We start from the raw sequence: 57,671 nt of genomic DNA on the forward strand, positions 1-57,671 counted from the left end.
CTTTGTACAATGATGGTGCTATAGCTGATAAACGTTTTATCTCAGAGAAAACTTCAGAGTTCATCGACTCTCGTCTAGTCCTGATTACTGATGAACTAGGTGATGTAGAAAAGAACGTAGAGGGATATAAAGCTAGAAATAGCATTACTGATATTCCTACAGAATTAAAAATTCACTTAGAGAATGCTAATGTTTATGAAAAACAAATCATTAGTAATGAAACCGAATTAAAAGTTATCTCTTCTCTAATAGAGTTCTTAAAAAGCAGCAAACCAAACGAATTACTTCCTGGTAATATAGTATCGACAGATGTTAGCTCTAACAGCTTAATTGATCAATATAATAAATTAGTATTAGAAAGAAATAAGTTAAGTACTAGTACAACTAAGCTTAACCCGGCTATCGTTAAATTAGACGATCAAATCAACTCTATGAAAGCTTCTGTATTAGAAAGCCTTCTAAGAGCCGAGAGCAATCTAAAAATTACACGTAGAGAGTTAGCGTCTAAAGAATCTGAATTAAAATCTAAACTATCTCTTGTACCAAAACAAGAAAGAGAGTTCAGAATCATCGATAGACAGCAAAAGGTAAAAGAGGCTATCTATTTATACTTATTCCAAAAAAGAGAGGAAACTGCAATCGCTTTAGCAGCAACAGAACAAAATGCTAAAATAATCGATGTAGCTAAGAGTAGTGATAAACCAGTAGCTCCTAAAAAAGCAATTATCTTATTAGCCGCTCTTATCATGGGAGGATTAATACCATTTGCTTTAATCTACTTACGTAGCTTATTAGATACTAAGGTTAAGACTAGATTAGACATTGAAGAAAATACTCAAGTTCCATTCTTAGGTGATATACCACACTCTAACGATAATTCCAAAATCGTTAATATTGCGAGTAGAACGAGTACTGCTGAAGCTCTTCGTATCGTTAGAACGAACCTTGAGTTTATGCTAAGTGATGTACAGGAAGGTAATGCTAAGATGATATTCTTAACTTCTACATTCCCTAAAGAAGGTAAAACATTTACATCTGTAAATATTGCAGCTACAATTGCATTATCAGGTAAACGAACTCTTCTTATCGGATTAGATATTCGTAACCCTAGATTAGATGATTATATCATGCTTCCTACTAAAGGCGTATCTGACTACTTATTAAGAAAAGAGGACGATATCAACCAGTATGTTGTAAAAATAGATGGTTATGAAAATATGTATGCTTTACCAGCAGGTACTATTCCACCTAACCCAGCAGAACTATTAATGGGAGATAGAATAGGAGATATGTTTGAGACTCTTAAAAAACAATATGACTATATCATCGTAGATACAGCCCCAGTTAGTTTAGTTACAGATACCTTGTTAATCGCGAAATATGCTGATACGTTCATCTACGTAGCGAGAGCAAACTACCTAGACAAACGTATGCTTAAATTACCTAATGACTTACACAAAGAAGGTAAACTTCCGAATATGTCAATTATCTTAAATGATACTGAGACAAACAAAGGATATGGTTATGGATACGGATATGGTTATGGATATGGCCAAGATCTAGAAGTAGACAAACGCCCTTGGTGGAAAAAACTAATAAATCTAAAATAAGAACAAAGGTCACTCTTTTATAGGGTGACCTTTTTCATTAATATGATAAAATATTATATCAAAATGTACTAAAACAGAAATATAAAAAGTCTGAATTATCAAATTCGTAATTCAACTCTAAAAAGGGTATTAAGCCTAAACAATAACATACATATTTAGTATATTTGCTATATAAATTTCAAGTTTTAAACAAAATATATTTAACGATAATATTGTTTTCATTTAAAGTAAATAAAAAATGACACAAAAATCTAAAATCCTTTACACGTTTACAGACGAGGCTCCAATGTTAGCTACGTATTCGTTCTTACCTATTGTACAAGCATTTGCTAAAACAGCAAGTATAGATGTTGAAACAAGAGATATATCTTTAGCAGGACGTATTCTTGCAACTTTCTCTGAGTTCTTAAAAGAAGAGCAAAGAATCGGTGATGCATTAGCAGAATTAGGAGAATTAGCGAAGACTCCAGAAGCTAATATCATTAAACTTCCAAACATCTCTGCTTCTATTCCTCAGTTAAATGCTGCTATTAAAGAATTGCAAGTTCATGGTTATGCTGTGCCTAACTATACTGCAGATGCTAAGACTGAAGAAGAAAAAGAGATTAAAGCTAGATATGCTAAAATCTTAGGTTCTGCTGTAAACCCTGTGTTACGTGAAGGAAATTCAGATCGTAGAGCTCCTAAAGCAGTTAAAAACTATGCTAAAAAACACCCACACTCAATGGGAGCATGGTCAGCTGATTCTAAAACAAGAGTAGCTTCTATGTCTGAAGGTGATTTTTATGGTAGTGAAAAATCAGTAACTATAGCTGATAACTGTAAATATAAAATCGAATTTGTAGGTACTGATGGTGCTATTAAATTATTAAAAGATTACGCTCCTTTATTAAAAGGTGAAATCATTGACTCATCTGTACTAAACGTAAATAAATTAAAAGCGTTCGTTTCTGAATGTAAAGAAGAAGCTAAGGCAAAAGGTATCTTATTCTCTACTCACTTAAAAGCGACAATGATGAAGGTTTCTGACCCTATCATCTTCGGTGCTGTAGTAGAAGTTTACTTCAAAGAAGTATATGCTAAATATGCTACTTTATTTGCAGAATTAGGTATTATCCCAAATAATGGATTAGGTGATTTATACGCTAAATTAGCTGGACATGCTCAAGAAGCTGAAGTAAAAGCTGCTATTGATGCTGCTATTGCTAATGGTCCTGCTATCGCAATGGTGAACTCTGATAAAGGTATCACTAACTTACACGTTCCTTCTGACGTTATCGTAGATGCTTCTATGCCAGCTATGATCCGTACTTCAGGACAAATGTGGAATGCTGAAGGAAAATCACAAGATACTTTAGCTATCATTCCAGACCGTTGTTACGCTGGTGTATACCAAACTGTAATCGAAGACTGTAAAGCTAATGGTGCTTATAACCCTACTACTATGGGATCTGTTCCTAACGTAGGTCTTATGGCTCAAAAAGCGGAAGAATATGGTTCTCATGACAAAACATTCCAAGCTGATACAAATGGAGTAATCCGCGTATCTGATGATAAAGGAAATATCTTCTTCGAACAAAATGTAGAAGCTGGAGATATATTCAGAATGTGTCAAACTAAAGACGCTCCTATCCAAGACTGGGTTAAACTAGCTGTTAACCGTTCTCGTTTATCTGATACTCCTGCTATCTTCTGGTTAGATGAGAATAGAGCTCATGATAGAGAAATCATCGCTAAAGTAAATACATACTTAAAAGATCACGATACTACTGGATTAGATATCAGAATCTTAAACCCAGTAGAAGCTACTAAAGTATCTGTAGAAAGAATCCGTCAAGGTCTAGATACAATCTCTGTAACAGGAAATGTATTACGTGATTACTTAACAGATTTATTCCCAATCTTAGAAGTAGGTACTTCAGCTAAGATGTTATCTATCGTTCCATTAATGAATGGTGGTGGATTATTCGAAACTGGAGCAGGAGGTTCTGCACCTAAACATATCGAACAATTCATTGAAGAAGGATATTTACGTTGGGATTCTTTAGGAGAGTTCTTAGCTCTAGGTGCTTCATTCGAACACTTAAGCCAAACTCAAAACAACCCTAAAGCGATGGTATTAGCTGAGACATTAGACGAAGCTACTGCTAAGTTCTTAGACAATGATAAATCACCTGCTCGTAGAGTTGGATCTATCGATAATCGTGGTTCTCACTTCTACTTAGCAATGTATTGGGCAGAAGCATTAGCTAACCAATCTAAAGATGCTGAGTTACAAGCTAAATTTGCTCCTATCGCAAAAGCAATGACTGAAGCTGAAGCTAAAATCAACGAAGAGTTAATCGCTTCTCAAGGTAAAGCTCAAAACATCGGTGGTTATTACCAATCAAATGTAGCTGACACAGCTAAAGCTATGCGTCCAAGTGCTACTTTAAACCAAATTATTGACACTATCTAATATAGCATCGATATACTAAAAAAGGTCATCAGTTAACTGATGACCTTTTTTTATACTCTCTTTTATTGATCTAATAAAATTTGATACTTACGCCCAATAGGCACTTCATCGCCATTCATTAAAATGACTTTACTCATAAATCGCTCTTTTATACACTCTTTATTAATAATAAAAGAACGATGTACCTGAACAAAGTTATCTCCTATTAATTCTGTTTTAAACCCTACTAGCGACCCATATACAAAGTAACTCTTACGCCTACTTTTAGTAAATATCTTGATATAATTACCTGCACTTTCAACATACATGATATCTGACATTTCTATAAAATAATCAAAGCCATCTTCTTTTATTAATACTTTTTGAAGTTCGCTCTTGCGATTATTTTCTTTTCTATCCTTACAGAATACCTTTGCTTTTACAACTGCTTTAAGGAACTTACTAAAAGCTATTGGTTTTAATAAATAGTCGACTGCATCATTCTGATAAGATTCTAATGCAAATTCTGAATACGCTGTAGTCACAATCGTAGTAGGCTTAATAGGTAACATTTCTAGCAACTCTAATCCTGATACTAAAGGCATATTAATATCTAAGAATAATATATCTACTTCATTACTTTGTAAAAAAGTTAAAGCTTCTTTTCCACTATAAGCATGCCCTATACATTCTAAATCATCGCATTGCTTAATATGACTTAAAAGCACCTGATGTGCAGGTTTCTCATCATCTACTATTAAACACTGGTAGGTAATTCCCATAATTCTAAAGTGGTTTTATAATAATACTTTGATTTGTTCTTTGTAAATTTATATCTCAACTGGGAGACTTCTAGTCTTCTTTCTAGATTTAAAAGCCCAACACCTGTTCCTTTTTGCAACATTTCGTCAGGCAAACAACTGTTTTCTAATTCGAACAGCAAATGATTATCTCTAGCATATCCTCTTAATTTTATAAAAGGAAATTCAGTTTGTAAAGCAAATTTTATCGCATTTTCAACCAAACTAAAATACAAAAGTGGAGGCACTTGAAACTTCTCAATATCCCCTTCATATTTTATATCTACGACTAAATCGTTTGTCCTAAACTTATAGTAATTAAAATATTCTTTTAAAAATTCTATTTCTTGATCTAAAGAAACAAATTCTCTTTTGGTTGCTTCTAATTGATATCTCAATAAATGTGATAATTGCAAAATCCGCTCAGGCGTTTCCCTTGGATTCGTTAAAGCCTCCCCATATAAATTATTCATTGCGTTTAAAAGGAAATGTGGGTTTAACTGCATCTTGAGGAAGTCTAACTCAGCTACAGTATTTACCAAACGCTTTTCACGAACTGTAATATCATTAAACACCCATAAATGAATAAAATAAGTTCCAGAGCCTAAAAACATTAAAAATATAGTATTGAGAATTTCACTTAACCAAGAATCAAATCCATCTATAAGCATATTTAACAACCCAGTACCAATTAGAACAACAATCCAATAGATAGTAAATAATGGTAAAAAAATATTGTATCGTTTGGTAATCATATATCTCTTAATCAGCAAAATATTACTAATTAAAATACAACCATATACTATAAAGAAAGAAGGCACTAACTCTTCCCAAATCTCAGATAATGAGCGATCACTCTTATCTACAGAAGCGACGAATGTAAATACACTAAGAAGTAGAATGATAACCGACACATTCCTCAACCAAAAATTAGAATAAAATTTCCATAGTGACTTCATACAAACAAATGTAAAGAATCATTAATAATATCATTATCCTTTCATTACTATTTATTTGAAAGCCATTAAAATAATAGCTACTTCATCAGCGTTTAATTAAACAAATAGCAATAATTACTTATCTATTTTTGCATTGAAACATAATAAGATAAACGAATGATTAATCACAAAAAGTTTACCAATTATTTATTGGGACTGAGTTTCTACGTATCTACAATTCCTTTTCATGTACAGCATACGATGGCTAATGTCATAAATGAACAAGTACAAACAATATTAAAAGGAAAGGTACTAGATAAAAACTCTCCCCTTATAGGAGCTACTGTCTATATAAAAGAATTAGATCTAGCTACTACCACTAATGAGTTAGGAGAGTTTAGTATCTCTATTCCATCAGGACAGTATAATATTCTAGTATCATACTTAGGTTACACTAATCATCATGCTAATATAGACACAACTAAAGATAATACAGTAAAAATCATCCTAAAACCTGACACTGCACAATTAGACGAAGTAGTCATAGTAAAGAACTCTACAAAAGCAGACATTAGAACACCAGAGATGAGTGTCAATAAATTATCTATAGAGGAAGTTAAAAAAATGCCTGTTGTACTAGGCGAAACAGATGTTTTAAAGTCTATCTTACAACTCCCTGGTGTAACAAATGCGGGTGAAGGAGCGTCAGGATTTAATGTGCGAGGCGGAAGTGCAGGACAGAACTTAGTACTTTTAGATGATGCAAATGTTTTTAGCTCTTCTCACCTATTTGGTTTCTTCTCAGTGTTTAATTCAGACGCACTTCAAGACATCAAGCTATACAAAGGAGGAATACCAGCTAGATTTGGAGGACGAGCTTCTTCTGTATTAGAAGTATTCCAAAAAAATGGTAATACTGAGGAGTTTCATGGCACAGGAGGTATAGGAGTTATCTCTAGTAGATTAATGGCAGAAGGCCCTATGCAGAAAGGAAAATCTTCCTTCTTAGTAGCAGGAAGAGCCTCGTATGCACATTTATTCCTAAAGTTAACAGACAATAAGAACTCTGCTTATTTTTATGATTTAAACACTAAATTAAACTTTGATTTAAACGAAAACAATAAACTAACCTTATCTGGTTATTTCGGACGAGATGTATTTAGTTTTAGTCAGTTATTAAAGAACACCTTTGGAAACTCAATTTTAAATCTTCAATGGCATCATTTATTCTCAGATAATCTAAGTAGTAAACTTACCACTTCATACAGTGACTATGTATATGGTCTAGATATGGAAATAACTGGCTTTAAATGGGATTCTGATATTAAAAGTTACTCATTAAAATATGATCTAACTCATGACATCCATAGTAATCTTCAATTAAAATATGGAGTAAGTGGTCTTTACTATGATTTTTCTCCAGGAGTAATTAAGCCAACAAAACCAGACTCATCTATTATCTATAAGAAGATAGATTCTAAATACGCTTTTGAAGGAGGTGTTTATTTAGAAGCAGAACAGAGTATTGGTCAACATTTCAATTTAAACTATGGGGCTAGGTTTTCTACATTTACTAATCTAGGAAAAGAAAATATCAATCTATATCAAAACAATCAACCTGTAAGATATGACTCTGAACTAGGTTTATACAAGATGGCAGATATCATAGGGACTGAATCTTATAATAGAGGTAAGAGTATTCAAAACTACAATAATTTTGAACCACGCTTCGGCATTGCTTATATTATTAATGATGATCAATCTATTAAAGCTAGTTATAATAGAATGGCTCAGTATCTTCATTTAATGTCTAATACGGCAGCACCAACTCCATTAGATATCTGGACACCAAGTAGTAAATATATCAAGCCAGAACTCGTTGATCAAGTTGCATTAGGATACTTCAGAAACTTTAAAGAAGGAAAATATAGTTTAGAAACAGAGGTTTACTATAAAAAAGGAGATAACAGAGTAGATTATATAGATGGTGCACAACTGATAGGTAATGATGCTTTAGAACGCGTAATACTTAGTGGTGAATCTAGAGCATACGGACTAGAGCTATTGGTGCGTAAGAATCTAGGTAGACTTACAGGATGGGTATCCTACACCTTAGCAAAATCAGAGCAGAGAACACCTGGTAGAACACCAGATGAGCCAGGAATAAATAATGGTCAATGGTATAGAACTGCTTATGATAAAACACATGACTTTTCTGTTACGGCTATGTACCAATTAAACAAGAAGTGGGATCTTAGCGCTAGCTTTACCTTACAATCAGGACGACCAACATCTTACCCAGAAGGAAGATATGACTATTTAGGTCAGAGTGTTCCTAATTTTGGGAAAAGAGGTGCTTACAGCCTACCTGCTTATCATCACTTAGACGTATCAGCAACTTATACCCCTACAAAAAACACAAGTAGAAAGTGGCAAAGTGAATGGGTATTCGGCATATATAATCTTTATGGAAGAGCCAATGCCGCTTCTATATCATTCCGTGAACACAAAGATCACAGAGGACAGAATGAAGCTGTTAAAATGTCTATTTTCGGAATGGTTCCAAGTGTAACCTATAACTTTAAATTCTAATCAAATGAATATTCTCAAATATATAAGTATACTCTCTATTCTATTATACCTTACTTCTTGTGAGCATGTAATAGATATAGACTTACCAACAGCACCTCCAAGATTAGTTGTTGAAGGTAATCTCGATTTTGATGCAGAGAACAAACAAGATACCCTAAGTATCAATCTATCTTTGACTACAGATTTTTATAATCCACAAGCACCTAAAGTCCATAATGCAACAGTATGGGTAGAAGACGAAAAAGGAACTAAACATCAGTTCAAAGAACTCAATAAGACTGGAAGATATATCTCTACTTCTATTAAAAAAGACTTTGTGAAAAATAAATATAAATTACACATAGAGTATGATAATGATATTTATGAAGCAACCGAAAGGTTAGTTGAAACTCCTAAAATAGAAAGGTTAGAACAAAGAAGAGAAAAGTTCTTTAATGATTACTATTATACGATTAGAATTTACTTTCAAGATACAGATAAAGGTGATAATAAATTAAATTATTATTACACTAATTTACTTTGGGAAAATAAAAGACCTGCCTTAAGTGTTCGTTCTAACGAGTTCTCTAAAGGTAAACTAATAGAAGACATATCAACAGACAAAGATTATGAACCTGGTGACAAGATACAAATAGATCTACATCAAATCTCTAGAAACTATTATGATTATATGTGGCTTATAACTGATGCTTTAAACAATGGAGGAGGTCCTTTTCAGACACCTATTTCTAAAATAAAGGGGAATGTCAAAAACCTTACTACACCTGATAAAGAAGCACTAGGATACTTTAGAGTAACTGAGAAGCAAACTATATATCACACTATTTTTGAACAACCTAAACCGTAAATAAAAAAGCCATCATGTGATGGCTTTTTCTATTTTGATAATAACTCTTTAGCATGAACTAAAGCAGAATCACTAATATCTTTCCCTGATAACATCTGTGCTATCTCTTTCACTCTACTCTCATAATCTAATAATGTCAATTGTGAAGTAGTCGTTTCGTCATCAGATGTTTTGTACACTTTATAATGTTGCTTCCCTTTTGCTGCTATCTGAGGTAAATGCGTAATAGCAAACACCTGCATATGAGTACTCATATCTTTCATAATCACTCCCATCTTATCAGCTACTTCTCCAGAAACCCCAGTATCTATCTCATCAAAGATAATAGTAGGCAAATTAGAATACCTAGCTAATATTGCTTTTATCGCTAACATAATTCTAGACAATTCTCCTCCTGAAGCAACTTTCTTTAGCACACCGAAATCCATTCCTTTATTAGCAGAAAACAACAGTTGTAACTCATCTTTCCCATTAGCTAAAAAATTCTTGGATACAGTGAAGTCAAACTTGAAGTTGGCATTAGGTATTCCTACTAATGACAATATCTCTAATAGTTGTTTGACTAAAACAGGAACAGCCTTTATTCTCGATTCTGAGAGCTTATCTCCTACTTCGTGTAAAACAACACTTAACTTATCAATTTCTCTTTCTAATGAGCTTATTTTATCGTCTATTCCACTAGCTAGATCTACTTTCTCTTCCAGTTCACTTCTAATAGCTAATAATTCTTCTACAGTAGCTACTTGATGTTTTCTCTGTAGATTATATAGTAATTGTAAGCGATCATTAATTAAATCTAATTGTTCAGAATCTGCAGACACATTATCTAATTGGCGTTCTATCTCATCAGACAGATCTTTCAGCTCTATTTCTACACTACTAATACGAGTATATAACTCTTCATAATCTTTAGAAATGGTACTCGTTTTCTGTAATAATTGCTTTACCTCCTTCAATCTATAAACCGCCCCTACTTCATCGTCTGCCAAAAGATTAATTGATTGTCCAAAGCTTTCTCTTACAAACTCAACATTATTCAGTTTTTCGTACTCTTGCTCTAATTCTTGTTGATCTAATCCATCAAGGTTACCTTGAATCAACTCTTCTAAAAGAAAAGCATTATAATCTTGTTCTTTGATTAAATCAGCCTGTTGTTGTTGTAAACTTCTTAATTGTGTTTGGGCTTTCTTGTATAATACTAAATGTCCTTTATACTCCTCTAAAATATTGCTATTACTTGCAACTGCATCAACAATTTGCATTTGGTAATTTTCATCAGACAATTCCATTGTTTGATGTTGGGAATGTATATCTATTAAGTGTTCTGTTAATTGTTGCAAATCAGATAAATTAACAGGGCTATCATTTACAAAGGCTCTAGATTTACCAGAAGGAGAAATCTCCCTTCTTATAATCGTCACATCTTCATATTCTAATTCTAACTCATTGAATAAATCCTTCAATCCATATTTACCAATACTAAAATGACCTTCTATAACACACTTCACTTCTTTATCCTTTAGAGAAGATAAATCAGCACGTTTTCCTTGTAACAAACCTAATGCACCTAACACAATAGACTTACCAGCTCCTGTTTCACCTGTAATAATAGAAAAGCCATCAGAAAAATCTATTTCTAATGTATCAATAAGTGCAAAGTTTTTGATTGTTAATGATATAAGCATATAACTTAATTTTAGAACTAAAGACTATTCCATTTTAATCCATTTAATGGAGCTAATTTATTCAATAATTCCACTACACGTTTCTTATTTTTATCTGTCACTCCACCATAAACACCTATCAACTCATCTGTTTTAGAATCAAAGAAAACACGTGTCAGAAAAGAATTTGGTCGAGTAGAATTAAAACCTTCTAAAGCTGTTAAAGCTTGCAGAATACCATCTCTTCCATCCGCTACATTATCACTCATACGATCTAATCCTAAACGGTGATATTTATATAAAGCATCTTTATAAGCCTCTCCAACTCCCGAAGCTAAATCACTAATAAAAGAATATCTTGTATTACTACCATCCCCTTGCTTCCATCCTCTATAATTTCCTTGCTGAGCAATAGAAGCTATACCATTTGCTGTTTGCAAATAAGTACTCCCTCCACCTTTACTAAACGTTTCTGCGTCCAATCCTATAATTAGATTCGCATAAAATCCTATCAAAGAAGTCAAATTAGAGTCGTATGAATTGGGATTGTAATAAAGAGATTCAAACTCAATATAATTAAAAACAATATCCTTATCGTTGAACAATAATACTTGTGTAGAATATCCAGATCCATAAACAGGTCTAGATGATTTGACCTGAAGGGTTCCAGATACTGTATTATTACCGTAAGTAGTTACATTCAGAAAGAACATACAATCTATCCTCTCCACTGGAGAAAACTTCTTAGATGTCCAACTGGTATTGTTTATAAAATCTTTAAGTGATTTCTCTAGTGATTTGAAATAAGCTTGATTACTATTTCCTACTTGGCTATGGTTAACCGTTACTATTGCATTAAGCTCCTGAGCATAACTGTTTAGAACTATAAAAAGCGAACCAAAAAGCCAAATAAGTTTATTCATAATGTTTAATTATCTTATATATAATATCCTGAGCTACTTCTTCTTTAGATTTTAATTCCTTAGGTTCTATATTAAAATCTTTATCTATAAAGGTAACCTTATTCGTTGGTTTTCCAAAACCTGCTCCTTCATCTTTTAAAGAATTTAAAACAATTAAATCTAAATTCTTCTTCTTGATTTTAGCTTTTGCGTGTTCTATCTCATTTTGAGTTTCTAGTGCAAAACCTATCAGAAACTGTTCTTTCTTTATAGCACCTAGTGAAGCTAATATATCAGGATTCTTATCCATTTCTATTATAAACTCTTCACTGTTCTTTTTAATCTTTTCAGTAGCTACTTCTTTAGGTCGATAATCTGCTACTGCAGCAGCGGCAACCACAGCATCCACATCAGCATAATACTGATGACACGCCTCATACATCTCCATAGCAGACATAACCGAGATAACCTTTACTCGTTCATGCGCTATTTTCTGATTGCTAGGACCTGATACTAATACTACATCAGCACCTTGCTTAGCAGCCTCTAGAGCGATATCATACCCCATTTTTCCAGAAGAATGATTACCTATAAAACGCACAGGATCTATAGGTTCGTATGTAGGCCCCGCAGTTATTAATAATTTTCTTCCTTTTAGGGGCAAATTATTTAACAACACATCTTTTACAGCCTGCAAGATTGTCTCAGGTTCAGCCATACGACCTTTCCCAACTAAACCACTTGCTAATTCACCTTCCTCAGCAGGAATGATAAGATTACCATAACCTTCTAACAAGGCTAAATTACGGTCTGTAGTAGGGTGCACATACATATCTAAGTCCATCGCAGGTGCTACCATAACAGGGCACTTAGCAGATAGATAGATTGCCATTAAGAGATTATCGCAATATCCATTAGCCATCTTCGCTAATGTATTGGCAGTCGCAGGAGCTATAACCATTAGGTCAGCCCAGAGTGCTAAATCAACATGATTATTCCATGTCCCTCCTTCACCAGCATCATTGAAGAAATTTGTATATGCTGGATTCTTTGATAAAGTAGATAAAGTATAAGGAGTTACAAATTGATGAGAAGCAGGTGTCATGATCACTTGGACCTCGGCACCTGCTTTTATAAGTAAACGTACTAAGTGTGCCGTCTTATACGCGGCAATTCCACCAGTTACACCTAGTATTATTTTTTTACCGCCTAAACTTGACATCACTAAGTATTATTTATGTTCTATTGTTCTTTGTATGAAACTTTACCTTCTAACCACTCTTCTACAGCTAATGCTTGAGCTTTAGGCAATTTTTCATAAAATTTAGATACTTCTATTTGTTCTTTATTTTCAAATACTTCATCTAAACTATCATTGTAAGTAGCGAACTCTTCCAACTTGTCAACCAACTCATTCTTGATTTCTGTGTTGATTTGGTTTGCTCTCTTAGCAATTATAGTAATAGCCTCATAAATATTTCCTGTAGGCTCTTCAATCTTACTTTTGTTATAAGTAATTGTGTTTACTGGAGCATTTGTTTTCTTTAAATCCATCTCTTTCGCTTAAGTTATTTTGAAAATTTTGCTAATTCTTCTTGTATATTTTCAAGCATACCATCTGCTTGCTTTTTGTATTTTGTTTCTGCATTAAAACGAACTAATACGTCGTACATTGACTTTGCTGTATTCAGACGTTCTTCCATTTTATAATGCACACTGTTCATTGCTAATTTATAAGCTGAATCAAACTTATAGAACAAGGCATCTTCCTTATATTTCGTACCTGGATAATCATAGATAAAGTTATCTAATGCTACGATAGCAGCATTGTAATTTCTAGTCCAATCTCCAATCGTATTTAACTGCTTTGCATTCTCATAAGTCTTTCTCTCGATCTTCTCATTCATCTCTTGCATAATTGAATTAGCTTCAAATACAAAATTAGAACCAGGATATTGATCAATAAACTTTTGTAATTTATCTATTACATCATAAGTCACTCTTTGATCTAAAGAGTACACAGGTGATAATGCGACACCAGACTTAATCTCTTTTAAAAGAGCTTCTTCACGCTTATCACTTCTTGGATATGTAGCCGCAAAGTTTTTAAAACGAAACCCTGATAATTCATAGTCTTTTGTCAAATAAGTCGCCTCAGCGAAGTTAAAAAACATATCTTCTGCTTTAGGATTCGCTCTATAAACAGTCTCTAATTGTTCATAAAGACGAATAGCATTTCTATATTTCCCTTTCTCAAAAAACTGATTTGCTACTTCTTTTTTATATTCATAATCCTCTGATTTCAAAGCCTTTTGCATTGGTCCACAGCTCGCTATTGAAAGCATAAGAATAGATAAACCGATATATTTTTTCATAAATGTTTTTCGTTGTTTTTGACAAAAGCATTTCCAAGATAGTCCTGTAAAAGCAAATGCAAATTTAAATTAATAATTGCATTATACAAAAAGCTTTTTATATTAAAAAGAAAAGATGTCTAAAATGACATCTTTTCATATAAATCATTATTCCTTAAACGATTAAACTGCTGGGTTATTATTCGCTTGTTGGTTAAAGTTTTTAATATCATTATCGAATAAATATAAACCTCCTTTATCATCTCCAATAAGGTTTATCTTATCAAGAATTGTACGTGCTGTAGCTTCTTCTTCTATTTGTTCTGACACATACCACTGTAAGAAATTATGAGTTGCATAATCTCTCTCTTCTAAAGCTATATGTACTAATTCATTAATGCTTTTTGAAACAAACACCTCATGATCAAACAATTGCTTAAACAACGCTTTAAATGATGTGTGATCCAACTCTGGCTTTGTCACAGCAGGGATAACAGCTTGTCCTCCTCTTTGGTTTACATATTTAACTAATTTAAGCATATGTTGACGTTCTTCATCTGATTGTGCGAACATAAAAGTAGCAATCCCTTCGAATCCTTGAATCTCTGCCCAAGAAGCCATCTCTAAATAAATCTGAGAAGAATCCCCCTCTATTTTAATCTGCTCATTAAGTGCTTTTTCTAATTTTTCTGATAACATAACTTTCTTTTTTTAATTCAGTATTTTAATTTCTTTTTCGATTCTTGAAGCTAAGTCTGTATCTACATTAACCAATGGCAAACGAAGCGTATTTTGCATCACTCCTTCTAACTTTAATATCTCTTTGATTCCAGCAGGGTTTCCTTGTTCAAAGATCATATCGATAATAGGCATTAATTCATATTGTAATTTAAATGCCTCTTTGATATCTCCTTTTAATCCTAGGCGAATCATATCTGTAAACTTTTGAGGAACACCTTGTCCTATTACTGAAATAACTCCAGCTCCTCCTGCTAACACCAAAGGCAATGCGATCGCATCATCTCCTGATATTACTAAAAAGTCTTTGCGAGTACTTTGACGGATTAACTCCATCCCTTGTACCATACTTCCCGCTGCCTCTTTTATACCAATGATATTCTTAAACTCATTCGCTAAACGAACTACAGTCCCTACTGCCATATTACTTCCTGTTCTACCAGGTACATTGTATAAAATAATAGGTAATGGACTATTCTCAGCAATCATTTTGAAGTGCTGATAAATTCCTTCTTGTGTAGGTTTATTATAATAAGGTGATACTGATAATATAGCATCAAACCCTTCTAAGTTCTCCTGTGTTAATTCATCTAATACAGCATGTGTATTATTTCCTCCTACTCCTAATACTAATGGCAATCTTTTCTTATTAGCCTTTATTACGGTACGTTTGACTAACTGTTTTTCTTCCTTACTAAGAGTTGCTGACTCCCCAGTAGTTCCTAATACTACTAGATACTCTACCCCTCCTGCTATTGTAAATTCTACCAAATTCTGTAATGCTTCTACATCTACAGAAAAATCGCTGTTAAATGGCGTTACTAATGCCACTCCCGTACCAATAAGTGATTGCATAGTTCTTCTAATTATTAATTTTTAAAAACGTTAATATATTTAAATAAATTGTCTACAAAATTCTCTACATCTAATCGCTCTAAAGCTAAACTAAAATGATTCAATTGTGTATTTTCTGAGGAAACTCCCACTTTAAAAATAGGTATCCACCCGAGCAAGTACATCTTGTAGTGTATGAAAATTATCCTATAAGGTCTTTGTAATTATGAGGATATAGGTCTGTAATGTTCTTGTGGTTGATGGATTGAATATTTTCAAGAACATATTTTAACCATTGGTATGGATTAACGTCGTGCTTTTTACAGTTAGCAAAAAACGTATAGGCCATAGCAGCTCTTTGTGCAGCATCATGAGAACCAGCAAAGAGATAGTTTTTACGCCCAAGTGCTACAGGTCTGATTGCGTTTTCTACAAGGTTGTTATCTATCTGTAAGTTCCCATTGTATAAATATGCACTTAGGTTATCCCATCTAGTTTGTGAGTAAGCAAAAGCTTTACCTATTTGACTTTTAGGTAAAGTTAATTTCATCTGAGTAAACATATATTTACCAAGTTCATTGATGATTGGTAAACTCTCTTTCAGACGAAGCTCTTTGATTTGATCAGGAGTTAAGTTTTGTTCTTTAACCTGTCGTTCCACAGCATATAGCTTCTGTATTTCTACAAGTACATGTTGAGCTCTTGTTTTATCATTGTCTAAAGCTCTTTCAAATTCACGACGAGCGTGTGCCCAACAGCCAAGATGTGTGACACCTGACTTATTCCCATAGGCTTTATATCCCGCGTAACCATCGGTTTGCAGATATCCTTTGAAGTTTTCTAATATAGGTAATGCAGCACTACTGGCACGAGTAGGACTGTAATTAAACATCACGAGTTTGGATATAGGTGCGTGATATACCCAGTAATAGCCTAAATGAGATTTGTCTTTCTTTTTCTCATCTAAGACTTTGATGGTGGTTTCATCAACTTGAAGATAACCTTCATTTTTGATGTCCATCACAAGCTTTTCATATAGTGGTTTTAAAGCATCCATACATTGAGCTGCCCAGCCATCTATAGTAGAAGAAGCTATATCGATATTTTCTCTTGAAAAGCGTTGCTTCTGACGGTGTAGTGGAAGATGATCTACATACTTGTCAACAAGTATTGTAGATAATAATCCTTCAGAAGGTATTCCTTTATCTATAATTCGCTCTGGAAGCAGTGCAATACTGATTTGCGTATTGTCTTTGTCTTTCGTGGCGTATTTATATCGGATGTAACGTTTTATTTTAAAGTAACCTGGAACATAATCTAAGACATCTGTAGTTTCTTTGCCAATACAAATCTTATCAGAAAAATCTCCCTCTGGGTAGATTTCTATTTCTTCTACAGGTAAATGATCGGGTAGTTTAGCTCTTCCTGGATGTTTTTTCTTCTGGCGAGAATAAGTGATCTCTTGTTTGATTACCTCTTCTTGTTCTTGCATAACTTCTGGCTCAACATCTAAAGGTAATTGAGTCTGATTAGGATCTTCAAAGCGCTCTCTGCTTTGACCAAACTTCATGCGTTGAAGTTGTTTGAACAAATATTCATACTTAGTAGCTTTTTCCTCTAACTTAATGTTCTCTTGTTCTTGTTTAGAAATAGTTTTTGACTGCTGTTTTATAAGCGTCAAAAGTTCTTGTTTTGATAAGTTTTCAAGGTCTATTTCCATGAAGTAAATATACGACAAAAGCCACATTTACACAAGGATTCAAGAGTATTTACTTCATAGAAAACCGTCTTTTTTGACTACTTTTTATTACTTGGATTCCTTCAATCATAAGCACCAAATCACTCCAACTTATTTGTGACTTGTTATGAGAAGGAAAGGCAAAAGTTCCTTGTTCTAATCGCTTGTGATATAACACAAATCTGCCTGTTTCCCAATGCAAAAGCTTCATTTGGTTACAGCGACGATTGATAAAGACATAGACACTTCCATTGTGAGCTACTTGATTCAATTCGTTTTGAACAAGACCACAAAGACTATCGAAACTCTTGCGCATATCGCATGCTGATTTATATAAATAGAATTGGTGGCTACTACTCAGACTAAACATTACACAAGGTTTACTAATGAATAAAGATCACTTAAGTCTTTCGTTTTTACACGAAGCTTCACTCCATTAGGATACACGATTTCGTATTCTGTACCTTCTGTTTTCGATGTTTTACCTATTGCTATAAAGTTACTTGCTCCATCTTCAACTGTCTTATTCTTATATTTTACTACCCAATAGCTAAATGTCGCCAGGTTAATTCCTGCACTTTCACAATACTTTGATTGTGTTAATCCACTTGCTTTCCAATCCTCTACATGAGAGTACATAATTTCTTGTTTGCTCATCTCTTTATTATTTCAAGCAAACTTACTATCTTACATCATGTTATGAAACATGTAGTTGCTCGGGCGGATACAAAAATAGCATTAGACTTTGATGTCACCCATAATAAAGGCAAAGCCTGATTTGTATAATAACTAATCAACAAATCACATTTCTTTTCAATAAACTCAAGGACTTCTTTATTCTCTATACCTCCTGTTAATGTGAACTCACTCATCCCAAACAGGTGCTCCTCATTATTCTTCTTGCTATCTTTTGCATAAACCAAGAAATGTATTTTTGTACTAGGTATTCCTTTTCTTTCTAAACTTTTAATTAAATCTGGAATAACCTTAGCTTCTGCTTTATCTACTACAATACCGATTTCTTTAAAATCATATTTAAAATCGACCGGTACTGCTTTTAATGTTGACTTTTCTACTACTTTTTGAAGTGATCTTTTCTTTAAAGTATTAAACCACATATAAGTTACTGTTTTTGTAAAGATAAACAAATAGCTAATTAGGTAATACTACATTTAACATCGAATTATTGAATTAACGCAATAAACTCCGCTTCTGTTAATATTTTAATACCTAGTTTATTTGCTTTTTCTAGCTTAGATGGTCCCATTTTATCTCCTGCCACGACATAATTAGTCTTAGAGGTAATAGAACTTCCTACTTTTCCTCCATGATCTTCGATAGCTTGTTTAATCTCATCGCGAGACATTTGTTCAAACACCCCAGATACCACTAATGTCTGTCCTAGAAGAACATCTGACACTACCGTAGATTCCTTTTCTTCTAACACAAATTGCACACCATATCCCTTTAGTCTAGCAATTATTTCTTTATTAATATCACTACTAAAGAAGTCTATTACACTTTGTGCTATTCTTTCTCCAATTTCATCTACTGTTATCAACTCCATTAACGGAGCTTCTGCCAGAGCATCTATTGTCTTATAATGATTTGCTAACTTTTTAGCCACAGTCTCTCCTACATAACGGATCCCTAATGCGTATAATACACGTTCAAAAGGAACCTGTTTAGAAGCTTCTATACCTTTTATCAGATTATCTGCAGACTTCTCTCCCATGCGTTCTAAACCTAGAACATCTTCTTTCTTTAACTCGTATAAGTCAGCGTAATTCTCTACTAATTCATTTTTGTACAACAGTACTACAGTTTCTTCTCCCAGCCCCTCTATATCCATCGCCTTACGAGAGATAAAGTGCTGTATCCTACCCGCTATTTGAGGTGGACATCCATACACATTTGAACAATAGTGTTGTGCCTCCCCGACACTTCTCTTTAACTTAGTACCACATTCAGGGCATTCCTTAATGTATACTGTACGTTCAGAGTCAGCTGGTCTAGCCTCTAAATTCACACCTACTATTTTCGGGATAATCTCTCCTCCTTTTTCCACATATACAGAGTCATTTACACGAATATCTAACTTCGCTATCTGATCTGCATTGTGTAAAGAAGCACGTTTTACTATCGTTCCTGCCAACTGTACAGGTTCCAAGTTTGCTACAGGAGTTATAGCACCTGTTCTACCTACTTGATATGATATAGAGTTTAATACAGTCTCTGCTTGTTCAGCTTTAAATTTATATGCTATAGCCCATCTCGGTGCTTTAGAAGTATACCCTAATTCATCTTGATAATGCAATGAATTGACCTTAACCACCACTCCATCTGTCTCATAAGGTAGCTCATGTCTATGAATATCCCAATAATTTATAAACTCTAATACTTCATCAATATTCTTAGCTAACTTAGAGATAGTAGGAACTTTAAATCCCCATGCTCTAGCTTTGTCTAAACTTTCATATTGTGTTGTTACCCCTAGATCACTTCCTACTATATTATAAAGTAGACAATCTAAAGGACGTTTTGCAACCTCGGCACTATCTTGTAATTTCAAACTACCAGAAGCTGTATTTCTTGGATTAGAATAAGGCGTCTCTCCGATTTCTATCAAATCTTGATTCATCTTTTCAAACCCTGCCAATGGCAATACAATCTCTCCACGAATATCAAAACTCTGAGGATAATCTCCGTTTAATCGAATAGGAACTGATCTAATTGTTCTAATATTATTAGTCACATCATCCCCTTGCACTCCATCACCTCGTGTCACTGCTCTTACCAGCACTCCATCTTCATACGTAATCGTAATAGATGCACCATCATACTTTAATTCACATGTAAACTCTACTGGCACATCACCTAATACTTTCTGTACACGTTGTTCCCAGTCTAATAAATCTTCCTTAGAATAAGAGTTATCTAAAGAATACATTCTATAACGGTGTACTATAGTATCAAAGTTCTTAGTCACCGTACCTCCTACTCTTTGTGTTGGAGAATTTATATCAAAATATTCTGGGTGAGCTAATTCTAACTTCTCTAATTCTTTTAATTTCTGATCAAAATCGAAATCTGAAATCGTTGGATTATCCAACACATAATAATTATAATTATGTTCATTTAATTCTTTGCGAAGTAAATCTAATTGTGCTTTAATATCCATTTTTTAAAACGATTACAGTTTCAACATTTCTTTAAATTGACCATATAAATGACCATCACTCAGAATAGCTCCTTGTTGGATTAAACTAAAGATTTCTTCATTGCGATTCTCTCCAAAGATTTTTCCTCCATGTCTCACTTCCACATCTTCTGTAAACACTGCATCTGATAACCATTGCAGTCCTTCTTTACTTAAAAGATCTATATCTGATTGTTTACTCTTAATTACGATAGTCTTGATTTCTTTATCGTCGAAACCAAACAAAAATATATGGCTCTTAGAATAATGTTCTAAATATTTAGCATTCGTCAGTACTCCTTCCCAAATTAAATCTGAGAAAATATCTAACTCTTGTTCTGCTACTTCTGGCTTTTCTTCTTTTATCTTATCCCATTCATTCTTATCTATCTGCTGTGCAGCTAAGAAGTTAATAAACTCTGGGTGTAATTCTTCAAACTGCTCTTTCGTAAGCCTACTGTATTTCATAATATAAATTGCATTTGAAACAAAGATAATACCTTCATTTCAATTCGTATAATGTGATAAATTAATTCTGTACTATCTCTGCTAAAGACTTCTTCATAGACACTGCATACTTTAATGGCACATAATCTGCCTCCACAATATCCATTTCATAAAATGACAACGTTCTTACATCAAAAATGAATGTACCCACCGTCACTATTCTATCTTCATAATTTTCATAAATAGTGAATTGATAGTAATTTCCTCTTTTATTAGAACCATCATTCTTTGCATTCGGAGACACATCTACTCTCACCACTACTCCCGTACCACCATTAGCTATTACAGCCTTATTGAAGTCTTCACCTAAATAGTCTTTAGCCGCAGTAGTCTTTAACGCAGCTAATACTGTCTCAAGCCCATCTTTACTCACAGATATCTTATTCGACTCATCCATTAGCGTAACAGCTTTCTTATTGTCGATCTTAAATATCTTTTCAGTACTCTTTAGAATAGCAGGTTCTTGCTCGTATAAGTTCTGCCATGGTGTAGTTGTATCTTCTTCTTCTACCTTATTTTTATTAGTACTTTCATCTGTCACCACTGTTTCTATCACCTCTCCTTCTGCACCAGAAGTATCTTTGTCATCCTTACAAGCAAATAAAGACACCCCAATAACAACTATACCTAAAACTCTCACTAATCTATTCATAACTACTTTTTGTTTTTAAACACTACTAAATCGACTACTTACTTCCTATAAATGAAGTATTAAGCTATTTTTCACAGCTTAGTTTTATACACTTCCAAGATACAAAAAAACACTAGTAATCAACCAACCTCCCTTACATAATTTAGCTAAATTATATAGCAAAAAAAAAGGCCTTCCAAATGGAAGGCCTTTTCTATATATAATCTTTTAAGACTATTCTTGCTCAGCGATTACTTCGTAATCAACTTCAACGATTACATCACGGTGTAAACGAACGTTAGCAGTATATTTACCTAAACGTTTGATAACTCCTGAAGTGATGTATTTTCTGTCAACTTCTTGACCATTTTTAGCGAAAACCTCAGCGATATCTGCATTAGTTACAGATCCGAATAATTTTTCACCACCAGCTTTAACAGCAATCTTGATTTCTAAAGCTTTTAACGCCTCAGCGATAACTTTAGCATCAGCTACTAATTTAGCTTCTTTGTGCGCTCTTTGTTTTAAGTTCTCAGCTAATACTTTTTTAGCAGATGGAGTAGCTAATACAGCCATCCCTTGAGGGATTAAATAGTTACGTCCGTATCCTGGTTTAACAGTTACTACGTCATCTTTAAATCCTAACTTTTGAACGTCTTGTTTTAAGATAATTTCCATTGTTGATGTCCTTTTTATAAGAAGTTAGGTTTCACGAATGAAAACCAACAACTTTATGATTTGTTATTATTTTAATAAATCAGCTACGTATGGCATTAAAGCTAAGTGACGTGCTCTTTTGATCGCTACAGATACTTTTCTTTGGTATTTTAAAGAAGTTCCTGTTAAACGACGTGGTAAAATTTTACCTTGCTCGTTAACGAATTTTAATAAGAAATCAGCATCTTTATAGTCGATGTATTTGATTCCTGATTTTTTGAAACGACAATACTTTTTAGTTTTGTTTGTTTCAATGTTTAAAGGCGTTAAATATCTGATATCTCCGTCTTTTTTTCCTTTTGCAGATTGCTCTATACTTGACATAACAATTAAGCTTTTTTAGATTTTAATTTCTCTCTTCTTCTCTCAGCCCAAGATACAGCGTGTTTGTCTAAAGCTACAGTTAAGAAACGCATAACTCTTTCGTCACGTCTGAATTCAGTCTCTAAGTTGATGATGATATCAGCAGGTGCTGTGAATTGGAATAAGTGATAAAAACCACTTTTCTTGTGTTGGATTTCATAAGCTAATTTTTTTAAGCCCCAGTCCTCTTTAGCTACCATCTCAGCTCCTCTAGAAGTAAGAAATTCTTCGAATTTCACTACTGTTTCCTTTATCTGAGTTTCAGATAAAACGGGATTCAAGATGAAAACAGTTTCATAATGATTCATAAATACTAAATTTTATTTGTTACAAAATTGGGTGCAAAAATACAACTTTATACATACTATCCAAAACTAATTTCTTATTTTTTAAAAAACGGATAATAAAACATTCTCTTTGTTTCTTTATTCATTTTATATAAAGCATAAACACTAACCCCATAATTAGCAAATGACAAACAAAGAAAAAACATTAAAACATAGTTGATTCCTGCTACATGATTAATTTTCCCTATTGTCCAGATAATAATGATAAAAGCCGACAACAACGCATAAACTATTTGATTATAAATAATATGCTTCCCTTCTTTCTTAAACTCCTCTCTATTATTGCTAATACAAACTATAAAAGGACCTAAAACATTTCCCAAAGGAATAATAAGCCCTACTAATATTGACAAATAATACTTTCTACTTACAATTAGTTCTATCTTCTCAACAGAAATAATATCTTTAATATCTTGCCCTAAAGCACCACATAACAATTGTAAAGTCGTTCCTCGTGGTTCACTATCTCCTTTTTCGATTCGTTGAATTGTCCTAATACTAATACCTGACCTTTCACTTAACTCTTCTTGAGAAAACCCCTTTATCACTCTTAGTTCTTTCAATTTTTGACTTAATACATTCATAGCTTTCTTTATTATATTTTAAACAATTCAAAACTACATCAGATGTATAATATTCCTTATGACATAACTATGACATATCTAAGACACTTCAGTAAATCTAAGCTTTTTCACTCCCTCTTATTTATCTTTCTATTTTCTTGTCTAATAATGCCTCTGCTCTCTGATACATTCCTTCTATAGATAATACATCTAGATCAGGGTGATTTCTCAACCACTTCGCATTTAACTCTACGATATCCTCTTCTAGATTATAGAAATCATCATTCTTCAACAGATCTCTTGTAGGATTCGTACCAAAGTAATCCGACTCACAGAATGCCTCTAATACAGTTTCGTCAATATTATTTAAAACTTCAAGTTGCTTCTTTAAAAGAGCTAAGTTTTGTGTAGCTCCTATTTTCTCTAGCCCATCAGCTATAATAGCAAAAAACTCATAATCAGCCTGAGTATTCCAAACAATCTGAGAGAAGTTTCCATTCTTATATTGAGCTAAATAATAATCAAGATAATAACTTAGGATTGCATCTGGGTGAACTGTCTCTTCCATTAATCCTCCTTCTTCTCTTACCAAGTTAATAAACGTGATATTTGAATAAACGATATCATAAGCCTCTTGACTATTAAATGAATCTTGTGATACTACAATTTTTAATTCCATACTATTATTTCTTTTTTATAACACTTCTTTTACCTTCTAAAAAAATCGCTAATAGAAATCTACATTAGCGACTACTTTCACAGAGCGATACTGTCCTATCGCTTCAAAACTTTTCAATATTTTTCGAACATTCTCTTTTGTCTTTATCAGAGGTACATTCTGAGGAATTTTAATTAAAATCACTCGTATATATTGATTGCGTATCCTATTAATCGCAGGCTCTTCTGGTCCTAAAACAGGTACACCTAGTTGCTCCTTCAGGTTGTTATACAACCAAAATGAAGCCTCTTTTAACTTCTCGAACTCTTTATGTCTTAGTGTCAGCTTAACTAATCTATAGAAAGGAGGATACTTAAAGTTATATCGCTCATACATCTGCTCTTTATACATTCCCATATAATCATAATGAGTCACTTGCTGTATGATATTGTGATACGGATTAAATGTCTGAATAATCACTTTACCCTTTTTATCCTTTCTCCCTGCCCTACCTGCTACCTGTGTCATCATCTGATATGCCCGCTCATGCGCTCTAAAGTCAGGATGATACAAACTGTTGTCCGCATTCATTATTCCGACCAAATTCACATTGTCAAAATCAAATCCCTTCGCCAACATCTGCGTTCCTACTAGAATATCGATTTGTCTCGCTTGAAAGGACTCTACTAATTTCTCAAAGCCATACTTTCCTCTAGTTGTATCTTGATCCATACGCGCAATACGCTTATTCGGAAACAACTCTTTTAATTCTTCCTCTACTTGCTCTGTACCAAATCCTTTTGTATTCAGATCCACACTGTGACATCTAAAACACTGTTTGGGCATCGGTAGCGTAAAACCACAATAGTGACACCTCAACTCATTTTTATACTTGTGATATGTCAAACTCACATCACAATGAGGACATTCTGGTACAGCTCCACAAGTCATACACTCTACGACAGGAGAGAAACCTCTTCGGTTCTGAAACAGAATAACCTGTTCTTCTAACGACAACGCCATATTTATCTCATCGATCAACTGATCTGAGAAATGCCCTGTCATCTGTTTTCGTTTATATTTATCTTTTACATCTACTAAAACAATCTCTGGCAAGACTACATTGGTATAGCGCTTCTTTAATTCCACTAAACCATACTTGCCTTGTGTAGCATTGTAATACGTTTCTAAGCTCGGTGTTGCAGATCCTAAGACTACTTTAGCATTGTGCTGTTTTGCCAATACGATAGCTGCATCCCTTCCGTGATATCGAGGAGCTGGATCGTGTTGCTTATAGTTTCCTTCTTGTTCTTCATCTACTACTATCAACTGTAAATCCTGAAAAGGCAAGAAGACAGATAACCTTGTACCGATAACCACTTTTGCTTTTTCAGACTTATTCAATACCTGATCCCAGACTTCTAATCGTTCATTGTGAGAATACTTTGAGTTATACACTGCTACTTCGTTTCCAAAATAGCTAGTCAACCTCATCACTAATTGTGTTGTAAGCCCTATCTCTGGCAATAGAAATAATACCTGTCCTTCATTTGCCAAGTATTTCTCTATAAGTTTGATATATACTTCTGTTTTACCAGACGCAGTTACACCGTGTAGTAAGACGACATCCTTCGTTTCTAATGACTGCCCGATCTCCCAAAGAGCTTTACTCTGCTCATCACTTAACTCGATAATATCTTGTACTGCATCCCCGAAGATCACACGATCTTGGTTTAAATAGTAATCTTCAAATATGCCTTTATTAATAAGTGCCTTAACTACTGCAGATGTAGATTCTGATTCTTCTACTAACTGTTTGACTGTAATCGGCTTTTTGTGCACAGCCTGCAATTGAAAATATTTTAAGATCATCTCTCTTTGCTTTTCAGCACGAGAGACTACTTCCATCAAATCTGCCAAACCATTCTCAGCCAAGTATTGCTCCGCTAGTTTGACATATCTAATCTGTTTCGGCTTATACTTCTCCACCATCTCTTCTTGTAAGAATATCATCTTCTTTTCTAGAAGAGAGTTAATCACAGGGAAGACCTTCTTTCGGTTCAGTACTGCTATAATCTCTTCTACTTTAAGAATAGACTGTACTTGAAGTGCCTCATATATTAAATATTCTGCATCATCTAATTCTTCTGCTTTAATAGTACTATCCGGATTATACTGTATAAGTGTCTCACTTTCTAAAAGTAACTGTGATGGCATAGCACTCTTATACACATCCCCTATCGTACACATATAGTAGTCTGCTATCCACTTCCATAAGCTGATCTGTTTCTCAGTGACAACAGGAGTCAGATCTATAATCTCATTGATTTCTTTTGCCTCATAGTACTGAGGTACTCTATTGTGTTTTTCGATTACCACAGCCGTATATACTTTAGAACGACCAAAAGGAACAGCTACGCGCATCCCTACTTGGATAAACTCGTATTCTGCCTCACTTACAGCATAAGTAAACGTAGGGTCTAAAGCTAATGGAACAATAACCTCAACAAAGTAATTCATACTAATAGTACTATTTTTTAGAAATCAATAATTACAAAGATAATCGCTTTATTTTTATCTCATCCCATCAGTACTATATTCGCTCTTATTTATCGCAAGGTTATATATATTCTGTAATATATAACATCTCATTACTTCTAGTAGATGCACGCGATACACCTCTACTCGCGTTGTTGAAGGTTTCTAATCTGTGATGTATAACACCTAAATACCACATAAAAAAAGCATCACTTTTTTCACTCCCTAAAAACGACACAAAACACTACTAATCAATAACATAAATCAAAAACAAACATTTCTATCCTAATTGCCCAACAGCTCCTAACAGCAGTGTATATAAGCAGTTATAGCATTTCCTTCAACACTTCTTCAACAATACCCCAAGATTGCTCTACTAGAAGGCTTGTTTCTTGAAGCAATGTTGAAGAAGTGTTGTAGGGGTGTTGAAGAAATAGAACCTATGAATAATGATTTGCTTGATAACTATTAGGTAGCCATAATTACAGGCTTCACTCCCTCTTCTCTCTCCGATTATATACCACACAAGACTTCTACCCAAAAGAAAAGGTCATTAGCGCGTGCTAATGACCTTTATATCTTTTAAAATTATTTTAGATAATCTATCTCTGTATTATAAAATAACTATTATAAATACTTCACTTATCTTTAATCTGCTTTTTTCCACGTCTGTGTTCTTCCTATCAGAGATAATCCGATATATCCACGCACATCTAGCTTATCCTTCCCATTTAGTTTCACAGTACATTTATACTGTTTACCACTTTCAGGATCAGTGATTTTACCACCTGTATATTCATTTCCTTTTTTCTGTAAGTCTTTAATGATAACAAGCCCTTCGATAGGTTTTCCCTTCTCATCTCCTTCACAGTTATCACATTTTGGGTTAGGTTTAGATGGGTTTAAAAGTTTCTTTACCTGTCCGTAATATTTACCGTCTTTCTCGTAAATTTCAACAATAGACTTCTCTTTTCCTGTACTATCGTCTATCGTTTTCCACTTACCTACTATACTCTGTGCATGTGCTGATAAAGACACAGCTAACACCAACACAATTGTCGTTAAAAAATTTCTCATAGTTCAGCGTTTAATTTTAAGGTTATAACCCAAATATAGCTATTTTTTTGACTTTAATTTATTTATAGCTAAATTTAATTCAAAACCTAACAATAGAATCATACAGTTAATCCACAAATAGAACATCACTACTAACAACGTCCCAATAGAGCCATATAACTCATTATAGCGAGCAAATCTCAATACATATACCCCAAAGAGATAAGAAGTAAGTATGTAAAGAATAGTCGTAAATACAGACCCTATAGAGATGAAGGATACTTGCTTGGTCTGCTTGGCTCCGAACTTGTATAAGATAGAGGTAGTCATCAGTACTACTAACAATAAGAATATGCTTCTAGACCACTGTATCAACATAGAATCTAGGTTAAACTTATACATCACCACCTCTAGTGTCACAAAGAATGCAACAGAGAAAATGACTAGTATCGCTAGACATACAGATAAGACTAATGCGACAAGATACTGTCTAATCAGATTGCGAGAAACAATAATGTGATACGAAGACTCAAATCCTCCTATAATCGCAAAGACTCCATTAGTCATTAAGAATATAGATAGCAAGAATCCGGATGATAGTAACGAGCGATAACTGTTATTCATAATATCGCTCAGAATAGACTCTATCGCACCAAAGGTATTCGGAGGGACAGAACTCTCGATAAACTGCATAAAGTCTACCTGAAAATTGTCTATCGGGATATAGGGAATCAAGTTCAGTATAAAAAGTGCAAACGGAAATAACGCCATAAAGAAACTGAAGGCGATAGATCCTGCCCTATAGGAGAATGCTCCTTTTATAATCCCTAAGACATATAATTCTATTAAATCATAAAGAGAATACCCTTCTAACACCTTAAAACGAATACATTTTAAAGTCCGGACTATCGTACGTATGACAGGTATTCTGTCTAATCTTTCTTCTATTTCCTGCGACATTTAATCTCTTTTCTTTTTATCAAGCTATTTTTTAGGATGTGCTATATTTCCCTTAGTCGTATCATAACCTTTATGATCACGCTTAAAGAAAAAGCTCACTGCCATAATCAAAAATAAGGCTACTACTATTACTATTCCGATGGTCTTATAGGTATTGACTAGATGTTCTGAATCAAACATGGCTATTCCCCAAAAACCTAAAATAACATATAATGCTGTTATTAATACTAAGATACAAACTATAAAACCGATAATATACTTCATACGCTATAGTTTTGATAATATTTCTTTCTTTTTTTGATCGTAATCTTCTTGTGTAATGATTCCTTCTTGTAATAATAAATTTAATTTCTTTAAAACTTGAAGCCCATCATCTCCAGACTGCTCCAGCACTTGATTAGAAGCGATACCCAGCTGCTTACCTAACTCTAGTCCTGCTCCCATCTGCACTCCTGCCCCTGCTAGTCCACCTTCATTACGAGCAGCATCTCTCAGAGCTTTCAACTTCTCTAACTCTGCATACGTCATTCCTGCTGCTTCTGCTGCTTTTACATCAGAAGTTATATTAGACACAGTGGCAATACGCTGTTGGGTCTTGGTATCGAATACTGTTCCTAGTACTTTAAAGTCTGTCAATGCAAGTCCTAAAGCAGCAAACTCTTCATTTAGTTTATTCTTGATTTCGGTAGAGATTACTTCTAGCTGCGCATCTATCTCCGTATAGCCAAATGAGGCTCCTGATAGATAAGTAGTGATAGCCTGAGGAATGCGTTGAATAAGGATATCTTTTAAGTCCATCGCTGTATATACATTCGCATTGCTAATAACCTCTCTATAAAGAAAGTTAATATCCTGTATCTTAAACGAGAATGTCCCATTCACTCCTAGTTCTATCGGAATATCATAATGCTTATCTACATACTTAATCGCACTAGGAGTACCCCAAGACTGATTAATAATCTGAGATTGTCTAAAGAAGAACACTTTTAACTTATGCTCACTTTCAAAATTCTGACGAATATTAATCAATGTCGTAATAAAAGGATGATTAGCTGTACTCAGACTAAAGGTTCCTTCTTCTAGGAGTATATCTTGTACTTTTCCATCGTATACTAATACGCATCCTTGACTCGGTGCTACGATTAACTTAGATGCATTCTTGATCTCATCTGTTGGCGACGGAAATTGATACCATACGACATCTTGTGGTTGATCCTTCCATTCTATAACAGAAGCTAGCTGTTTCTTAAAAATATTGAATAATCCCATAGTTATATCTCTTTTCCTACTGTCTTTAGTTCATAAAGGTCTGAAGTCATCTTGATCTCTCCATCCTTATTTATTATAGCAATATTAGTACTGTCTAACCTTACTAATATATAATCTCCTTCTACATCAATACTACGGATCTCTTTCCAGTCCGTTTTCTTAGTCCATAACACACTACCATCTACCCCACTTATCTTCTGCAGTGTTATAGTCTCGTTCTCCAATACAGACATCTTGATAGCAATGATAACAGACTCTGCGTCTCCTACTAGTACACGTGCTCCATCTACATAAGTATGATTAGGAGTAAGGTCTTTAATAGAAACTATCTTCGCTCTAGATTTAGTATACGGCATCACTAAAACTTTCTTATAAGGAGACTTCTCTGTGAATATACCCGATCTACCGTAATCTTTGCTCCAGTTAAAACTTACATTGTATTGTGGAAAACCTTTTTGAGTCCAATGTTCGTATTGTATCAACTGTATTTCTTCTTCTGGAAAATCAAAACCTATACGCGTAAATTTATAGGATGTAGTCTTAACTGGATCCGTTAATTTCTTATCGTATATATTAGAGATTTTATCTATAGGTAATACAACACCTATATCTGCAAATAAGGCATATTGTTTTCCTTTATTATTCGTAACTGTCAGACATTGATCAAAAGTTCTAGATTCTATCGCTGCTACTCCTCCTGCAAACTCAGGATACTTAACAAAGAAAGATTCTGTCACATTCTCAAACACTTTCTGAGAAGGGTTATACAAGAATAAATAGTAACTATTCACAATAAGGAATAGCTCGTCATTAGCCCCTCTATAATAATCTAATTTACTGCTATGCGTACCTGCTCCTTTTATAGATAGGTCTACTTCTAGAAGTGTTCTACTGATTTCTTCTCCTGTAGTCGCGTCTAGTAAGATGGTGTATACCTCATTTTCCTTACCTTTCTCAGCAAAGATATCATTAAACCACCCTGTAAAGACGATGGTATTCTTCCCTTTTGGGTCGATCATTAAGGCTGTTTCTGAATAACTAGCATTGACATATCTCACATCTCGCTTAGGAGGTGGGGTGGTGTTATACTCTGTGGTAGTAACAGGGGCTGGTGTAGAATCTGCAAATATGAATCTACTGATCTGGTAAGCGAAATAGATAAAGATAACAGCAGAGAAGCCTATAATGGCTTTTTTAGCAATCTGCACTCCTTGTTCATTATTCAGTTTACCCGTATTATAATTATGGTTAATAGTAATATCATCATTATCTAGAAAGAACTGTGTATTACAGCTTCTACAGATATAGTGGTCTTTCTTAGTCTCATCAACCTGATTACTCCCACACTGAGGACATACTATTTTCTTTATTGTTTTTGCCATATTTCTCTTTTACTACAATACTGCTTTAAGGCTTAAGTCCATATTGTACACTGAGTGTGTTAATGCTCCTGAAGAAACATAGTTAACTCCACATAATGCATACTCTCTAACTGTGCTTTCATCGATATTACCTGACGACTCCGTTTGACATTGATCACCTATCAATGCAACAGCCTCACGTGTCATCGCATAGTCAAAATTGTCTAACAAGATACGGTGAACATTATCACAAGCTAAGATTTGCTTCACCTCATCGATGCTTCTAGCTTCTACGATGATCTTTAGCTCTTTATTATTGTCTTTTAAATATTGGTTTGTCTTTTCAATCGCTTCTTTGATACCTCCTGCGAAGTCAATATGATTATCTTTCAACATAATCATATCATAAAGAGCAAAACGGTGGTTCTCTCCTCCAGCTATCTTTACTGCCCACTTCTCTATCGCACGTATACCTGGTGTAGTCTTACGTGTATCTAATATCTTAGTACCCGTACCTTCTAATAAGTTTACGAATACACGAGTCTTCGTAGCGATAGCACTCATACGCTGCATGGCATTAAGCATTAGTCGCTCAGCCTTTAGAATAGACTGAGAAGACCCTGAGATATATAAGACTATATCTCCTACTTCTACTTTCGCTCCATCCTGAATACACACTTCTACTTCTAGAGTAGGGTCAACATAGTTCAATACTTGTTGTGCGAACTCTACTCCTGCTATATACCCTGCTTCTTTTACTAGTAATTTTGCCTTACCTGTAGCTGTAGAAGGAATACAAGCTAATGAGCTATGGTCTCCATCTCCTACATCTTCACGTATAGCGTTCTTAATAATTATATCTAATTCTGCTTGAAATTGTGCTTCTGAAATCATATTTAAAAAAAATTTGCGATGCTAAAATAAGAAATGTTTTAGCAAATCTTATTATAGAACATCGCAAACTATGAGTTATAATAACAAGCTTATCCTATCACTACACCTAACATTTTATAGAATTCTCTAAGGATATCAGGGTGTCCAGGCCATGCAGGAGAAGTAACTAAATTACCGTCTACCACAGCTTTATCTACTCCTACTTCTTTATAATGACCACCCGCTAAAGTGATATCTGGTCCTACTGCTGGATAAGCAGTCAGTGTTCTTCCATTTAATACACCTGCTGGAGTTAATACCTGAATACCGTGACAGATAGCCGCTACTGGTAAATTCTTTTCAAAGAAGTACTTCACAAAGTCAATTACCTTACTATTTAGACGGATATATTCTGAAGAACGCCCTCCACAGATATACAGTCCATTATAATCTGCTACATTCACTTCATCAAATGACTTATTGATTACAAAATTATGTCCTCTTAGTTCTGCATAAGTTTGATACCCTACAAAGTCGTGTACAGCAGTTGCAATCACTTCATTCTTCTTCTTTCCAGGACATACCACATCTACTTGTACTCCAATTGATAATAGTGCTTGATAAGGAACCATTACTTCATAATCTTCTACGAAGTCACCTGCTAACATTAAAACTGATTTTGCCATATTGTTTTTATTTAAGTTAATACCCTTCTAAGGTAAACAATTATGAGTAGTCCAAAAACTGTATCTTAAAAAATAACCATAAAATAACATCTGCTCCGAATACTTTTTAGTAACTTTAAAAATCTAATTAATCCTATTTATTTTGACTATGAGAACAAAAATCGCCTTAGTAGCTGCTACATTCTTTACACTAATCAGCTGTAACCAAAAAGTAGCCCCAACACAAGATGTCAAAGTCTTAGATCTATATACAATAGAAGTACCTGGTACATTCGCACCGATGCAAGAATTATACCCTGATGCTGATATTCAATATGGAAATACGTTTAAACAGATGTATTTAGTCACTGTACATCAAGACAAAAATAAGACGGCAAACTTCGAAGAATACGTTAAACAATCTCTAGCTAGCTATAACAAAAGAGAGAACTATGAGATAATAGTACAAGAAGATGTCCGAATAAACGGAATACCAGGGAAGAAGTATGAACTACTGATGTCTCAAGATAAAGATATGATGTATATGATACAAGTAATATTAGATGGAAAAAAAGCTAACTATCAATACATTACATGGACAACAGGGCAGAATAAAGAAGCGCAAAAAGACAACTTCTTAAACACTTTAGCTTCTTTTAAAGAACAGTAGTTTTTTTAACAAATTTTAAACATTAAAAAGTGAGCAATAATGTTATTTATCGTACCTTTATAGTACTCAAAATGAGCGCTTAAAAGCGCTTAACAAATAAATAATATTATATAAAATAATTATGAAAAAATTAAACTTAGCTCTAGCTGTTTTAGCAACAAGTACTATGTTATTCTCATGTGGTGAGAAAAAAGTAGATACAACAACTACTCCAACTGAAACGCCTGCTGAAACAACAGCAGCACCAGAAGAAGTAACAGGTGTACAAATCACGTTAAATGCAGATGATCAAATGAAATTTGACCAAACTGAAATTCGTGTTCCTGTAGGAGAGAAAGTTACATTGACTTTAAAACATACTGGTAAAATGGATAAAGCAATTATGGGGCATAACTGGGTATTATTAAAACCAGGTACAGACATGACTGCTTTTGCTACTGAAGCTGCTCAAGCAACAGAAACTGACTATATTCATCCAAGTGGTTTAGAAAATGTAGTAGCACATACTAAAACTTTAGGAGGTGGACAATCTGATACTATTGAATTCACAATTACTGAAGCAGGTACTTATGACTTCTTATGTACATTCCCTGCTCACTTCGCTTTAATGCAAGGTAAATTAATTGCTGAATAGTAATATATTTTTAATGCAAATCTTTAAATGGGGTGTTTAATTAAAACATCCCATTTTTTATTACTCTATTCTAAAGTAGTTTGTACTCTACTCTTGTAAAAGAAAACATTGTCATTTAATTTCATCAATAAACCCAAATAAAAAGCACAAAAAATGTTAAATATGACACTTTTAAAGCTTTTTAGCTCAAAATTAGTAGTCATTTTTTTCTGACTGATTGTTTATTCTTATTTAAGCATGTATATTTGTATCAACAAATTAGCATATAAAATGAAAAAAATTGTATTATCGTTAGCTGTAATCGCTACGTTAACTCTTGCATCTTGTGGAAACAAAAATGCAGATAAAGCAACAACTACAACAGAACAAGAAGTAGCTGTAGAACAAGGAGACAAATATTCAGTAAACTTGACTGAGAGTAATGTAACTTGGAAAGTAGGTCACAAAGGAGGAGTTAACCCTCGTTATGGTACTTTAACTTTAAAAGCTGGTGATATCGCTATCGATGCAAATGGGTTAAACGCAGGTTCTTATACTATCGATATGAACTCTATCAAAGTTGATCGTGCTTCTGTAAGTGCTGATGAAGATATCGCTAAATTAGAAGGTCACTTAAAAAGTGCTGACTTCTTTAACGTAGAAGCTAATTCGACTGTTGATTTCAAAATCACTAATGTAGAAGATTTCGACGCTGCTAAACACACTAGTAAAATAGAAGGAGCTAATAAAGTAGTAAGTGGAAACTTAACTATCTTAGGAAAAACTGTAAACATCACTTTCCCTGCTAAAGTAACTGTAGAGAATGGTAAAGCTGTTATGGATGCTGCATTCGTAGCTGACCGTACAGAATGGGGATTAGTATTCGGTACTACTGATAAAGATTCAGGTGCTGCTCTTAACCCTGCTGACTGGGCTATTAGTCAAGATATGGAAATAGGAATTCATTTAGTAGCTGATAAAGTAACTGAATAATTTCATTCACAATATATCCTGTAAGGGCTACTCTAACGAGTAGCTCTTATTTTTTTACCCGCTTTCTAAAAGAGGAACAAGAATAAAGCCGTAACTTTGAGTTTTGCGAATAGAAAATAGATACAATGAAGCATTTTGACATTATAATTATAGGAGGTGGCCCTATAGGTATAGCCTGTGGACTAGAAGCTAAGAAGAACGGACTTTCTTATCTAATCATAGAAAAAGGTTGTTTAGTTAATTCCTTATATCACTATCCTGTTAATATGCAGTTCTTTTCTTCTTCTGAATTATTAGAGTTAGACAAGATTCCTTTTATTAGTAAAGAAAACAAACCTCGTCGTAGTGAAGCTTTAGAATACTACCGTAGAGTGGTAACGACTAATGAACTTACGATAAACTTATTCGAAACTGTCTTAGAAGCGACTAAAAATGAAGAAGGATCATTTGATATAAAGACTTCTAAGGATAACTATACAGCTAAGGACATTATCGTAGCGACTGGTTTTTATGATATTCCAAATCCATTAAACATTCCAGGAGAACACTTACCTAAAGTTTCTCATTACTACACAGATCCTCATTATTATGCAGGTATGGATGTAGTGGTGGTAGGTGCAAGTAATTCTTCTGTAGATGCAGCATTAGAATGCTATCGCAAAGGAGCAAATGTCACTATGGTTGTAAGAGATAAAGAAATTAGTTCTCATGTAAAATATTGGGTAAAACCGGATATTGAAAATAGAATTAAAGAAGGAAGTATCACTGCCCTATTCAACAGTAACATCAAAGAAATAACTGATAATACAGTTATAATCAACACAAATAACGAAGAACTAGCAATAAAAAACGACTTTGTCCTTGCACTTACAGGATATCGTCCTAACTTTGCCTTTTTAAAACAATTAGGAGTTACAATATCTAATGATGCTAATCAGACTCCTACTTACAATACAGAAACTATGGAAACAAATGTGACGAACTTATATTTAGCAGGTGTAGTATGCGGTGGTTTAAACACGCACACTTGGTTTATTGAGAACTCTAGAATTCACGCTGTTACCATTCTTACCCACATCATCTCTAAGTATCGATATCGTCGATTTTAGGGCTTGCACTCCTTACACACCCCTTTAGCTACTACGTCTATATCATCTAGCTGAAAACCAGCTGGTACTTCTATTTTAGGGATAGACACTTGTGTTAAACAGATTGTCTTTTTACAATTATTACACACGAAATGTAGATGAGTATCGTGATGATTCTTTTCGTCACACCCCTGAGCACATAGCGCATAATGAGTAATATTATTAGTCGTAATACTATGAAGTAATCCTTTGCTTTCAAAAGTCTTTACGGTTCTATATAATGTCACTCGATCAGATTGTTCAAAGCTTGCCTCTATATCAGCAAGTGATACTGCACCTTTTTGTTGCTTCAAGAATTTTAGAACCAATAAACGCATTGCAGTAGGATTAATCTTTTTAGCTTTTAATTCTTGCTCTAAATTTAGGGTACTCATAGTCTCTCATTTTGTGTATAAACAAAGATAAACAATGTTTGTTTATCAACTCGTTTTTACGTAATCAGATTCCATTTAACAACTCTTTAGCTTAAAAACAATCAAAATATTTTAATATAAATAAACATATTTGAGTGTTGTAGTAAATAATAAAAACATATATTTATTTTTTTTACAACAATCAAACTAAAAACACAAACTCAAAGTGAATAGTAAACTTATAGGTAGTTCCCTTATTATAGCGGGTACAGCAATCGGAGGTGGAATGTTAGCCATGCCGATTATTTCGTCTGGAGTAGGATTTACAGGCATTACGATAGTAATGATCTTGATATGGTTAACGATGTGTTATACCGCTATTCTATTAGTAGAGACATATAAAGATAATAATCCTGAAGATGGGTTGAGCACGATGACTTATAAATACTTAGGTAAGGCAGGCTCTATCGTCACTGGAATAAGTATGCTAACCCTGATGTACGCTCTAGTAAGTGCTTATATCGCAGGAGGAAGTGATATCCTAAGACTGAACTTAAGTAATTGGTTAGAGACTGATATCAGTCCACAAGTGACTGCTTTTATCTTTACAATTTTATTTGGAGGTATAGTTGGTTTAGGTGCTCGAGTGGTAGATATCGCTACGAGATGGATATTTATTATCAAACTAATCTTTCTATTGATTGTTATCATTGTGATGTTTGGCTATGTCAGAATAGACAATCTCTTACAGATGCCTATAGAGAGTAAACTATTCTTCTCCTCTATTCCTGTTATTTTTACTTCATTTGGTTTTCATATTGTGGTACCAAGTATGGTAAAGTACTTAGATGGAGATATTAAGCTACTTAAAAAAGCGTTTATCTACGGTAGTCTATTACCTCTAATTGTGTATATCATCTGGCAACTATCTATCTTAGGAAGTATAGACTCTAATACTTTCTTTACAATCATAAAAGAAACACAAGGTCTAGAAGCTGTTATCATAGCTGTAAATGGTGTATCTGAGTCTAAGTGGATGAATATTCCTTTAAACATTTTCTTTGCTGCAGCTATCCTTACTTCTTTCTTAGGAGTGGCATTAGCCCTATTTGACTATGTAAAGGATTTAAGTAAAAAGAAAGCTTTTGGAAAAAACAGTGTAATTATTTACCTAATTACTTTTATACCTCCATTATTATTCGCACTTTACTATCCTAAAGGTTTTGTGATAGCACTAAGCTATGCAGCTATCTCTGTAGTGATAACCTCTTTGTTTATTCCTGTACTGATGTACATCAAAGTCAAAAAAGAAAGACAAGAGACCATATCTTTTTTACAAAAGATAGCTTTTAGCTTGATTTTTGCTTTTGGAACAAGCATCTTAGTAATACAAGTTTTAATGACAGCGGGAGTACTCCCTATTTTAGACTAATGAAACAAAAAATAAATTCGAAGAATTAAATAAATTTAAACAAATAGAAATGCAAAAAATTATCGGAAGTATCCTTATTGTCGCAGGAACGACAATCGGAGCAGGAATGTTAGCAATGCCCATTATATCAGCAAGTGTAGGCTTTACCTTTATGGCCTTTATCTTGTTCTGTATCTGGTTTGCTATGTATTATACTGCTATACTTCTGGTGGATGTCTATAAATACAACCCTCCTACAGATGGATTAAATACTTTAACAGTAAAATATCTAGGTAACTCTGGGGCTGTTGCTACAGCGCTAAGTATGCTGATACTAATGTATGCCTTAGTAAGTGCTTATATCACAGGAGGAGGTGAAATATTCAGAACTAACTTAGAGAAGTGGCTACAAGTAGAAATATCATCTCATACTTCTGCTTTTCTATTTACAGCATTATTTGGAAGTATCATCGCATTCGGCACACGTGTTGTTGACTTTAGTAATAAAATTGTATTTACAACGAAGCTAATCTTCTTGTGTATTGTAATGGCGTTATTATTACCTAAAGTAGAAATGATCCACTTACAACATTTACCTTCTTCTAGTATTCCTGTATTAGCCACTATTCCTGTAATCTTTACTAGCTTTGGGTTCTATGTAGTTATTCCAACATTGGTAAAATACTTAGACGGAAATATTAAACAATTAAAACTCGTATTTTTAATCGGAAGTATCACTCCTCTTCTATTATACTTAGTATGGGAACTTACATTCTTAGGAAACTTAGATAGCAATACCTTTACTGCTATACTACAAGAGAACTCTAAAATGGAAGGCTTATTAAAAGCAGTAAAACAAGTACACAATTCAAAAATGATTGGTATTTCTTTTACACTATTTGCTTCTGCAGCATTACTTACTTCTTTCTGGGGAGTAGCCATGGCTTTAAAAGATTATATCCAAGACTTAGGAAAGAACAAACCGCTAATCAAGAATAATATGTCGGCAATGCTATTGACCTTTATTCCTCCATTAGTATTTGCTATCTTTTATCCTGATGGATTCGTAATAGCACTAGGATATGCTTCTATCCCATTAGTAGTTCTTGCTTTAATCATGCCGATGTTAATGTTACAAAAAGCACAAAAGCAAGCAGGAGTTAAACAACCCTTTTTACAGAAACTCGCTTTCGTATTTTTATGGGGACTTTCTCTTTTGATTTTTATACTTCAAGGCCTTATGGTTGCTGAAGTTATACCAGCTTACTAAACAAGAAACAACCTTTATACAATATTAGCCGACTTAACCTAGATTAAGAAATTTCTAGATTAAGTCGGCTTTCTATTTTTAAACCACTACTCCTCAGTACCTTTGTCCTAATAAAATAACACCGTATGAAAAATATAGTTTTGATAGGAGCGTCTGGATATGTAGGTAGTGCTATATTAAACGAATTGATACATCGTCAATACAACGTTACAGCAATCGCTAGAAATACCTCAACAATATCTAATAGCGCTTTAGTAAAAAAAGTAGCGCTAGATATAACAGATCAAAAAGAACTCGTAAAGATGATAACAGGCGCAGATGTAGTCATCAGTGCATTCAATGCAGGATGGTCAAATCCTAATCTTTACGAAGACTTCACAACAGGAATACAGACTATACACAATGCTGTAAAAGAAGCTAAAGTAGAGCGCTTAATTGTAATCGGTGGAGCAGGTACACTGTATATTAAACCAGGGCTACAGTTAGTAGACACAGCAGATTTTCCTGACTTTATTAAACCAGGTGCTACAGCAGTAAGAGACTATTTTGAGCAGGTATTAAGTAAAGAAAACGGTTTTATCTGGACATACTTTAGCCCTGCGATAGAAATGAACCCACAAAACCCTGGAAAGCGCACAGGACACTTTAGACTAAGTAATAATACTCCTGTCTATGATAGCGAATGTAGAAGTAGAATATCTGTAGAGGATGTAGCTGTCGCTATAGTAGATGAAGTAGAGAACGAACAGTTTAAAAACACACAATTTACAATAGGTTACTAAAATTCATAATAAGTCCCCATAAGGGAAACAACAGTTCAACAACAAAATAATAGCAATTCTTCCCTTACTAAAAAAGGCTGTAAATCTAATTGATTTACAGCCTTTTTACTTTACTATTTCGATAAGATATATCTTACTACATGTTCTGCTGAGTTTAAACCAAACAAGGCTGGCATCCAACTATTCGTCCCAAAAAATGACTTTTTAAAGTTACTACCATCTGTCATCTTTAAGCTACTCTCGTCAGGTTTTTCTGTAGAGAAGATTGCTTTTACCCCAGAAGATATTCCTTCTTTCTTTAGGCGCTTTCTGATCTGCTTCGCTAGTGGACATACATCTGTCTTACTGATATCTTTAATCACAATCTTATTTGCCATCATCTTTCCTCCTGCTCCCATCGCACTGATTACTTTTACCTTCTTGCGTTTAGCTGCCAAAATAAGGTTAATCTTAGGTGTAATACTATCAATACAATCTAATACATAATCAAAGTCCTCTGTCACAATCTCATGAGCACGCTCTGGAGAAATAAACTCTTCTATACGAATCAAGTTAAGCTCTGGGTTAATATCCATCAATCTATCTCCTACAACTTTCACTTTTGGCATACCGATCGTAGAGTGTAAAGCGGGTAACTGTCTATTGATATTCGTAATATCTACAGTATCTCCATCTACGATAGTCATATTTCCTACTCCTGCTCTAGCTAAAAACTCAGCTGCAAATGATCCAACTCCTCCTAATCCTACTACTAATACTTTCGCATCTTTTAGTTTTTGCAATCCTTCTTCCTTAAAAAGTAATTCTGCTCTTTCTTGCCAAATTGCCATTTATTCTACTTATTATATCAATCTAAGACTGATGTTATCTATTAAAAACTGTTTTATAATTCTGTTCTATGATCGCTTCTATATTCATATCTAATGCGCTTGCCACAGTATATACGTCCTCTATGGTTATCTCCTTAGCATCATCTGTTTCTAAAAACAACTGCTCTCTTGGTACTTTCAAGAAGGTACTTCTCAATGCCTCGTTATAAATAAGGTGTTTACCAAAAGACAAATAAAACCCATTCTTCCACAGACTCTCTGCTACTTGCTCTTTTTTATTGAAGCCATGTATAATCAGAGGAACCGTAATCTGTAACTCTTTCTTGATCTGTATAACTTCTTGATAAGCTGAAACGACGTGCAAAATTACTGCTTTTTTATACTTTTCTGCAAGTAGTAATTGCTTCTTAAATACTTCTATCTGTAGATTTAACGAAATATTGATCTTCTTATCTAATCCACACTCTCCTATCGCTAAACAATTTGGCTGTTGTAGCTGCTCTTCTAACAAGGCTAACTCTTCCTCTAAACGCTCTTCCTGGATATACCATGGATGTATACCAACAGTATAGGTAGGAAGGGTATTATCCACTGTCAGAGGATACTGATTGATGATTTCTATTATCCCCTGCTGTGCTGTAATATGATGAGTGTGTGTATTGATTTTCATACATACGAAGATAAAAAAAAGCCTCTAATTAGTAAACTAACTAGAGGCTTCTATATCTAAGAGATACTACACTATTTTAATCCAGCTAAGCTGTGTTCGATAGTTGCTATTTTAGCTAAAGCATCTGCTTCTTTCTTTCTTTCGTTCTCGATAACCTGAGCAGGTGCACCACCAACGAACTTCTCGTTAGATAGTTTTCCTTGTACAGATTTCAAGAATCCTTTTAAATATTTCAACTCTTCTTCTAACTTAGCGATTTCTTCTTCTAAGTTCACACTTCCTGTTACAGGAATGAAGTACTCATTAGATTTCACACGGTAAGATAGTGCACCACTTACTTGCTCTGTTACATACTCTATAGCAACTACGTTACCTAATTTAGAGATGATACTGTCGAAGTATGTAGATGTTTTCTCGTTGTTGATTACTTTTAAATCTATCGTTTCTTTAAACGAAATATTCTTGTCTTTTCTGATTGTACGGATACCAGCGATAACTTCAGTAGCGAATTCAAACTCTTTAATCAAGTTCTCATCAAATGATTTCATCTCTGGCCATGAAGATACTACTAATGCTGCAGCAGCAGTACGCTCATTAATATGTTGCCAAATCTCTTCTGATAAGAATGGCATAAATGGATGTAACAACTTCAAGTTCGCTTCTAATAACTCGATAGTCTTGTCAAAAGTAGCTTTGTCTATTGGCTGTTGGTATCCTGGTTTAATCATTTCTAAGAACCAAGAACAAAAGTCATCCCATACTAATTTATAGATCGTCATTAACGCATCCGAAATTCTGTATTTAGAGAAGTGATCTTCTATCTCTACTAATGCACTCTGTAACTTCGCTTCGTACCACGCTAATGATACTTTAGCAGATTCTGGTTGTGCTAATGTCTCAGACACTTCCCATCCTTTGATTAGACGGAATGCATTCCATACCTTATTTGTGAAAGCTTTACCTTGAGCACATAACTCCTCGTCAAACATAATATCGTTACCAGCAGACGCAGATAATAATAATCCTACACGTACACCATCAGCACCGAACTTATCGATTAATCCTAGTGCATCAGGAGAGTTTCCTAATGACTTAGACATCTTACGACGTTGTTTATCTCTTACGATACCTGTGAAGTAAACATTCGTAAATGGTTTCTTACCAGTGTACTCATATCCAGACATAATCATACGTGCTACCCAGAAGAAGATAATATCTGGACCAGTCACTAAGTCATTCGTTGGATAATAGTAGTTATACTCTTCATTCTCTGGCTGTGTAATTCCGTTAAATACAGACATTGGCCAAATCCAAGAAGAGAACCATGTATCTAGTGCATCTTCATCTTGTTTTAAATCAGCAGCAGTCAAAGCAGCATTACCTGATTTTACTTTAGCTAATTCTACAGCAGCTTCGATATTCTCAGCTACTACGAAGTCTTCTTTACCAGCTCCATAGTAGAATGCAGGTATCTGGTGTCCCCACCATAACTGACGAGAGATATTCCAATCGCGGATATTCTCTAACCAGCTTCTATAAGTATTGTTATATCTACTTGGGTATAACTTTACATCTTCTGTTTCTAATACCGCATCTAAAGCAGGCTTAGCTAACTCTTCCATCTTAAGGAACCACTGATCAGAAAGTCTTGGTTCTATAACAGCTTTTGTACGCTCAGAAGTACCTACATTGTTAATATAGTTCTCTACTTTGTCTAAAGCTCCGATAGATTTTAACTCTGCCTCTATCTCTTTACGAACTACAAAACGGTCTTTACCAGCGTAGTGTAATCCTAATTCATTCAGTGTAGCATCAGCATTAAAGATATCTATAATCTCTAAGTTATGTCTCTCTCCTAGATCCTTATCATTCACATCGTGAGCAGGAGTCACTTTAAGACATCCTGTACCGAACTCCATATCTACATATTCGTCGAAGATGATAGGCACCACTCTATTACAGATTGGTACGATAGCCTTTTTACCTTTTAGGTGTGTATAGCGTTCATCATTAGGGTTAATACAGATAGCAGAATCTCCTAAGATAGTCTCTGGACGTGTAGTCGCAATTACTAGATAGTCATTAGATCCTTCTATTTGATATTTTAGATGGTATAACTTCCCTTGGCGCTCTTCATAGATTACTTCCTCATCAGATAAAGTAGTCTTCGCTTCAGGATCCCAGTTTACCATGCGGTACCCTCTATAGATTAATCCTTTGTTATATAGGTCAACAAATACTTTTATCACTTGCTCAGACATCTCTGGGTCCATAGTGAACTTCGTACGATCCCAATCACAAGAACAACCTAATTTTTTAAGTTGATCTAAGATTACTCCTCCGTACTCTTCTTTCCACTCCCAAGCATGTGCTAAGAACTCTTCGCGTGTTAAATCGTTTTTATTGATACCCTGCTCTCTCAATTTTGCGACGACTTTAGCTTCAGTAGCGATAGAGGCGTGATCCGTTCCAGGAACCCAACAAGCGTTAAGCCCTTTTAAACGAGCACGACGTATTAATACATCTTGAATCGTATTGTTCAACATATGTCCCATGTGTAATACACCCGTCACGTTCGGTGGTGGTATTACAATCGTGTAAGGCTCTCTGTGGTCAGGAGTTGAGTGGAAGAAATTATTCTCCATCCAGTACTCATACCATTTTTGCTCTACTTGCTTCGCGTCAAATTGTGCAGGAATTGTCATTTACTTATTAATTTTACTTGTTTTTAACATTTTTTAAAGACACATCCAAAGATAACAATACTTTAATCAAATTTTAATCTAAGCACTCTTTCTTTTTACGTACCTTTGTATCATGCAAAAATATGGATTACTATGTAATTACAAAAGATAACACATTACTTTAAATGTTTATTTTTATTTGCGAGTATTCCTAAAGTTTTTAATTTTACAAAACAACAAATAGAAAAATAATGAAAAACATTTTAGCATTATTAGTTTTGGTTTTGACAAGTGCAGTAACATTCGCACAAAAAGGACCAAAAATCGAGTTTAAAGCAGAGAACAATACTATCGATTACGGTACTGTTGTAAGAGGGAAAGATAATGGAGTTAGAACTTTTGAGTTTACTAACGTTGGTGATGAGCCATTAATCATTACAGCTGTAAGATCTACATGTGGATGTACAGTACCTTCTAAACCTGAAGAACCTATTTTACCAGGTCAAAAAAGTAAAATAGACGTACAGTATAATATGGCTCCTGGTAAAATCAGTAGAACTATCACTGTAGAATCTAATGCTGTGAACTATACTAACGGTGTAGTAGCACTACGCATCAAAGGTGAAGTTGTAAACAACTAATCAGAAAATAGACAGAAAAACAAAAGGGATCGCTCACGCGATCCCTTTCTTATTTTATACGATAAGTAATTCTTTATTTCTTAAAGAAGATATTATTAGCAATTGCTTTCTCGAAGTTCTTCACTTCTTTAATTTGTATTTTAGCATCAAAGCCCTTGATATGTTTGGTATGGTGGATATCAGATCCTACGAAGTCTATCATATCATTGTTCAACAGATAGTTTGCAGCCTCTAATACATGACTTCCATAGTATCCTGTAGTAGACAATAAGTTCATCTGAAACTTACACCCTGATTTTTTAAGCTTCTTATACATTTCTGTATTCTTGTGATAGAAGTTATAACGCTCTGGATGCGCTAAGATAATCTCATACCCATTCGATTTTAAATGGAATAAAATATCCATTAATTGTATAGGTGGGTTGATATAAGACATCTCTACTAATACATAGTTATCTTTTAATGTCAATAGCTTCTCTGAATGAATGCGCTGTAAGAAACTCTCATCCATCATATACTCAGAAGCCACTCTCAGCTGAAGAGACTCCGCCTCTGTAGGTAGTACCTCTAATACCTCATCATACTTAGCTAAGATTCCTTCTTTAGTATTATCCCATACTAGTGGTGTAGTATGTGGAGTGGTAATCGCTTGGTCAAAGCCCATCGCTTTCATCGACTCTATAATAGTCTTTGTATCCTCTTTAGTCTGCGCCCCATCATCAATACCAAACATTAAATGAGAGTGAATATCTACATAATTATTTGGAATTAATGTTTTAAGCTCTGGTTTAGATTTAAATAATCCGAACATATCTTTATATTATTTTTTCTGATTAGGTCTACTTGTTATACTTCTTAGCTATACGCATTTCTATAGCCAAACTCACAAGAGTCAACAATACTAATGGCAAGGTCACTAATAACTTTTCGCTAGTAATATTCAATACGATATACAAAATTACACAAACTAAAGTTAACAACTGAAGTAACTTAGCTATCTTGACATTCTTTCTTATAAAAGGTAAGATTAAGAATATAGGACTACACAGTAGCACTGTATTATTACTTAACAGTTCGCCATGAAGAGAGTAAAACCCTACGACAAAGAAGAAAATACCTAACAGCCCTAAGATGACAAAATACACACTTCTAACGCCTCTCTGAGTCATTAGTCCTGCTAACACTAAAACGACAAGACTAAAGAACCACATAGAGTTCACACTTATACCTGATTTCTCCGTAGATACTTCTGGCTCAAAAACAGTCACTGTCTCAGGAACCAAAGGTTTTCCGTTGACTTTAGTCTCTGCTAACCCTTGCATAAACTTATCTGGTAAGAACAGTAAAGTAGAATGAGCATCTACCTTAGAACCGAATATTAAATTAATTCCTAGCATCTCGAAGTATCTCTTATTCAGATACGAGTTTAAGATGGTTCTATAAGTAGCTGTGTTCCCTTGTACATCTACTTTTACAGGTGTCGCTATACTATTATTAATAATATCTACCGCCTTAGTAGTACAGTTCTGATCTATAAACTTATATACATAGAATTTATTCTCTTCTTCTAAGGATTCGTTCAGTTTTTGCCATATCTCTTCTTTCTGAGTTGGCGTCAAGTCTAGTACTTGTTCATACACTGCTCTATTATCATATACATAACTCCCAATGAAGTTTCTATACGTAGAATAATCTGCGTAGTATAAAAGATCTCCCTTTACGAACTTTCCATAAAAATTAGGTGTTCTAAAATCAAACATTCCATAATTATATACCCTATCTATCCCCTCAAAAGGATCACTTACGCGTATCGCTGTATGCCCGAATAGTGAATACAACTCATCTCCCGTACCACAAGTAAGTACACTTATCTCTGCTCTATCAGAGAGTGGTCGTTCTTTAGAGAAAGCCATCTGCACTACAAAAAGGCAGAAAAGCAGATATATAATTTTCTTTGTCATCTATTCTTCTTGATTTATAACTAAGCGTTCTATTTGCTCTTTACAAAAATACTTTACTAATCTTTGATTTACAATAAAAACATACACTCTAAACTATTTATGAATAACCTTCTTGTACCACAGTTAAAACGTAGCTTCTCATCTGCTACTGCTCCTATCTTCTTCGCAAGAACTAAATTATATCAACACAACACCTCCATGATAACTCCGTTAAAACTAACTATAAAACGGAGTCACTACGGACTCACTACGGACTCAATGCAACTAAAACCATGTTAATCTGGCTATAAGTACAATACTAGGTATAACCTCTTCTATCCTTTAATTAACTTGATCCAATGTAGTCTGTTCTCTACTTATCAAATATATTAATTATCTAATAAACGTTTAGTTACCTAAATAGAGTACATCAAATAATAAAACATCTATAAAGATAAATGGCATTATCTAAAGTAATCCTTATAAACACTATAAAAATTAGTAACTTTATGATACATTTGTATCAATAAATACAAGTAAACCGTTATAGAGTTTATATAAACAAACAAATTTCAGTTATGAAAAAACACATTCCTAATGCTATCACTTTATTAAACTTACTTTCAGGATTAATTGCGTTAGTGTATGCATTTGATGATAATATACACATGGCTTTCTTATGGGTATGTATAGGAATCTTTTTTGACTATTGGGACGGCTTTGTAGCACGTATCCTTAATGTAAAAAGTGAAATGGGATTACAGTTAGACTCACTAGCCGATATGGTGACTAGTGGAGTAGTTCCAGGATTAGTAGTTTATAAAATGCTAGCTAATATTCAAGAAAACCAAGAGATCTATAACCTTACCCCTGAGACCTACTATATGGGAGTAGTTCCATACTTAGGGTTTATCATCACATTAGGAGCTGCGTATAGATTAGCCAAATTTAATATCGATACTAGACAGACTGATTCGTTTATCGGATTACCTACACCAGGTAATGCTCTATTCATCTTAAGTATCCCGATGATTATCTCTACGACTAAATCAGAAGAGATTATCTCCTTATTAAGCAATCCTTACTTATTAGTGGTGATCAGTATCTTAAGTGCTATCATCATGAATGCAGAACTTCCATTGTTCTCATTAAAAATCAAGCCTAATAATCTAGGAGCTTATAAACTTCAGATAGGATTTATGCTACTATCATTAGTACTACTAGCTACTCTATTATATCTAGCTATACCTATTATTATACTAGTATATATCTTACTATCTATCATCATGAATATGACAAAAAAGCAAACTACTAACTAAAAATAAGAAACGCTATCTCTCCAGATAGCGTTTTTCATTTGGTCTATATCTAAAAAGTGTACTATTTCATCCTTATGACTATGTTGCCCCTTTTTTATGCCAATTCTTTATTGAATAATTATTATTCTCATTTATACAACTATCCAAAACAGCAATAATCACAATATGAGCAATTGACTATAAAACAATCACTTTACCTCTAAAACACTAGTCATTGGCACACTTATTGAAAACTTTATTACAAACTTTTTTTTCATACTACTTTTTTGCCCTATACACCTTACCCCCTTTGTATAGGGCTTTTTTTATTGTTTTTTTTACACCATAGAACCAAGGTTAGCATCATCATGTTTTCCTTCTTCATGAAGCGTTAACTCATCACAGAATACTATTTTCTCATTTTCTATTACAAAAGTTGCAATTACTTTTACCTTACTCACAGAGCCATCATTTCTATATACTGAAACACTGTGATTAGTAAAAACAAGATTTCCCTCTTCTGCCATATAATTAAAGGTAATAGACAGTCTCTCGGTTACCTCTTTTAATTTTTTAATATGATTACTAAAAATGGTGTAGTCTAGCCTCTTTCCATCAACACATTGGATATAATCAGTAGAAAAATAGGTAGCTATCACTTCTGGACGATACTGAGGACTCTCTAATAGATTTACAAAACAGTCTTTTATCAATTCTTTATTGGTCATATTTCATTTCTTAAATTACAAATACGAAAGTAAAACACTGTCTAAAGAAGCGCGATAACAATTGTTATCAAATAAAACTTTTATAAAGACACTATACCTAAAGTGACAACTAACACATATGGAGTGTTGTCCTATAGCTAACTTCTTTATAATACTATCCATATAAAAGTCTATTCTCTCAGAATATAGCAAAGAAAAAGTATAATGTCTTACATTATCAATATTGATGAACGAGACATAACCACTTCTTGTAATTTATCTTCTTTAAAAAAAGAATATTATAATAGATGAAGTTCTCTATAATGTGTAATTATTTCATTTTTAAATAATTATTATATAAAAAATCAAATCAAAAAAGAAGAATACTAAAATACACTATTCGTAATTAAACTAAATAATCTGGTCATTCATTGTATTATTTAAAATAATTAAATAAATTTAGCAAAAAAATAACAACAATATGTTTGAAAATATAGATCCAACTATTATAACATTTTCCATTTATTTAGTGGTTGTGTTAGGAATAGGTGTAATTGCGTATTTACGCACAAAGGACTTTTCTGACTACATCTTAGGAGGACGTAGTTTTGGTCCAGTAGTAACAGCTTTATCAGCAGGAGCATCAGATATGTCTGGATGGTTACTAATGGGATTGCCAGGTGCTATTTTTGGTAAAGGTTTATCTCAGAGCTGGATTGCGATCGGTTTAATTATCGGTGCATACTACAACTGGAAGTTAGTAGCTGGTCGTCTGCGTGTACACACAGAAATCAATAATAATGCACTGACATTACCAGACTTCTTCCACAACAGATTTGGAAAAGATGGTCAATTAGTAAAAACAGTATCTGCTGTAACTATCCTAATCTTCTTCACGATATACTGTGCGTCTGGTATGGTAGCTGGTGCTAGATTATTCGAAACGCTATTCCACATGGAGTATATCAATGCGTTATATCTAGGGGCTTTAGCTACGATAGCGTATACCTTCATCGGTGGATTCTTAGCAGTAAGCTGGAGTGATACGATTCAGGCTACTTTAATGCTATTTGCGTTAATCTTGACTCCTGTGATGATTATCCTATATATGGGAGGATGGGATGCTATCACTACTTATACAAACGAAGCAGCTATTGCTACTAATATTTCGTATTCAAGCCTAACACACAATGTAAGCTTTATCGCTATTATCAGTGCTGCTGCATGGGGACTTGGGTACTTCGGACAGCCACATATCTTAGCACGCTTTATGGCTGCTGATAGCGTGAAGACAATGAAGAATGCTAGACGTATAGGAATGTCATGGATGACATTATGTCTAGGAGGAGCTGTAACGATAGGTTATCTAGGAATTAGCTACTACTATAAACATCCAGAAATAGCTAGTGTAGTAAACAAAGACAATGAAATGATCTTCATAGAGCTAATCAAACAATTATTTAACCCTTGGGTAGTAGGTGTCTTACTTTCGGCTATTCTAGCTGCAGTAATGAGTACATTAAGTGCGCAGCTATTAATGTCTTCTAGTACACTTACACAAGACTTCTACAAAGCTTACTTCAGAAGAAGTGCTAGCCAAAAAGAGCTAGTGTGGACAGGAAGGTTTGCTGTACTACTAATCTCTTTAATCGCAATCATAATCGCATACGATCCAGATAGTAAAATTCTTGCTTTGGTAGCACATGCTTGGGCTGGTTTTGGAGCTGCATTTGGTCCTGCTATCTTATTCACTCTATTCTGGAGAAAAACAACAGGTATGGGAACTTTCGCAGGAGTATTAGTAGGAGCGGTAACTGTAATCGTATGGCCTATTCTATTCGGAGATACGGTATACGAAATCATTCCAGGATTCTTATTTAGTTCGATTGCGATCTACTTAGTATCTAACTATGGAAAACAAGCGTCTACTGAAATGATAGAGAAGTTTGACACTGCTGATGCTTTATATCACAAAGAAAAGTAATTAGATAAAATATATTTATTACAACCTAAACTCTAGGTATATAACACGGTGAAAAATGTTATATACCTAGAGTTTTTTGTTTATCCCAGAATCAGCAATAGGCAGATAAACGAAAAGTAATTATACAAGATAGGTCTGAATTAGCGATTTCAGCATACTATAGTATGGTTATAGAGCTAATGAAAGAGCTATGAAGTAGAATTGCTTTGTAGTATTTGGCTAATGTTGATTCTGGGTTTATATGAACAACATAAGATTAACATTGTACAAGAAAATGTAAACCAATAACTTTGCACCTCATAAAAACGATAATACGTGTCTAAATTTAATTCACACCCTATATACAATACTCAGTTTATACTAGTATGTTTAAGTTCTTTACTATTCTCTGCCAGTTTTAATATGCTTATACCTGAGCTACCTGATTACCTATCAGGACTAGGAGGAGCAGAATACAAAGGGCTAATCATCGGTCTATTTACAATCACTGCAGGTATCTCTAGACCCTTTAGTGGTAAACTAACAGATAAGATAGGTCGTGTGCCTATCATGGCTATTGGGTCGATAGTATGTTTTGTGTGTAGTTTATTATACCCTATTCTTACTACAGTATCCGGCTTTTTATTCTTGCGATTATTACACGGATTCTCTACAGGGTTCAAGCCAACAGCTACAGCAGCCTATGTAGCTGATATCGTACCTAGAGAGCGATGGGGTGAAGCATTAGGACTACACGGCATTAGCTTTAGTACAGGTATGGCTATAGGCCCAGCCATCGGTAGTACCATAAAGATGTACACCTCTATAGACTTTCTATTCTATACTTCATCTGCTTTTGCTCTACTTTCTATTGTGATCTTGATGAATATGAAAGAGACCTTACAAGTCAAAGAAAAATTCTCTTTTAAATTACTAAAAATATCAGGCAAGGACATCTTTGACTTAGGGGTATTCCCTGCAGCCTTTGTGACTTTTATGTCTTACATCGCTTATGGAGTTATTCTTACGCTAATCCCTGACTGGACAGGACACTTAGGCTTAGAGAATAAAGGGATCTTCTTTATGATCTTTACTATTTCTTCTCTACTAGTAAGATTTGTCGCTGGTAAAGTATCTGACAAATATGGACGTGTCTTAATCATCAATATTGGATTAATACTTCTGATTATCTCTCTAGCTATTATAGCATTCTACAAATCTACTAATGGGCTATACCTAGGTGCATTTATATACGGTATCTCTTTAGGTATCTTATCTCCAGCATTAAATGCCTGGACGATAGACTTCAGTCAACCTGATCAAAGAGGGCGTGCTGTATCTACTATGTACATCGCTCTAGAGGCTGGTGTCGGTGGAGGTGCTTTCTTAGCAGGGTGGTATTATAAAGATAATATCACTAATATCCCTACCATTATGTATGCTAGTGCAGTAGTTATTATCTTGAGTTTAGTCTATATGATGTTTAGAAAACAACTTTCCTTCACAAGTAAGGAATAAGGAAATACTACTTCTTTAAGATTAATTTGACTTGGTGCTGTAATATAGGTATAACCTCTTGTTCAAACCATCTATTCTTTGCTTTCCAGATATTATTTCTCGGAGAAGGATGAGGTAATGGAAAATAAGTAGGTAGATATTTATGGAAGTTATTTACATTCTCTGTCAATGAATCATTAGTCTTTAAATAATAATCTTGTGCGTATTTTCCGATTAACAAAATAAGCTTCACAGAAGTTAATTGGTCTAACAACTGAGCATGCCATGTGGGAGCACATATTTTCTTAGGAGGTAAGTCACCATTCTTTCCTTTGCCTGGATAACAAAACCCCATAGGAATAATAGAGAAGTTAGCCGTATCGTAGAACTCCTCTTCTGTCACTCCTAGCCATTGACGCAGTTGTTCGCCACTTTTATCTTTAAAAGGAATACCTGATAGATGTACTTTTAATCCAGGTGCTTGACCTATAATAATGATTTTAGACTGTACACTAGATAATACCACAGGATTCGCTCCTAGAGGTAGTTCTTCTTCACATATCTTACAAGCCCTAATATCACTTAATAACTCATCAAAACGATCCATACCTTCTTCTATTTATTGTTTTATTAAATATCGATGTGGGGTAATACCTGCGTGCTTTTTAAAAAACTCTATAAACGCACTATCTGACGAAAACTCCAATACATCTGCTACCTCTGAGATAGTCATATCCTCAGCCAACAACTCCAGAGAGCGGTAATACTTCCATTGCAATCGCCAATCTTGATAGACCATGCCTGTTTCTTTCTTAAAGATACGAGAAATCGTCTTCTCGCTAGCCCCTACCTCTTGGGTTAACTCCTTGAGAAATGGAGGAACTCTTTTCTCTATAATAAACTGTCGAATAATATCTTTTAGTCTCGTATCTTCGGGTATCTTCAGGTGATAATCTTCTATATGGGCTGCGTTTAATTCATTGCTAAACACATTAACTATAGCGAGCTGCTCATCAGTATAAGCCTTCCAATCCCAAAAACATATTCGTTCTATTAACTGCTCTAATAGAGGGTTGACCTCTAACACCTTGATTGTATCTGCTGTCCACAACTGCTCTTTTACTGTAAAATAAATAGAACGATAAGCAACTACATTTCTAAAGAACACGCGATGAGATAACCTTGCAGGTATAATCAACATACGTGTAGGTGGTAGAATCACCTGCATATCATTAGTCAGTAAGGTCATACATCCACTAGGTGCATAGAGAAGTTGCTGGTGCTCATTATGCCGATGAAAACCAGAATCATGCTGAACTAAATCAGATGCTAAACCTATAACTGGTAAGTCTATTTGTTCTGGGTGAAACTCTTGTTCTGAATACAGATATGCCATTTGTCCTTAAACTGGTATTTAATGAGTTTATAGTATTATAAAGGTACTACAAATTCTAAAGACCTTTGTCAAAAATTAAAAACAATGAAGACAAAAAACAGTTTAGCGCTAATGATTGTACTGATGATGTTTCCTCAATTCGTTGAGACCATCTACAGTCCTGCCTTAACGCATTTAGCTAAAGCATTTGATGTAACGAAGGAGACTACATTGCTAACGATAAGTATATACTTTATAGCCTTTGCACTTGGTGTCATCTTTTGGGGAATACTAAGTGATTATATCGGTAGAAGAAAAGCGATGCTAAGCGGGCTAATAACGTATACTCTTGCTTCTGTGTTAGCCTTGCTTGCTACTAATTTTGAAACAATACTTATCGCAAGGTTTATTGCTGCCTTTGGTATAGCTGTAGGATCAGTGATTACACAAACGATGATGAGAGACAGTTATACTGGAGTAGAACTAGCTAAAGTATTTTCTATCATGGGGATCGCCTTATCAGTAAGCCCTGTTATAGGATTACTAATGGGAGGAATTCTATCTAATCAATTTGGCTATTGGGGAGTATTCACAGTACTAGCTACCTTATCTATACTGTTAGTCAGTACATCCTTCTTCTCCTTAAAAGAGACAAAACAACATACTGACAAGATCACCTTAGATAAAATAATAGCCTTAGCTAAGACAATGTACACTGACTCTCTATTGTGGAAATATGCTTTGTTAGTCATGGCTTACAATGTCCTTCTATTTAGTTATTACTCATTTGCTCCTTTTATATTTGAACAAGAAGGATTAAGCCCAACAGTATATGGATATAGTGGTATTGTACTAGCAGTAGGTTCTTTTATAGGAAGCTCTCTAAACAAAAAATTACTAGAGAGAGGATATTTACCTATTGCCTTAATGAAGATTGCGGCAACTATAGCTATTGTGAATGCTTTAGTATTAATTCTAATAGGGAATACGCTTTACTTTCTAATCCCGATGGTATTTATTGTAACTGCATTCGGGATAGCGATTCCTAATATCCTTAGTCAAGCCTTACTACAATACAAATCGTCCATAGGTACAGCTAGTGCTTTGTTCGGATTATTGTATTATATCTTGATTGGTACAGGTTTATACATTAGTAGTACTATGCCTAATATCACTGTCGTAATGATTAGTTTTGCTACTATAGCGATCTTAGTTTCATTACTTATTAAAAGCAAAAAGGCGACTTTATAGCCTTGCTATAAAGTCGTCTTTCACTTTCTTAATTCTTCTTGACATACCCCATTCCTCTAGAGACAGGCCATACTTCTTTAAAACCATAATGCTCATATAACTTATAAGCTTCACCATCTGCTATTAAGTTTACATAGCATGACTCAGGTAGATTATCATTAATAAATTCTGTCAATGTAGTCATTACTAACTTACCTAACCCTTGTCCTTGGTACTCTGGTAATACACAAATATCCACTACCTGACAATGACACCCTCCATCACCTACTAATCTTCCCATCCCTACGAACTTATCATTATTCTCTGTATCTAGTATCGACACACAGCATAGAGAATTAGCAAGACCAATCACAGCTGCCATAATTCTCTTTTCAGATAAACCACAGGTTGTACGCATATTAATATAATCCTCTGGTTCTATTATATCATAACAAATCTTATATCTCATATCTTCTTTAATCTTTTTAGATAAACAAATATATAATTGCTGTTATTCTCTTCCTAATCGTTTGATTAGAATGTGATAAATTGTAGCAATACAATGACTAAATGAATTACTCAAATGATAATCTACAAAAAAAAGGACAGTACGAATACTGTCCTCTATGATTATTTATCTTCTGATTGTTCTTCCTTCTGTTCTTTAGTTAAAAGGCTTAACTCCACTTGCTCTACTGAATTGCGATACATCTTAAGTATTTTTCCTTCGTAGTCATCAAGTCTTATAATATCTCCTACTTTAAACTCGTCATCAGGACACTCTTCACTGATTAAACCTGCAAGTGTATCATAGTGTTCACTTTCTTCAAACTTAACAGGTACTAGTCTATTAATATCAGATAAGTTATAATGTGCACTAACTACATATCTACCTTCTCCCATACTCTGTACTACAGGTTCTTCATTGTCATATTCATCTTGGATCTCTCCTACCAATTCCTCTAGAATATCTTCCATAGTCACAATACCTGTAAACTCTCCTACTTCATTGGTAGCAATAGCCATCTGTAAGTGTTTTGCTTGGAATTGTTTTAATACATTTTTAATAAGTGCATTCTCAGAGATATAAATAGGTTCACGTAGTAATGAAGCTAGATCTGTGTTACTCTTATCTTGAATCATTGCTTTCATCAAGTCTTTTGTATAAATAACACCTTTAATATTATCTAAATTATCTTCATACACTGGAAAACGAGAATATCCTTCATTGATTGCATAATCGATAGCCTCTATTACACTTGTATTAATCTCGATAGCTGAGACATTTTTACGTAGGCTTTGAATATTATTTACACGTCTGTCATCAAAGTCGAATACATTCTGAATCAGAACACGCTCTGTTTCTTCAATAGCTCCTCCTTCTTGACTCTCAGTAATAATCATCTTAAGCTCTTCTTCTGTATGAATATCAGCTCCGTGAATTGGGCTAATACCTACAATACGCAATATACCATTAGCTAAACCGTTCATCAACCAAATAATAGGTCTAAATACGAAATAGAATATACGCAATGGAAGTGCTATAGTAAATGTCGTCTTCGTTGGGAAGTGAATAGCTAGTGATTTAGGTGCTAATTCACCAAAAACAATATGTAATATTGTGATAATAGCAAAGGCTACAGGAAATGAAACACTCTTAGCTACACCATACCATTCAGGTCCAGTGAAACCAAAGATTTCAAACAAATACATAATAACAGGTGTTAATGAGCTTTCTCCAACCCATCCTAACCCTAGTGAAGCAAGGGTAATACCTAATTGTGTAGCTGCTAAATATGCATCAAGATTAGAAACAATATTCTTAGCAATACCTGCTACTTTAGAATTTAGTTCTTGATGAACTTCTATTTGAGAAGTACGAACTTTCACAATTGCAAACTCTGCTGCAACGAAAAAACCGTTTAAGAAAACTAAAAATAAAGTAAGTAATAATTTACCTACTGAAATCTCTTCGTGTACAATGTTAGAACCAGCCAACATTGTAATGATCTGGGCGTATGTATCCATTTTAAGAATTAAAAAAAGCCAATGGTTAAATATTTTTTAATGGCTTAAGGTTTATATCATTGTGATATAAATCTCGTATCAAAATTAATAATTTAATTGACACAGTATCTATCAATATTTACTAATTTTTAAAAAATATCACAATGCTTATAAATATAGTCAACTTTGCACTAATGTTATAGTACAAATCGAAACTCACTTAACAAAATAAATGCGATTAGCTCTTTTTTTACATCTTTTACATCGAGTCTTTATCAAAATGAAAAGGCAAGATATTTACTAACGAAGGAGAGTAACACACTTTACCTTCTGCTCCCATAAAGAACATTTCTATAGCAGAGTCTTGTTTTGTCTCATATTCCAAAATACTTTGTCTACACGCTCCACATGGAGGAATTGGAGTACTC

57 protein-coding genes (2 of these 57 only partly in view) are annotated in these 57,671 nt (G+C 34.1%); 16 read left to right on the forward strand and 41 right to left on the reverse strand.

What is annotated here, in order from left to right:
* Both MYRA21_RS01950 and MYRA21_RS01955 read left to right on the forward strand, forming a co-directional pair.
* On the forward strand, window positions 1-1,610 hold the 3' portion of the coding sequence (locus tag MYRA21_RS01950) for a tyrosine-protein kinase (RefSeq protein ID WP_006260214.1). It extends 790 nt beyond the left edge of the window; the window shows 1,610 of its 2,400 coding nt (coding positions 791-2,400); its start codon lies beyond the left edge, outside the window; it ends in the stop codon at window positions 1,608-1,610.
* A gap of 238 nt (window positions 1,611-1,848) precedes the next feature.
* Window positions 1,849-4,068: an NADP-dependent isocitrate dehydrogenase gene (locus tag MYRA21_RS01955; RefSeq protein ID WP_006260215.1), complete on the forward strand. Its 2,220-nt coding sequence runs from the start codon at window positions 1,849-1,851 to the stop codon at window positions 4,066-4,068.
* A 62-nt stretch (window positions 4,069-4,130) separates the two neighbouring features.
* Here the strand turns inward: MYRA21_RS01955 and MYRA21_RS01960 are convergent, their stop codons facing one another.
* Window positions 4,131-4,829 carry a LytTR family DNA-binding domain-containing protein gene (locus tag MYRA21_RS01960; protein ID WP_006260216.1) on the reverse strand — a complete coding sequence of 233 codons (699 nt, stop codon included), beginning with the start codon at window positions 4,827-4,829 and terminating at the stop codon, window positions 4,131-4,133.
* Complete coding sequence (locus tag MYRA21_RS01965) at window positions 4,805-5,806, reverse strand: sensor histidine kinase (RefSeq protein ID WP_006260217.1); 1,002 nt, start codon at window positions 5,804-5,806, stop codon at window positions 4,805-4,807. Before MYRA21_RS01965 ends, MYRA21_RS01960 begins: the two co-directional genes overlap by 25 nt.
* Window positions 5,807-5,962: 156 nt before the next feature.
* Between MYRA21_RS01965 and MYRA21_RS01970 the strand changes: the two genes are divergently transcribed.
* Together MYRA21_RS01970 and MYRA21_RS01975 are read left to right on the forward strand one after the other, a co-directional pair.
* Window positions 5,963-8,377, forward strand: coding sequence for a TonB-dependent receptor (locus tag MYRA21_RS01970; RefSeq protein WP_006260218.1), 2,415 nt, complete (start codon window positions 5,963-5,965; stop codon window positions 8,375-8,377).
* Between the two features lie 4 nt (window positions 8,378-8,381).
* Complete coding sequence (locus MYRA21_RS01975; RefSeq protein ID WP_006260219.1) at window positions 8,382-9,224, forward strand: DUF4249 domain-containing protein; 843 nt, start codon at window positions 8,382-8,384, stop codon at window positions 9,222-9,224.
* A gap of 29 nt (window positions 9,225-9,253) precedes the next feature.
* Here MYRA21_RS01975 and recN read toward each other — a convergent pair whose 3' ends face one another.
* The 27 genes from recN to MYRA21_RS02110 form a co-directional block, all read right to left on the reverse strand.
* A complete protein-coding gene (gene recN, locus MYRA21_RS01980; RefSeq protein ID WP_006260220.1) occupies window positions 9,254-10,909 on the reverse strand; it encodes a DNA repair protein RecN in 1,656 nt (551 codons plus the stop codon).
* A 17-nt stretch (window positions 10,910-10,926) separates the two neighbouring features.
* Window positions 10,927-11,811: a DUF4835 family protein gene (locus tag MYRA21_RS01985; protein WP_006260221.1), complete on the reverse strand. Its 885-nt coding sequence runs from the start codon at window positions 11,809-11,811 to the stop codon at window positions 10,927-10,929.
* The gene (gene coaBC, locus MYRA21_RS01990) at window positions 11,804-13,012 is read right to left on the reverse strand and encodes a bifunctional phosphopantothenoylcysteine decarboxylase/phosphopantothenate--cysteine ligase CoaBC (RefSeq protein ID WP_006260222.1); all 1,209 of its coding nucleotides are present in this window, start codon (window positions 13,010-13,012) and stop codon (window positions 11,804-11,806) included. Before coaBC ends, MYRA21_RS01985 begins: the two co-directional genes overlap by 8 nt.
* Window positions 13,013-13,032: 20 nt before the next feature.
* Window positions 13,033-13,344, reverse strand: coding sequence for a DNA-directed RNA polymerase subunit omega (locus MYRA21_RS01995; protein ID WP_006260223.1), 312 nt, complete (start codon window positions 13,342-13,344; stop codon window positions 13,033-13,035).
* 14 nt (window positions 13,345-13,358) lie between these two features.
* Entirely contained in the window at window positions 13,359-14,165 is an 807-nt protein-coding gene (locus tag MYRA21_RS02000) for an outer membrane protein assembly factor BamD (RefSeq protein WP_006260224.1), read from the reverse strand.
* A 162-nt stretch (window positions 14,166-14,327) separates the two neighbouring features.
* On the reverse strand, window positions 14,328-14,843 hold the full coding sequence (locus tag MYRA21_RS02005; RefSeq protein WP_006260225.1) for a ferritin: 516 nt from the start codon (window positions 14,841-14,843) through the stop codon (window positions 14,328-14,330).
* Window positions 14,844-14,855: 12 nt separating this feature from the next.
* Complete coding sequence (dapA, locus tag MYRA21_RS02010; protein WP_006260226.1) at window positions 14,856-15,737, reverse strand: 4-hydroxy-tetrahydrodipicolinate synthase; 882 nt, start codon at window positions 15,735-15,737, stop codon at window positions 14,856-14,858.
* 181 nt (window positions 15,738-15,918) lie between these two features.
* Entirely contained in the window at window positions 15,919-17,436 is a 1,518-nt protein-coding gene (locus MYRA21_RS02015; RefSeq protein WP_039328444.1) for an IS66 family transposase, read from the reverse strand.
* A 49-nt stretch (window positions 17,437-17,485) separates the two neighbouring features.
* On the reverse strand, window positions 17,486-17,824 hold the full coding sequence (gene tnpB / locus MYRA21_RS02020) for an IS66 family insertion sequence element accessory protein TnpB (RefSeq protein WP_082013829.1): 339 nt from the start codon (window positions 17,822-17,824) through the stop codon (window positions 17,486-17,488).
* Window positions 17,824-18,111 carry a hypothetical protein gene (locus MYRA21_RS02025; RefSeq protein ID WP_039328445.1) on the reverse strand — a complete coding sequence of 96 codons (288 nt, stop codon included), beginning with the start codon at window positions 18,109-18,111 and terminating at the stop codon, window positions 17,824-17,826. The genes tnpB and MYRA21_RS02025 overlap by 1 nt, the downstream gene beginning before the upstream one ends.
* 35 nt (window positions 18,112-18,146) lie before the next feature.
* Window positions 18,147-18,572 (reverse strand): hypothetical protein, encoded by a 426-nt coding sequence (locus MYRA21_RS02030; protein ID WP_235280030.1) that lies wholly within the window; start codon window positions 18,570-18,572, stop codon window positions 18,147-18,149.
* A gap of 65 nt (window positions 18,573-18,637) precedes the next feature.
* Window positions 18,638-20,635, reverse strand: coding sequence for an NAD-dependent DNA ligase LigA (ligA, locus tag MYRA21_RS02035; RefSeq protein ID WP_006260229.1), 1,998 nt, complete (start codon window positions 20,633-20,635; stop codon window positions 18,638-18,640).
* A gap of 12 nt (window positions 20,636-20,647) precedes the next feature.
* Window positions 20,648-21,121 (reverse strand): DUF6495 family protein, encoded by a 474-nt coding sequence (locus MYRA21_RS02040; RefSeq protein WP_039328446.1) that lies wholly within the window; start codon window positions 21,119-21,121, stop codon window positions 20,648-20,650.
* Between the two features lie 61 nt (window positions 21,122-21,182).
* Entirely contained in the window at window positions 21,183-21,812 is a 630-nt protein-coding gene (locus MYRA21_RS02045; protein WP_006260231.1) for a hypothetical protein, read from the reverse strand.
* 213 nt (window positions 21,813-22,025) lie between these two features.
* A complete protein-coding gene (gene rplI / locus MYRA21_RS02050) occupies window positions 22,026-22,469 on the reverse strand; it encodes a 50S ribosomal protein L9 (RefSeq protein WP_006260232.1) in 444 nt (147 codons plus the stop codon).
* Between the two features lie 66 nt (window positions 22,470-22,535).
* Complete coding sequence (gene rpsR / locus MYRA21_RS02055; RefSeq protein ID WP_006260233.1) at window positions 22,536-22,832, reverse strand: 30S ribosomal protein S18; 297 nt, start codon at window positions 22,830-22,832, stop codon at window positions 22,536-22,538.
* Between the two features lie 5 nt (window positions 22,833-22,837).
* Window positions 22,838-23,179: a 30S ribosomal protein S6 gene (gene rpsF / locus MYRA21_RS02060; protein WP_006260234.1), complete on the reverse strand. Its 342-nt coding sequence runs from the start codon at window positions 23,177-23,179 to the stop codon at window positions 22,838-22,840.
* A gap of 74 nt (window positions 23,180-23,253) precedes the next feature.
* Window positions 23,254-23,802: a helix-turn-helix domain-containing protein gene (locus tag MYRA21_RS02065; RefSeq protein ID WP_006260235.1), complete on the reverse strand. Its 549-nt coding sequence runs from the start codon at window positions 23,800-23,802 to the stop codon at window positions 23,254-23,256.
* 121 nt (window positions 23,803-23,923) lie between these two features.
* The gene (locus MYRA21_RS02070; protein WP_006260236.1) at window positions 23,924-24,460 is read right to left on the reverse strand and encodes a DUF4375 domain-containing protein; all 537 of its coding nucleotides are present in this window, start codon (window positions 24,458-24,460) and stop codon (window positions 23,924-23,926) included.
* Between the two features lie 48 nt (window positions 24,461-24,508).
* Window positions 24,509-26,959 (reverse strand): primosomal protein N', encoded by a 2,451-nt coding sequence (priA, locus tag MYRA21_RS02075; protein ID WP_006260237.1) that lies wholly within the window; start codon window positions 26,957-26,959, stop codon window positions 24,509-24,511.
* 666 nt (window positions 26,960-27,625) lie between these two features.
* Window positions 27,626-28,054, reverse strand: a complete 429-nt coding sequence (locus tag MYRA21_RS02080) for a DUF2147 domain-containing protein (protein WP_006260238.1) — start codon at window positions 28,052-28,054, stop codon at window positions 27,626-27,628.
* Window positions 28,055-28,093: 39 nt separating this feature from the next.
* Window positions 28,094-28,993: a YihY/virulence factor BrkB family protein gene (locus MYRA21_RS02085; protein ID WP_006260239.1), complete on the reverse strand. Its 900-nt coding sequence runs from the start codon at window positions 28,991-28,993 to the stop codon at window positions 28,094-28,096.
* Between the two features lie 24 nt (window positions 28,994-29,017).
* Window positions 29,018-29,257, reverse strand: a complete 240-nt coding sequence (locus tag MYRA21_RS02090) for a hypothetical protein (protein WP_006260240.1) — start codon at window positions 29,255-29,257, stop codon at window positions 29,018-29,020.
* Between the two features lie 3 nt (window positions 29,258-29,260).
* Entirely contained in the window at window positions 29,261-30,262 is a 1,002-nt protein-coding gene (locus MYRA21_RS02095; protein WP_006260241.1) for an SPFH domain-containing protein, read from the reverse strand.
* Between the two features lie 2 nt (window positions 30,263-30,264).
* Window positions 30,265-31,644 carry a TFIIB-type zinc finger domain-containing protein gene (locus MYRA21_RS02100; protein ID WP_006261971.1) on the reverse strand — a complete coding sequence of 460 codons (1,380 nt, stop codon included), beginning with the start codon at window positions 31,642-31,644 and terminating at the stop codon, window positions 30,265-30,267.
* 12 nt (window positions 31,645-31,656) lie between these two features.
* Window positions 31,657-32,517, reverse strand: a complete 861-nt coding sequence (nadC, locus tag MYRA21_RS02105) for a carboxylating nicotinate-nucleotide diphosphorylase (RefSeq protein ID WP_006260245.1) — start codon at window positions 32,515-32,517, stop codon at window positions 31,657-31,659.
* A gap of 89 nt (window positions 32,518-32,606) precedes the next feature.
* On the reverse strand, window positions 32,607-33,182 hold the full coding sequence (locus MYRA21_RS02110; RefSeq protein WP_006260246.1) for a DJ-1/PfpI family protein: 576 nt from the start codon (window positions 33,180-33,182) through the stop codon (window positions 32,607-32,609).
* A gap of 148 nt (window positions 33,183-33,330) precedes the next feature.
* Here MYRA21_RS02110 and MYRA21_RS02115 point away from each other — a divergent pair, with 148 nt between their 5' ends.
* The 4 genes from MYRA21_RS02115 to MYRA21_RS02130 all read left to right on the forward strand — a co-directional run bounded on the left by MYRA21_RS02115 (window position 33,331) and on the right by MYRA21_RS02130 (window position 36,546).
* On the forward strand, window positions 33,331-33,831 hold the full coding sequence (locus tag MYRA21_RS02115; protein ID WP_006260247.1) for a hypothetical protein: 501 nt from the start codon (window positions 33,331-33,333) through the stop codon (window positions 33,829-33,831).
* Between the two features lie 121 nt (window positions 33,832-33,952).
* Window positions 33,953-34,465 carry an azurin gene (gene azu, locus MYRA21_RS02120; protein ID WP_006260248.1) on the forward strand — a complete coding sequence of 171 codons (513 nt, stop codon included), beginning with the start codon at window positions 33,953-33,955 and terminating at the stop codon, window positions 34,463-34,465.
* Between the two features lie 270 nt (window positions 34,466-34,735).
* Window positions 34,736-35,437 carry a YceI family protein gene (locus tag MYRA21_RS02125; protein ID WP_006260250.1) on the forward strand — a complete coding sequence of 234 codons (702 nt, stop codon included), beginning with the start codon at window positions 34,736-34,738 and terminating at the stop codon, window positions 35,435-35,437.
* A gap of 125 nt (window positions 35,438-35,562) precedes the next feature.
* Window positions 35,563-36,546, forward strand: coding sequence for a YpdA family putative bacillithiol disulfide reductase (locus tag MYRA21_RS02130; protein WP_006260251.1), 984 nt, complete (start codon window positions 35,563-35,565; stop codon window positions 36,544-36,546).
* Here MYRA21_RS02130 and MYRA21_RS02135 read toward each other — a convergent pair.
* Complete coding sequence (locus MYRA21_RS02135) at window positions 36,543-36,959, reverse strand: Fur family transcriptional regulator (protein WP_006260252.1); 417 nt, start codon at window positions 36,957-36,959, stop codon at window positions 36,543-36,545. The genes MYRA21_RS02130 and MYRA21_RS02135 overlap by 4 nt on opposite strands.
* A gap of 205 nt (window positions 36,960-37,164) precedes the next feature.
* On the opposite strand from MYRA21_RS02135, the gene MYRA21_RS02140 reads away from it, so the two are divergent.
* The 3 genes from MYRA21_RS02140 (at window position 37,165) to MYRA21_RS02150 (ending at window position 40,401) form a co-directional block, all read left to right on the forward strand.
* Window positions 37,165-38,370, forward strand: a complete 1,206-nt coding sequence (locus MYRA21_RS02140) for an aromatic amino acid transport family protein (protein ID WP_006260253.1) — start codon at window positions 37,165-37,167, stop codon at window positions 38,368-38,370.
* A gap of 49 nt (window positions 38,371-38,419) precedes the next feature.
* Window positions 38,420-39,619, forward strand: a complete 1,200-nt coding sequence (locus tag MYRA21_RS02145) for an aromatic amino acid transport family protein (RefSeq protein ID WP_006260254.1) — start codon at window positions 38,420-38,422, stop codon at window positions 39,617-39,619.
* A gap of 125 nt (window positions 39,620-39,744) precedes the next feature.
* Entirely contained in the window at window positions 39,745-40,401 is a 657-nt protein-coding gene (locus MYRA21_RS02150; protein ID WP_039328452.1) for an NAD(P)-dependent oxidoreductase, read from the forward strand.
* A gap of 113 nt (window positions 40,402-40,514) precedes the next feature.
* Here the strand turns inward: MYRA21_RS02150 and MYRA21_RS02155 are convergent, their stop codons facing one another.
* The 3 genes from MYRA21_RS02155 to MYRA21_RS02165 all read right to left on the reverse strand — a co-directional run bounded on the left by MYRA21_RS02155 (window position 40,515) and on the right by MYRA21_RS02165 (window position 44,606).
* Complete coding sequence (locus tag MYRA21_RS02155; RefSeq protein ID WP_006260257.1) at window positions 40,515-41,231, reverse strand: ThiF family adenylyltransferase; 717 nt, start codon at window positions 41,229-41,231, stop codon at window positions 40,515-40,517.
* A 34-nt stretch (window positions 41,232-41,265) separates the two neighbouring features.
* Window positions 41,266-41,901 carry a TatD family hydrolase gene (locus MYRA21_RS02160; RefSeq protein WP_006260258.1) on the reverse strand — a complete coding sequence of 212 codons (636 nt, stop codon included), beginning with the start codon at window positions 41,899-41,901 and terminating at the stop codon, window positions 41,266-41,268.
* 71 nt (window positions 41,902-41,972) lie between these two features.
* Window positions 41,973-44,606 (reverse strand): valine--tRNA ligase, encoded by a 2,634-nt coding sequence (locus tag MYRA21_RS02165; RefSeq protein WP_006260259.1) that lies wholly within the window; start codon window positions 44,604-44,606, stop codon window positions 41,973-41,975.
* Between the two features lie 230 nt (window positions 44,607-44,836).
* On the opposite strand from MYRA21_RS02165, the gene MYRA21_RS02170 reads away from it, so the two are divergent.
* Window positions 44,837-45,226: a DUF1573 domain-containing protein gene (locus tag MYRA21_RS02170; protein ID WP_006260260.1), complete on the forward strand. Its 390-nt coding sequence runs from the start codon at window positions 44,837-44,839 to the stop codon at window positions 45,224-45,226.
* A 73-nt stretch (window positions 45,227-45,299) separates the two neighbouring features.
* Here the strand turns inward: MYRA21_RS02170 and MYRA21_RS02175 are convergent, their stop codons facing one another.
* Window positions 45,300-46,037, reverse strand: a complete 738-nt coding sequence (locus MYRA21_RS02175; protein ID WP_006260261.1) for a tyrosine-protein phosphatase — start codon at window positions 46,035-46,037, stop codon at window positions 45,300-45,302.
* A gap of 28 nt (window positions 46,038-46,065) precedes the next feature.
* Window positions 46,066-47,187: a DUF4105 domain-containing protein gene (locus MYRA21_RS02180; RefSeq protein WP_006260262.1), complete on the reverse strand. Its 1,122-nt coding sequence runs from the start codon at window positions 47,185-47,187 to the stop codon at window positions 46,066-46,068.
* A gap of 557 nt (window positions 47,188-47,744) precedes the next feature.
* Between MYRA21_RS02180 and MYRA21_RS02185 the strand changes: the two genes are divergently transcribed.
* Window positions 47,745-48,485 (forward strand): phosphatidylcholine/phosphatidylserine synthase, encoded by a 741-nt coding sequence (locus MYRA21_RS02185; RefSeq protein ID WP_006260264.1) that lies wholly within the window; start codon window positions 47,745-47,747, stop codon window positions 48,483-48,485.
* 317 nt (window positions 48,486-48,802) lie between these two features.
* On the opposite strand, the gene MYRA21_RS02190 is transcribed toward MYRA21_RS02185, so the two are convergent.
* On the reverse strand, window positions 48,803-49,192 hold the full coding sequence (locus MYRA21_RS02190) for a hypothetical protein (protein ID WP_006260265.1): 390 nt from the start codon (window positions 49,190-49,192) through the stop codon (window positions 48,803-48,805).
* A 460-nt stretch (window positions 49,193-49,652) separates the two neighbouring features.
* Here MYRA21_RS02190 and putP point away from each other — a divergent pair, with 460 nt between their 5' ends.
* Entirely contained in the window at window positions 49,653-51,155 is a 1,503-nt protein-coding gene (gene putP, locus MYRA21_RS02195) for a sodium/proline symporter PutP (protein WP_006260266.1), read from the forward strand.
* Window positions 51,156-51,470: 315 nt separating this feature from the next.
* The gene (locus MYRA21_RS02200) at window positions 51,471-52,652 is read left to right on the forward strand and encodes an MFS transporter (protein ID WP_006260267.1); all 1,182 of its coding nucleotides are present in this window, start codon (window positions 51,471-51,473) and stop codon (window positions 52,650-52,652) included.
* A gap of 7 nt (window positions 52,653-52,659) precedes the next feature.
* Here MYRA21_RS02200 and MYRA21_RS02205 read toward each other — a convergent pair whose 3' ends face one another.
* Together MYRA21_RS02205 and MYRA21_RS02210 are read right to left on the reverse strand one after the other, a co-directional pair.
* Entirely contained in the window at window positions 52,660-53,238 is a 579-nt protein-coding gene (locus tag MYRA21_RS02205; protein WP_006260268.1) for a uracil-DNA glycosylase family protein, read from the reverse strand.
* A 12-nt stretch (window positions 53,239-53,250) separates the two neighbouring features.
* A complete protein-coding gene (locus tag MYRA21_RS02210; protein WP_006260269.1) occupies window positions 53,251-54,027 on the reverse strand; it encodes a helix-turn-helix transcriptional regulator in 777 nt (258 codons plus the stop codon).
* 84 nt (window positions 54,028-54,111) lie between these two features.
* Between MYRA21_RS02210 and MYRA21_RS02215 the strand changes: the two genes are divergently transcribed.
* Complete coding sequence (locus MYRA21_RS02215) at window positions 54,112-55,257, forward strand: multidrug effflux MFS transporter (RefSeq protein ID WP_006260270.1); 1,146 nt, start codon at window positions 54,112-54,114, stop codon at window positions 55,255-55,257.
* Window positions 55,258-55,285: 28 nt separating this feature from the next.
* On the opposite strand, the gene MYRA21_RS02220 is transcribed toward MYRA21_RS02215, so the two are convergent.
* From MYRA21_RS02220 to MYRA21_RS02230, 3 genes are all read right to left on the reverse strand, one after another.
* Window positions 55,286-55,705 (reverse strand): GNAT family N-acetyltransferase, encoded by a 420-nt coding sequence (locus tag MYRA21_RS02220; RefSeq protein ID WP_006260271.1) that lies wholly within the window; start codon window positions 55,703-55,705, stop codon window positions 55,286-55,288.
* Between the two features lie 161 nt (window positions 55,706-55,866).
* Window positions 55,867-57,264: a hemolysin family protein gene (locus MYRA21_RS02225; RefSeq protein WP_006260272.1), complete on the reverse strand. Its 1,398-nt coding sequence runs from the start codon at window positions 57,262-57,264 to the stop codon at window positions 55,867-55,869.
* A gap of 238 nt (window positions 57,265-57,502) precedes the next feature.
* On the reverse strand, window positions 57,503-57,671 hold the end of the coding sequence (locus MYRA21_RS02230) for a cytidine deaminase (protein ID WP_006260273.1). Its footprint extends 314 nt past the window's final position; 169 of the gene's 483 nt are visible here — the last part of the coding sequence; its start codon lies off the right edge, out of view — the gene reads right to left on this strand; the stop codon is at window positions 57,503-57,505.

Origin of the sequence: Myroides sp. A21 (genome assembly GCF_000807225.1) — a bacterium.
GTDB lineage: Bacteria > Bacteroidota > Bacteroidia > Flavobacteriales > Flavobacteriaceae > Flavobacterium > Flavobacterium odoratimimum.

Excerpts from the sequence above, each read along its gene's own strand:
- MYRA21_RS02005 (WP_006260225.1), bottom strand. The coding sequence starts at position 14,843 with ATGTTATCAGAAAAATTAGAAAAAGCACTTAATGAGCAGATTAAAATA.
- MYRA21_RS02145 (WP_006260254.1), top strand. The coding sequence starts at position 38,420 with ATGCAAAAAATTATCGGAAGTATCCTTATTGTCGCAGGAACGACAATC.
- rpsF (WP_006260234.1), bottom strand. The coding sequence starts at position 23,179 with ATGAATCATTATGAAACTGTTTTCATCTTGAATCCCGTTTTATCTGAA.
- MYRA21_RS02080 (WP_006260238.1), bottom strand. The coding sequence starts at position 28,054 with ATGAGAAATTTTTTAACGACAATTGTGTTGGTGTTAGCTGTGTCTTTA.
- MYRA21_RS02015 (WP_039328444.1), bottom strand. The coding sequence starts at position 17,436 with ATGGAAATAGACCTTGAAAACTTATCAAAACAAGAACTTTTGACGCTT.
- MYRA21_RS02225 (WP_006260272.1), bottom strand. The coding sequence starts at position 57,264 with ATGGATACATACGCCCAGATCATTACAATGTTGGCTGGTTCTAACATT.
- MYRA21_RS02025 (WP_039328445.1), bottom strand. The coding sequence starts at position 18,111 with ATGAGCAAACAAGAAATTATGTACTCTCATGTAGAGGATTGGAAAGCA.
- MYRA21_RS02180 (WP_006260262.1), bottom strand. The coding sequence starts at position 47,187 with ATGACAAAGAAAATTATATATCTGCTTTTCTGCCTTTTTGTAGTGCAG.
- MYRA21_RS02065 (WP_006260235.1), bottom strand. The coding sequence starts at position 23,802 with ATGAATGTATTAAGTCAAAAATTGAAAGAACTAAGAGTGATAAAGGGG.
- MYRA21_RS02215 (WP_006260270.1), top strand. The coding sequence starts at position 54,112 with ATGAAGACAAAAAACAGTTTAGCGCTAATGATTGTACTGATGATGTTT.
- priA (WP_006260237.1), bottom strand. The coding sequence starts at position 26,959 with ATGAATTACTTTGTTGAGGTTATTGTTCCATTAGCTTTAGACCCTACG.
- MYRA21_RS02085 (WP_006260239.1), bottom strand. The coding sequence starts at position 28,993 with ATGTCGCAGGAAATAGAAGAAAGATTAGACAGAATACCTGTCATACGT.
- MYRA21_RS02160 (WP_006260258.1), bottom strand. The coding sequence starts at position 41,901 with ATGAAAATCAATACACACACTCATCATATTACAGCACAGCAGGGGATA.
- rplI (WP_006260232.1), bottom strand. The coding sequence starts at position 22,469 with ATGGAAATTATCTTAAAACAAGACGTTCAAAAGTTAGGATTTAAAGAT.
- MYRA21_RS02185 (WP_006260264.1), top strand. The coding sequence starts at position 47,745 with ATGAAAAAACACATTCCTAATGCTATCACTTTATTAAACTTACTTTCA.
- MYRA21_RS02190 (WP_006260265.1), bottom strand. The coding sequence starts at position 49,192 with ATGACCAATAAAGAATTGATAAAAGACTGTTTTGTAAATCTATTAGAG.
- putP (WP_006260266.1), top strand. The coding sequence starts at position 49,653 with ATGTTTGAAAATATAGATCCAACTATTATAACATTTTCCATTTATTTA.
- MYRA21_RS02175 (WP_006260261.1), bottom strand. The coding sequence starts at position 46,037 with ATGTTCGGATTATTTAAATCTAAACCAGAGCTTAAAACATTAATTCCA.
- MYRA21_RS01965 (WP_006260217.1), bottom strand. The coding sequence starts at position 5,806 with ATGAAGTCACTATGGAAATTTTATTCTAATTTTTGGTTGAGGAATGTG.
- MYRA21_RS01985 (WP_006260221.1), bottom strand. The coding sequence starts at position 11,811 with ATGAATAAACTTATTTGGCTTTTTGGTTCGCTTTTTATAGTTCTAAAC.
- MYRA21_RS02115 (WP_006260247.1), top strand. The coding sequence starts at position 33,331 with ATGAGAACAAAAATCGCCTTAGTAGCTGCTACATTCTTTACACTAATC.
- MYRA21_RS02135 (WP_006260252.1), bottom strand. The coding sequence starts at position 36,959 with ATGAGTACCCTAAATTTAGAGCAAGAATTAAAAGCTAAAAAGATTAAT.
- MYRA21_RS02150 (WP_039328452.1), top strand. The coding sequence starts at position 39,745 with ATGAAAAATATAGTTTTGATAGGAGCGTCTGGATATGTAGGTAGTGCT.
- MYRA21_RS01955 (WP_006260215.1), top strand. The coding sequence starts at position 1,849 with ATGACACAAAAATCTAAAATCCTTTACACGTTTACAGACGAGGCTCCA.
- MYRA21_RS01960 (WP_006260216.1), bottom strand. The coding sequence starts at position 4,829 with ATGGGAATTACCTACCAGTGTTTAATAGTAGATGATGAGAAACCTGCA.
- MYRA21_RS02090 (WP_006260240.1), bottom strand. The coding sequence starts at position 29,257 with ATGAAGTATATTATCGGTTTTATAGTTTGTATCTTAGTATTAATAACA.
- MYRA21_RS02000 (WP_006260224.1), bottom strand. The coding sequence starts at position 14,165 with ATGAAAAAATATATCGGTTTATCTATTCTTATGCTTTCAATAGCGAGC.
- MYRA21_RS02045 (WP_006260231.1), bottom strand. The coding sequence starts at position 21,812 with ATGAATAGATTAGTGAGAGTTTTAGGTATAGTTGTTATTGGGGTGTCT.
- MYRA21_RS01975 (WP_006260219.1), top strand. The coding sequence starts at position 8,382 with ATGAATATTCTCAAATATATAAGTATACTCTCTATTCTATTATACCTT.
- MYRA21_RS01970 (WP_006260218.1), top strand. The coding sequence starts at position 5,963 with ATGATTAATCACAAAAAGTTTACCAATTATTTATTGGGACTGAGTTTC.
- MYRA21_RS02070 (WP_006260236.1), bottom strand. The coding sequence starts at position 24,460 with ATGGAATTAAAAATTGTAGTATCACAAGATTCATTTAATAGTCAAGAG.
- ligA (WP_006260229.1), bottom strand. The coding sequence starts at position 20,635 with ATGGATATTAAAGCACAATTAGATTTACTTCGCAAAGAATTAAATGAA.
- coaBC (WP_006260222.1), bottom strand. The coding sequence starts at position 13,012 with ATGTCAAGTTTAGGCGGTAAAAAAATAATACTAGGTGTAACTGGTGGA.
- MYRA21_RS02030 (WP_235280030.1), bottom strand. The coding sequence starts at position 18,572 with ATGTGGTTTAATACTTTAAAGAAAAGATCACTTCAAAAAGTAGTAGAA.
- MYRA21_RS02095 (WP_006260241.1), bottom strand. The coding sequence starts at position 30,262 with ATGGGATTATTCAATATTTTTAAGAAACAGCTAGCTTCTGTTATAGAA.
- MYRA21_RS02040 (WP_039328446.1), bottom strand. The coding sequence starts at position 21,121 with ATGAAATACAGTAGGCTTACGAAAGAGCAGTTTGAAGAATTACACCCA.
- MYRA21_RS02125 (WP_006260250.1), top strand. The coding sequence starts at position 34,736 with ATGAAAAAAATTGTATTATCGTTAGCTGTAATCGCTACGTTAACTCTT.
- MYRA21_RS02155 (WP_006260257.1), bottom strand. The coding sequence starts at position 41,231 with ATGGCAATTTGGCAAGAAAGAGCAGAATTACTTTTTAAGGAAGAAGGA.
- MYRA21_RS02205 (WP_006260268.1), bottom strand. The coding sequence starts at position 53,238 with ATGGATCGTTTTGATGAGTTATTAAGTGATATTAGGGCTTGTAAGATA.
- MYRA21_RS02220 (WP_006260271.1), bottom strand. The coding sequence starts at position 55,705 with ATGAGATATAAGATTTGTTATGATATAATAGAACCAGAGGATTATATT.
- MYRA21_RS02210 (WP_006260269.1), bottom strand. The coding sequence starts at position 54,027 with ATGGCATATCTGTATTCAGAACAAGAGTTTCACCCAGAACAAATAGAC.
- MYRA21_RS01995 (WP_006260223.1), bottom strand. The coding sequence starts at position 13,344 with ATGGATTTAAAGAAAACAAATGCTCCAGTAAACACAATTACTTATAAC.
- tnpB (WP_082013829.1), bottom strand. The coding sequence starts at position 17,824 with ATGTTTAGTCTGAGTAGTAGCCACCAATTCTATTTATATAAATCAGCA.
- azu (WP_006260248.1), top strand. The coding sequence starts at position 33,953 with ATGAAAAAATTAAACTTAGCTCTAGCTGTTTTAGCAACAAGTACTATG.
- recN (WP_006260220.1), bottom strand. The coding sequence starts at position 10,909 with ATGCTTATATCATTAACAATCAAAAACTTTGCACTTATTGATACATTA.
- MYRA21_RS02165 (WP_006260259.1), bottom strand. The coding sequence starts at position 44,606 with ATGACAATTCCTGCACAATTTGACGCGAAGCAAGTAGAGCAAAAATGG.
- MYRA21_RS02100 (WP_006261971.1), bottom strand. The coding sequence starts at position 31,644 with ATGGCAAAAACAATAAAGAAAATAGTATGTCCTCAGTGTGGGAGTAAT.
- dapA (WP_006260226.1), bottom strand. The coding sequence starts at position 15,737 with ATGCAATCACTTATTGGTACGGGAGTGGCATTAGTAACGCCATTTAAC.
- rpsR (WP_006260233.1), bottom strand. The coding sequence starts at position 22,832 with ATGTCAAGTATAGAGCAATCTGCAAAAGGAAAAAAAGACGGAGATATC.
- MYRA21_RS02110 (WP_006260246.1), bottom strand. The coding sequence starts at position 33,182 with ATGGCAAAATCAGTTTTAATGTTAGCAGGTGACTTCGTAGAAGATTAT.
- nadC (WP_006260245.1), bottom strand. The coding sequence starts at position 32,517 with ATGATTTCAGAAGCACAATTTCAAGCAGAATTAGATATAATTATTAAG.
- MYRA21_RS02170 (WP_006260260.1), top strand. The coding sequence starts at position 44,837 with ATGAAAAACATTTTAGCATTATTAGTTTTGGTTTTGACAAGTGCAGTA.
- MYRA21_RS02130 (WP_006260251.1), top strand. The coding sequence starts at position 35,563 with ATGAAGCATTTTGACATTATAATTATAGGAGGTGGCCCTATAGGTATA.